General features: G+C 41.1%; 54 protein-coding genes (2 of these 54 cut by a window edge). 29 read left to right on the top strand and 25 right to left on the bottom strand.

Features of this window, described 5'->3' with window-relative positions; genetic code table 11:
• The 4 genes in view from AC0L4E_RS19275 to AC0L4E_RS19260 are tightly spaced (at most 47 nt apart) and all read right to left on the bottom strand, a layout consistent with a single transcriptional unit that may run on beyond the window.
• On the bottom strand, positions 1 to 83 hold the 5' end (the start) of the coding sequence (locus tag AC0L4E_RS19275; RefSeq protein ID WP_473681171.1) for a DUF1488 family protein. The gene continues 178 nt to the left of window position 1, outside the view; 83 of the gene's 261 nt are visible here — the first part of the coding sequence; its start codon is at positions 81 to 83; the stop codon falls past the left edge of the window.
• An 11-nt stretch (positions 84 to 94) separates the two neighbouring features.
• Positions 95 to 910, bottom strand: a complete 816-nt coding sequence (aroE, locus tag AC0L4E_RS19270) for a shikimate dehydrogenase (RefSeq protein WP_473681169.1) — start codon at positions 908 to 910, stop codon at positions 95 to 97.
• A gap of 40 nt (positions 911 to 950) precedes the next feature.
• On the bottom strand, positions 951 to 2,165 hold the full coding sequence (locus AC0L4E_RS19265) for an amidohydrolase family protein (protein ID WP_473681754.1): 1,215 nt from the start codon (positions 2,163 to 2,165) through the stop codon (positions 951 to 953).
• A 47-nt stretch (positions 2,166 to 2,212) separates the two neighbouring features.
• Positions 2,213 to 3,607 (bottom strand): amidohydrolase, encoded by a 1,395-nt coding sequence (locus tag AC0L4E_RS19260; protein ID WP_473681167.1) that lies wholly within the window; start codon positions 3,605 to 3,607, stop codon positions 2,213 to 2,215.
• 206 nt (positions 3,608 to 3,813) lie between these two features.
• Between AC0L4E_RS19260 and AC0L4E_RS19255 the strand changes: the two genes are divergently transcribed.
• Positions 3,814 to 4,251, top strand: coding sequence for a group II truncated hemoglobin (locus AC0L4E_RS19255; RefSeq protein WP_473681165.1), 438 nt, complete (start codon positions 3,814 to 3,816; stop codon positions 4,249 to 4,251).
• Here the strand turns inward: AC0L4E_RS19255 and hemF are convergent.
• From hemF to AC0L4E_RS19225, 6 genes are all read right to left on the bottom strand, one after another.
• Positions 4,248 to 5,168 (bottom strand): oxygen-dependent coproporphyrinogen oxidase, encoded by a 921-nt coding sequence (gene hemF, locus AC0L4E_RS19250; protein WP_473681163.1) that lies wholly within the window; start codon positions 5,166 to 5,168, stop codon positions 4,248 to 4,250. The two genes, AC0L4E_RS19255 and hemF, sit on opposite strands and share 4 nt — an antisense overlap.
• A 10-nt stretch (positions 5,169 to 5,178) precedes the next feature.
• On the bottom strand, positions 5,179 to 5,745 hold the full coding sequence (gene tsaC / locus AC0L4E_RS19245; protein ID WP_473681161.1) for an L-threonylcarbamoyladenylate synthase type 1 TsaC: 567 nt from the start codon (positions 5,743 to 5,745) through the stop codon (positions 5,179 to 5,181).
• Between the two features lie 93 nt (positions 5,746 to 5,838).
• Positions 5,839 to 6,402, bottom strand: a complete 564-nt coding sequence (locus tag AC0L4E_RS19240; protein ID WP_299573493.1) for a DNA topoisomerase family protein — start codon at positions 6,400 to 6,402, stop codon at positions 5,839 to 5,841.
• Between the two features lie 137 nt (positions 6,403 to 6,539).
• Complete coding sequence (locus tag AC0L4E_RS19235; protein ID WP_220754362.1) at positions 6,540 to 7,013, bottom strand: DUF494 family protein; 474 nt, start codon at positions 7,011 to 7,013, stop codon at positions 6,540 to 6,542.
• Between the two features lie 4 nt (positions 7,014 to 7,017).
• Positions 7,018 to 8,043 carry a DNA-processing protein DprA gene (gene dprA, locus AC0L4E_RS19230; RefSeq protein WP_473681158.1) on the bottom strand — a complete coding sequence of 342 codons (1,026 nt, stop codon included), beginning with the start codon at positions 8,041 to 8,043 and terminating at the stop codon, positions 7,018 to 7,020.
• 72 nt (positions 8,044 to 8,115) lie between these two features.
• Positions 8,116 to 9,210, bottom strand: a complete 1,095-nt coding sequence (locus AC0L4E_RS19225) for a LysM peptidoglycan-binding domain-containing protein (RefSeq protein WP_473681156.1) — start codon at positions 9,208 to 9,210, stop codon at positions 8,116 to 8,118.
• A gap of 135 nt (positions 9,211 to 9,345) precedes the next feature.
• Here AC0L4E_RS19225 and def point away from each other — a divergent pair, with 135 nt between their 5' ends.
• The 5 genes from def to AC0L4E_RS19200 are packed head-to-tail and all read left to right on the top strand — an operon-like array spanning position 9,346 to position 15,013.
• Entirely contained in the window at positions 9,346 to 9,858 is a 513-nt protein-coding gene (gene def / locus AC0L4E_RS19220; RefSeq protein WP_473681154.1) for a peptide deformylase, read from the top strand.
• 8 nt (positions 9,859 to 9,866) lie between these two features.
• Positions 9,867 to 10,841, top strand: coding sequence for a methionyl-tRNA formyltransferase (gene fmt / locus AC0L4E_RS19215; protein WP_473681152.1), 975 nt, complete (start codon positions 9,867 to 9,869; stop codon positions 10,839 to 10,841).
• Complete coding sequence (gene rsmB / locus AC0L4E_RS19210) at positions 10,841 to 12,124, top strand: 16S rRNA (cytosine(967)-C(5))-methyltransferase RsmB (RefSeq protein WP_473681150.1); 1,284 nt, start codon at positions 10,841 to 10,843, stop codon at positions 12,122 to 12,124. Before fmt ends, rsmB begins: the two co-directional genes overlap by 1 nt.
• 30 nt (positions 12,125 to 12,154) lie before the next feature.
• Positions 12,155 to 13,564 (top strand): Trk system potassium transporter TrkA, encoded by a 1,410-nt coding sequence (gene trkA, locus AC0L4E_RS19205; protein WP_473681148.1) that lies wholly within the window; start codon positions 12,155 to 12,157, stop codon positions 13,562 to 13,564.
• Between the two features lie 6 nt (positions 13,565 to 13,570).
• Positions 13,571 to 15,013, top strand: coding sequence for a TrkH family potassium uptake protein (locus tag AC0L4E_RS19200; protein ID WP_473681146.1), 1,443 nt, complete (start codon positions 13,571 to 13,573; stop codon positions 15,011 to 15,013).
• 186 nt (positions 15,014 to 15,199) lie between these two features.
• On the opposite strand, the gene hemG (AC0L4E_RS19195) is transcribed toward AC0L4E_RS19200, so the two are convergent.
• On the bottom strand, positions 15,200 to 15,754 hold the full coding sequence (gene hemG / locus AC0L4E_RS19195; protein ID WP_473681144.1) for a menaquinone-dependent protoporphyrinogen IX dehydrogenase: 555 nt from the start codon (positions 15,752 to 15,754) through the stop codon (positions 15,200 to 15,202).
• Positions 15,755 to 15,939: 185 nt separating this feature from the next.
• Here hemG (AC0L4E_RS19195) and AC0L4E_RS19190 point away from each other — a divergent pair, with 185 nt between their 5' ends.
• Positions 15,940 to 16,248 carry an ArsR/SmtB family transcription factor gene (locus tag AC0L4E_RS19190; RefSeq protein WP_220754369.1) on the top strand — a complete coding sequence of 103 codons (309 nt, stop codon included), beginning with the start codon at positions 15,940 to 15,942 and terminating at the stop codon, positions 16,246 to 16,248.
• Between the two features lie 89 nt (positions 16,249 to 16,337).
• On the opposite strand, the gene hemG (AC0L4E_RS19185) is transcribed toward AC0L4E_RS19190, so the two are convergent.
• The 4 genes from hemG (AC0L4E_RS19185) to pepQ form a co-directional block, all read right to left on the bottom strand.
• The gene (gene hemG, locus AC0L4E_RS19185; RefSeq protein WP_473681142.1) at positions 16,338 to 16,865 is read right to left on the bottom strand and encodes a menaquinone-dependent protoporphyrinogen IX dehydrogenase; all 528 of its coding nucleotides are present in this window, start codon (positions 16,863 to 16,865) and stop codon (positions 16,338 to 16,340) included.
• Between the two features lie 49 nt (positions 16,866 to 16,914).
• Positions 16,915 to 18,372, bottom strand: a complete 1,458-nt coding sequence (locus AC0L4E_RS19180; RefSeq protein ID WP_220754371.1) for a TrkH family potassium uptake protein — start codon at positions 18,370 to 18,372, stop codon at positions 16,915 to 16,917.
• 92 nt (positions 18,373 to 18,464) lie between these two features.
• Positions 18,465 to 19,079: a YigZ family protein gene (locus AC0L4E_RS19175; RefSeq protein ID WP_473681140.1), complete on the bottom strand. Its 615-nt coding sequence runs from the start codon at positions 19,077 to 19,079 to the stop codon at positions 18,465 to 18,467.
• Positions 19,072 to 20,394, bottom strand: coding sequence for a Xaa-Pro dipeptidase (pepQ, locus tag AC0L4E_RS19170; RefSeq protein WP_473681138.1), 1,323 nt, complete (start codon positions 20,392 to 20,394; stop codon positions 19,072 to 19,074). Before pepQ ends, AC0L4E_RS19175 begins: the two co-directional genes overlap by 8 nt.
• Positions 20,395 to 20,654: 260 nt before the next feature.
• On the opposite strand from pepQ, the gene fadB reads away from it, so the two are divergent.
• The 5 genes from fadB (at position 20,655) to AC0L4E_RS19145 (ending at position 28,432) form a co-directional block, all read left to right on the top strand.
• Entirely contained in the window at positions 20,655 to 22,805 is a 2,151-nt protein-coding gene (gene fadB, locus AC0L4E_RS19165; RefSeq protein ID WP_473681136.1) for a fatty acid oxidation complex subunit alpha FadB, read from the top strand.
• A gap of 22 nt (positions 22,806 to 22,827) precedes the next feature.
• A complete protein-coding gene (gene fadA / locus AC0L4E_RS19160; RefSeq protein WP_285163789.1) occupies positions 22,828 to 23,997 on the top strand; it encodes an acetyl-CoA C-acyltransferase FadA in 1,170 nt (389 codons plus the stop codon).
• A gap of 216 nt (positions 23,998 to 24,213) precedes the next feature.
• The gene (gene tusA / locus AC0L4E_RS19155) at positions 24,214 to 24,459 is read left to right on the top strand and encodes a sulfurtransferase TusA (RefSeq protein WP_473681133.1); all 246 of its coding nucleotides are present in this window, start codon (positions 24,214 to 24,216) and stop codon (positions 24,457 to 24,459) included.
• 2 nt (positions 24,460 to 24,461) lie between these two features.
• Entirely contained in the window at positions 24,462 to 24,902 is a 441-nt protein-coding gene (locus tag AC0L4E_RS19150) for an MOSC domain-containing protein (RefSeq protein WP_473681131.1), read from the top strand.
• A 341-nt stretch (positions 24,903 to 25,243) separates the two neighbouring features.
• Positions 25,244 to 28,432, top strand: coding sequence for an amidohydrolase family protein (locus AC0L4E_RS19145; RefSeq protein WP_473681129.1), 3,189 nt, complete (start codon positions 25,244 to 25,246; stop codon positions 28,430 to 28,432).
• Between the two features lie 83 nt (positions 28,433 to 28,515).
• Here AC0L4E_RS19145 and AC0L4E_RS19140 read toward each other — a convergent pair whose 3' ends face one another.
• Positions 28,516 to 29,076 carry a DNA-3-methyladenine glycosylase I gene (locus AC0L4E_RS19140; protein WP_473681127.1) on the bottom strand — a complete coding sequence of 187 codons (561 nt, stop codon included), beginning with the start codon at positions 29,074 to 29,076 and terminating at the stop codon, positions 28,516 to 28,518.
• 120 nt (positions 29,077 to 29,196) lie between these two features.
• On the opposite strand from AC0L4E_RS19140, the gene glyQ reads away from it, so the two are divergent.
• Positions 29,197 to 30,102, top strand: a complete 906-nt coding sequence (gene glyQ / locus AC0L4E_RS19135) for a glycine--tRNA ligase subunit alpha (protein WP_473681125.1) — start codon at positions 29,197 to 29,199, stop codon at positions 30,100 to 30,102.
• Positions 30,103 to 30,111: 9 nt separating this feature from the next.
• Entirely contained in the window at positions 30,112 to 32,181 is a 2,070-nt protein-coding gene (gene glyS, locus AC0L4E_RS19130; RefSeq protein ID WP_473681123.1) for a glycine--tRNA ligase subunit beta, read from the top strand.
• Between the two features lie 193 nt (positions 32,182 to 32,374).
• Here the strand turns inward: glyS and gyrB are convergent, their stop codons facing one another.
• The 4 genes from gyrB to dnaA form a co-directional block, all read right to left on the bottom strand.
• Entirely contained in the window at positions 32,375 to 34,792 is a 2,418-nt protein-coding gene (gyrB, locus tag AC0L4E_RS19125) for a DNA topoisomerase (ATP-hydrolyzing) subunit B (RefSeq protein WP_473681121.1), read from the bottom strand.
• Between the two features lie 15 nt (positions 34,793 to 34,807).
• Positions 34,808 to 35,890: a DNA replication/repair protein RecF gene (gene recF / locus AC0L4E_RS19120; RefSeq protein WP_473681119.1), complete on the bottom strand. Its 1,083-nt coding sequence runs from the start codon at positions 35,888 to 35,890 to the stop codon at positions 34,808 to 34,810.
• Between the two features lie 111 nt (positions 35,891 to 36,001).
• Positions 36,002 to 37,102 (bottom strand): DNA polymerase III subunit beta, encoded by a 1,101-nt coding sequence (gene dnaN, locus AC0L4E_RS19115; protein WP_473681117.1) that lies wholly within the window; start codon positions 37,100 to 37,102, stop codon positions 36,002 to 36,004.
• 19 nt (positions 37,103 to 37,121) lie between these two features.
• The gene (dnaA, locus tag AC0L4E_RS19110; protein ID WP_220754386.1) at positions 37,122 to 38,510 is read right to left on the bottom strand and encodes a chromosomal replication initiator protein DnaA; all 1,389 of its coding nucleotides are present in this window, start codon (positions 38,508 to 38,510) and stop codon (positions 37,122 to 37,124) included.
• Between the two features lie 448 nt (positions 38,511 to 38,958).
• On the opposite strand from dnaA, the gene rpmH reads away from it, so the two are divergent.
• From rpmH to AC0L4E_RS19080, 6 genes are all read left to right on the top strand, one after another.
• On the top strand, positions 38,959 to 39,096 hold the full coding sequence (gene rpmH, locus AC0L4E_RS19105) for a 50S ribosomal protein L34 (RefSeq protein WP_011867659.1): 138 nt from the start codon (positions 38,959 to 38,961) through the stop codon (positions 39,094 to 39,096).
• Positions 39,097 to 39,112: 16 nt separating this feature from the next.
• A complete protein-coding gene (rnpA, locus tag AC0L4E_RS19100) occupies positions 39,113 to 39,469 on the top strand; it encodes a ribonuclease P protein component (protein ID WP_102529117.1) in 357 nt (118 codons plus the stop codon).
• The gene (gene yidD / locus AC0L4E_RS19095) at positions 39,436 to 39,690 is read left to right on the top strand and encodes a membrane protein insertion efficiency factor YidD (protein WP_473681113.1); all 255 of its coding nucleotides are present in this window, start codon (positions 39,436 to 39,438) and stop codon (positions 39,688 to 39,690) included. Before rnpA ends, yidD begins: the two co-directional genes overlap by 34 nt.
• Positions 39,691 to 39,693: 3 nt before the next feature.
• A complete protein-coding gene (gene yidC, locus AC0L4E_RS19090) occupies positions 39,694 to 41,322 on the top strand; it encodes a membrane protein insertase YidC (RefSeq protein ID WP_473681111.1) in 1,629 nt (542 codons plus the stop codon).
• Between the two features lie 82 nt (positions 41,323 to 41,404).
• On the top strand, positions 41,405 to 42,763 hold the full coding sequence (gene mnmE / locus AC0L4E_RS19085) for a tRNA uridine-5-carboxymethylaminomethyl(34) synthesis GTPase MnmE (RefSeq protein WP_473681109.1): 1,359 nt from the start codon (positions 41,405 to 41,407) through the stop codon (positions 42,761 to 42,763).
• A gap of 32 nt (positions 42,764 to 42,795) precedes the next feature.
• Entirely contained in the window at positions 42,796 to 43,410 is a 615-nt protein-coding gene (locus AC0L4E_RS19080; protein WP_473681752.1) for a 3'-5' exonuclease, read from the top strand.
• A 25-nt stretch (positions 43,411 to 43,435) separates the two neighbouring features.
• Here the strand turns inward: AC0L4E_RS19080 and AC0L4E_RS19075 are convergent, their stop codons facing one another.
• A complete protein-coding gene (locus AC0L4E_RS19075) occupies positions 43,436 to 44,083 on the bottom strand; it encodes a TetR/AcrR family transcriptional regulator (protein WP_473681107.1) in 648 nt (215 codons plus the stop codon).
• Between the two features lie 133 nt (positions 44,084 to 44,216).
• Between AC0L4E_RS19075 and AC0L4E_RS19070 the strand changes: the two genes are divergently transcribed.
• On the top strand, positions 44,217 to 45,086 hold the full coding sequence (locus AC0L4E_RS19070; RefSeq protein WP_473681105.1) for a LysR family transcriptional regulator: 870 nt from the start codon (positions 44,217 to 44,219) through the stop codon (positions 45,084 to 45,086).
• A gap of 199 nt (positions 45,087 to 45,285) precedes the next feature.
• Here the strand turns inward: AC0L4E_RS19070 and ardB are convergent, their stop codons facing one another.
• From ardB to AC0L4E_RS19055, 3 genes are all read right to left on the bottom strand, one after another.
• On the bottom strand, positions 45,286 to 45,639 hold the full coding sequence (gene ardB, locus AC0L4E_RS19065) for an acrylate reductase cytochrome subunit ArdB (RefSeq protein WP_473681103.1): 354 nt from the start codon (positions 45,637 to 45,639) through the stop codon (positions 45,286 to 45,288).
• Positions 45,640 to 45,662: 23 nt separating this feature from the next.
• Positions 45,663 to 47,183: an acrylate reductase flavoprotein subunit ArdA gene (gene ardA, locus AC0L4E_RS19060; protein WP_473681101.1), complete on the bottom strand. Its 1,521-nt coding sequence runs from the start codon at positions 47,181 to 47,183 to the stop codon at positions 45,663 to 45,665.
• 211 nt (positions 47,184 to 47,394) lie between these two features.
• Positions 47,395 to 48,270, bottom strand: a complete 876-nt coding sequence (locus AC0L4E_RS19055) for a LysR substrate-binding domain-containing protein (protein WP_473681099.1) — start codon at positions 48,268 to 48,270, stop codon at positions 47,395 to 47,397.
• Between the two features lie 143 nt (positions 48,271 to 48,413).
• Between AC0L4E_RS19055 and AC0L4E_RS19050 the strand changes: the two genes are divergently transcribed.
• Positions 48,414 to 49,544: an S-(hydroxymethyl)glutathione dehydrogenase/class III alcohol dehydrogenase gene (locus AC0L4E_RS19050; RefSeq protein WP_473681097.1), complete on the top strand. Its 1,131-nt coding sequence runs from the start codon at positions 48,414 to 48,416 to the stop codon at positions 49,542 to 49,544.
• Between the two features lie 100 nt (positions 49,545 to 49,644).
• Complete coding sequence (fghA, locus tag AC0L4E_RS19045; protein WP_473681095.1) at positions 49,645 to 50,487, top strand: S-formylglutathione hydrolase; 843 nt, start codon at positions 49,645 to 49,647, stop codon at positions 50,485 to 50,487.
• 80 nt (positions 50,488 to 50,567) lie between these two features.
• Here the strand turns inward: fghA and AC0L4E_RS19040 are convergent, their stop codons facing one another.
• Complete coding sequence (locus AC0L4E_RS19040; protein WP_473681093.1) at positions 50,568 to 51,941, bottom strand: alanine/glycine:cation symporter family protein; 1,374 nt, start codon at positions 51,939 to 51,941, stop codon at positions 50,568 to 50,570.
• Between the two features lie 127 nt (positions 51,942 to 52,068).
• Here AC0L4E_RS19040 and mioC point away from each other — a divergent pair, with 127 nt between their 5' ends.
• The 6 genes from mioC to AC0L4E_RS19010 all read left to right on the top strand — a co-directional run.
• Positions 52,069 to 52,512 (top strand): FMN-binding protein MioC, encoded by a 444-nt coding sequence (mioC, locus tag AC0L4E_RS19035; RefSeq protein WP_473681091.1) that lies wholly within the window; start codon positions 52,069 to 52,071, stop codon positions 52,510 to 52,512.
• A 475-nt stretch (positions 52,513 to 52,987) separates the two neighbouring features.
• Entirely contained in the window at positions 52,988 to 54,877 is a 1,890-nt protein-coding gene (mnmG, locus tag AC0L4E_RS19030; RefSeq protein WP_473681089.1) for a tRNA uridine-5-carboxymethylaminomethyl(34) synthesis enzyme MnmG, read from the top strand.
• A 119-nt stretch (positions 54,878 to 54,996) separates the two neighbouring features.
• On the top strand, positions 54,997 to 55,620 hold the full coding sequence (rsmG, locus tag AC0L4E_RS19025) for a 16S rRNA (guanine(527)-N(7))-methyltransferase RsmG (RefSeq protein WP_473681087.1): 624 nt from the start codon (positions 54,997 to 54,999) through the stop codon (positions 55,618 to 55,620).
• 57 nt (positions 55,621 to 55,677) lie between these two features.
• Entirely contained in the window at positions 55,678 to 56,460 is a 783-nt protein-coding gene (locus tag AC0L4E_RS19020) for a ParA family protein (RefSeq protein ID WP_473681085.1), read from the top strand.
• Positions 56,461 to 56,475: 15 nt separating this feature from the next.
• A complete protein-coding gene (locus tag AC0L4E_RS19015; RefSeq protein ID WP_473681083.1) occupies positions 56,476 to 57,369 on the top strand; it encodes a ParB/RepB/Spo0J family partition protein in 894 nt (297 codons plus the stop codon).
• Positions 57,370 to 57,594: 225 nt separating this feature from the next.
• A protein-coding gene (locus AC0L4E_RS19010) for an ATP synthase subunit I (RefSeq protein ID WP_153915775.1) crosses the window boundary here: on the top strand, positions 57,595 to 57,671 show its 5' portion. 307 nt of this gene lie beyond the right edge of the window; only the first 77 of its 384 coding nucleotides appear in the window; it begins with the start codon at positions 57,595 to 57,597; its stop codon lies off the right edge, out of view.

Below are 57,671 nucleotides of genomic sequence, written 5' to 3'. Positions count from 1 at the left end.
CCTTGCACCTGAACAATTAAGGATAACTGTTTGCTTGCTTGATCCCATTCCACTATATCTGTAAAGATAATACTTTGATTCATACTGCTAACCTTTAAGACAATTGAGCACGTAGAGTGTCATGCACCACTTGAGTCTTTGGCATGACTCCACGCCAGATACTAAAACTCTGTGCAGCTTGTCCAACTAACATTCCTAGGCCATCAGCGACTTGATCCGCACCTTGCGATAATGCCCATTGATTAAACAAGGTCACTTCGGCGCCATAGGACATGTCGTAACATTGTGTGGCTGAATTAATAATACTTGAAGGTAAAGTAATGAGTTCTCCAGCCAAACCTGCAGAAGTTGAATTTACAATAAGGTCGAAAGGTGAATCTAACTCATAAATTGGTTTCGCAGTAACATCACCAAACTCTATAAATAATTCAGCAAGGTTTTGCGCTTTACTAAAAGTGCGATTACAAATAGTCAGCTTTACACCCGCTTGCAGTAACGGCTTAATACAACCTCTCGCTGCACCACCAGCACCTACAAGTAATAAGCGTTTACCAGCAATGTCACCAAAATGCTGTATCACATCGGTTACTAAACCTATGCCATCAGTATTGTCGCCGCGAATACGACCATCAGGTAAATAGATAAGAGTATTTACTGCACCAGCAAGCTTAGCTAAATCACTTAGCTCATCACAAGCTGCAAAGGCTTGCTCTTTAAAAGGCGCCGTTACATTAGCCCCTTTGCCACCAGCAGTAAAAAAAGCCATTAATGATTGAGAGAATTGATCAACCGGTGCAAGAATAGCTTGATAGCTCATCGTTTGCTGAGTTTGTTTAGCAAACTCGGTATGAATATATGGCGATTTACTTTGTGCGATTGGATTGCCAAATACAGCATACTTATCGGTCATCAATATTCTCTCTTTCATTTATGGTTTATTATCTCATGCCCTACTTTGTGTAAGCCTGCGGCATTGAGGATTTGGTCATATAGCGGTCACGTAGTACATCTTGACGGCTTTCAGTGCTTTGCTCTTCACCGCCAATCCACATTTTCTCAATATGGCTACTGTACTCAAACGGATCGCCACTCCACAGTACGATATCTGCTGGCATGCCAACAGCTATTCGCCCAGCATCTAGGTGAAAGGTATCTGCGACATTACTGGTTATCGAGGCCATAGCTTCTTGGTAATCCATACCATTTGCAACGGCATTGCCCGCACTGTAGCGCAAAGCATAATTACCGTGAGCATCACCAGGTGTCGCGAGCACCACTTTGACGCCAGCTTTACTTAATTTGCCTGCGTTATCCAGCGAATTATGCAAAGAATCAAAACTTTCAGGTAAGTTTCTCAGTGCATCCATCACAACAGGAATTTCCGCTTTAGCAATTTCATCAGCCAGTGTGATCGCATCAGCGGCTTCAAGTAATACCAAATCAATGTTAAATCGCTGCTTAAGTTTAATCAGCTGCATAATATCACTACCGCGATCAGCATATGCGATTAATGGCTTATCACCACTGAGTACAGCATTAATGATTAACTCTTCTTTAGTTGGCTCTTTAGCTGCATCTTTATCTGACTTTTTACTTTCTGCCTTAGTAAGCGCTTTTTGGCGCTCATCCAATTTATTAATCAGGTTTTGCATACCAATAATACGCGAACCGTCATGCTTAGCGCCTAATGAAACAAACAATGCTTGCTCGGTTGCAACCACACTGTCCCAATCGCCAGTTAGTGTGACTTCAATTGTTTGGCCTGAAAAGATGGTTTCGCCACCACCTGGTGCCACAATATTGCGAGTTATCCCACCTTTTCTTGCAAAAGGTATCGCTACGCTTTTTGGATTAAAAGCTAAGCTTGGATCAAAGGTCATATCAGCGGCTTTGTCGTTAGTGTCGCGCGTCATTTTCTCTTGGCCCACTTCAACTAAGCCTAGTGAGTTCATCGCACCAATAAAACCTGGCGTTAAAATGCCGCCTTTAGCATCAATAATAGTGTCGGCTGTAACAACATCAGGGTTAACCTGAATAATTTTACCGTCTTCAATAATGACCGATGCATTGGTCAGTACGCCTTGTTCAGTAGAAGTATAGATTTTAGCGTTAGTCACCGCCAAGGTGTCTGCTTGAACTATTGCTGGCAATAAACCTGCAAGCATTGAGATAGCAACGAGTGAATAATTAAAATGTTTCAATGTCTTGCTCCTTATTGTTGGCCTAGCATAAAGTCACTTTTTGCACGGTAAGCGTCATCCTGTCTATCAAACACTTTCGCGCCGTCGATGAATACTTTATTTGCCTGAGCATAAACGCTAAATGGATTGCTATTCCAAATGACGACATCGGCATTTTTACCCACTTCAAGGGAGCCAGTTTTATCTGCAATACCTAACGATTTAGCCGCATTAGAGGTGATCCAACTGATGACATGCTCTTCAGTTAATTCAAATCCATGTTGGTTAGCGCTAAACATGATTTTGGCTGTTTCTTGGTTTAAACGTTGAATTGTGCTGCTTGAGTCTGAATGCACCACAGCACAAGAGTTTTTAACCGCATCAACCATCGCGACATTTTCAACGATCATATCGTTAGCTTCCATTTTAAAGCCCCACCAATCTGGCCACATGGCAGCACAATTACCATTCTCAGCAAGCAGGTCAGCAATTTTGTAACCTTCAATGGCATGATGGAACGTACCTGAGTGGTAGTTAAACTCTTTGCCTAAATCCACCATCATCGCCATTTCTTCAGCTTTATAACAATGGTTATGAATTAAGATCTCGCCTTCTAATACACTTTTAAGTGTGTCTTTGGTTAAATCCCGCTCTGGTGCTTGTGGATTTAAACCAGCTGCATAGTCTGACTCATATTTATCCCATGCACGCTTGTATTCTGTAGCTTCGATAAAGGCTTGGCGATAACCTGCCATATTGCCCATTCTCGTCATAGGAGCCACTTTTTGCCCTCTACCATAAGCCCCTTTAGGGTTCTCACCACAGGCCATTTTTAGACCATATGGCGCATCAGGAAATTTCATTGCTTGCATGGTCGTCGCTGGGGTATTTTTTAACGTAACACCACGGCCACCAATTAAGTTGGCTGAGCCAGGAAGAATTTGCAGCGTAGTCACCCCGCCTTCTCGAGCGCGATTAAATGCTGGGTCTTGTGGCCAAACGCTATGCTCCGCCCAGACTTCTGCTGTATTTGGGTTGGTCACTTCATTGCCGTCATTGTGCGCATCTGCACCAGGGCTTGGGTAAACACCTAAGTGCGAGTGCACATCAATAATGCCAGGAGTAATCCACATATCTGTTGCATCAATAACTGTAGCGCCAGCAATTAACTCACCAGCAAGCTGCGCGCCTACCGCTTTGATTTTTCCATCAATCATTAATACATCAGCTTGCTCAAGCTTTTCGCCTGTACCTGTGAGCACGGTTGCATTCGTTAATAAAGTCGAGTTTCGCGGCAGAGCCTGATAAGTGCTCGGATAAGGATTTTTGTTGATAGTGACTTGTGGGTCTTGCTGTTGTGTTTGATTACACCCCAGCAAAGCAACTGATATCGCAATGACCGTAAGAGACGGTGCGAATTTGGACATGTCTTACTCCCTGTTATTATTGTTTTTGATCTAACCCTGATAATTTAACGGGGTTATGAAAGGAAATACAGTCAATGTGTGAATAGATTTGTAGCAAAACATTAACAATTAAGATTTACAGGTTTTATCTCTACATACACCTAGCCATAAAATGTCGTTATAATCGTCAAATTGAGAATTAAATTTAATTAGCAGCACTTAAAATAATGAATTGGTTTAAAAAGATTTTTGCAAATAAGCAACAGCAAGATGATAGAGATCCCGCTCAGTCCAATGCCTACGATTTAATTGGTGGTGAAAAAACCATTCGCTTAATTGCTCAGTATTTTTATCAGCAGATGCAACAAAGCACCGACACCCAAAGTTTACTGGCCATTCATCGAGCACCGATTGCTGATTCCGAACAGAAACTGTTTGAATTTTTAAGTGGTTGGTTAGGTGGACCGCAGTTGTATCAACAGAAATACGGCCATCCCGCTTTAAGAGCAAGGCATATGCCATTCGCTATTGATCAAACGATGGTGGATCAATGGTTAGCCTGTATGGAACAAGCTATTATTCAGGCAATAAAAAAGCCTGAACATCGACAAGTGATATTTCAGGCCATTTCAACTCTCGCCAATAATATGCGAAATAAAGATTAACTCTCGAGTTTTAACCAGTCTTGTGGCTTAAGGTAGCGCTCGTATAATTCAGCTTCTTGAGAGTCTTCCTCTGGCGTAAAGCCATACTCCCAACGCACTAGCGGTGGCATCGACATCAATATAGATTCGGTGCGCCCTCCTGTTTGCAGGCCAAACAAGGTGCCTCGATCATAAACCAAGTTAAATTCAACATAGCGACCACGACGGTATAACTGGAACTGACGCTCGTCATCGTTGTACTCAAGCTCTTTGTTACGCTCTACAATTGGTGCATAAGCGGTTAAGAAACCACTTCCCACAGCTTGCATAAACTCAAAGCTTTTCTCAAAACCATGCTCATTCAGGTCATCAAAGAATAAACCACCAACACCGCGAGTTTCATTGCGATGTGGTAAGAAAAAGTATTCATCACACCATTTCTTATATTTAGGGTAAACATCTTCACCAAATGGTGCACAAATGTCTGCAGCTGTTTGATGCCAAGAAACAACATCTTCCTCGAAAGGATAATACGGAGTTAAGTCAAATCCTCCGCCAAACCACCAAACAGGATCAGCACCATCTTTATGGGCGATAAAAAATCGCACATTAGCATGAGTGGTCGGAATAAATGGATTATTTGGATGTATAACTAATGACACGCCCATAGCTTCAAAACTACGACCAGCTAATTCAGGACGATGCGCTGTCGCCGATGCAGGCATAGCAGCACCCATCACGTGAGAAAAATTAACCCCAGCTTGCTCGAACACTTTACCTTTGGTTAGTACTCTACTGGTTCCACCACCACCTTCAGCGCGTTCCCATGACTCAGCTTGGAATTTGGCTTTTCCATCTAATGCCTCAAGCCCTTCACAGATGCTTGCTTGAAGAGATAACAAATATTGCTTTACTACAGAGGCATCAGGTATTGCCATATCAAAATCCTTATTGTCCATTACGTAATATTTTGCCACTACGGGCATCGATAATCGTTGAAGGCTGACGTTGTGAACCTAATTCACCAAGCACAAGTGCGCTAACATCAGTTGGAAAAGTATGCTGTATTTCTGCTGCGGACATTGCTGGTTCTTGACCCGCTAAATTTGCGCTACTGGAAACCAAAGGTTTATTCACGCTATCACATAGTGCTCTTACCACAGGGTGTGAAGACACACGCACGGCAATTGAGTCGAAGTCACCACAAAGCAGTTTACTGACACCCGCTTTAATTGGCATAACAAAGGTAAAAGGGCCCGGCCATTTGCTGAATGCAAAAGCAAGTTGAGCTTCGGATAATTGAGATTCGTCGATATAGGGCTTAAGTTGCTGATAATCACTGGCGACTAAGATGAGGCCTTTTTGCCAAGGTCGCTGCTTTATATCCAGCAATTTTTGAATAGCAGCAAGATTATCAGGATCACACCCGAGGCCGTAAACCGCCTCTGTGGGATAGGCCATAACGCCTCCTTCAACAAACACCTTGTTAATTTCAGATGGTTGCAACCGCTGCATGAAATACCCTTTAACCTTTTTAAATTAATGGCAAATTATACAGACTATATGGATATGAACAAATACTGATATACATTCAGCCAAATGAAAATATTAAAGCGGACGCTTATATTTACAAGATTTTTGAGGACACTCTAAACGGCTACCCGCAGCACCTTTTCGTTCAACCAAAATACCGAAGTCACATTCAGGACAGGTCTCGTTATGTGGCGGGTAGTTCACTAAATATTTGCACTTCGGATAACTGCTGCAAGCAAAAAAGGTTTTACCATAACGACTAGTGCGCGACTCAAGGTGGCCTTTTTTACAATGTGGACAGGTTATCTCTTCCGCTTCTGCATCATGATCATGTTTTTCAATATGAGAACAAGTAGGGTAATTGGTGCAGCCAATAAAAATTCCAAATCGACCAGATTTTACAGCAAGTTCATTACCACACTCTGGGCATTCAGAACCTTCTATCACTTGTGTCTCTATTGACTCGTGTTGCACTAATGGTCGGGTAAAATCACAAGTCGGATAATTATTACAACCAACAAAGCCACCATGTTTGCTATTTTTAACCGACAATTCGCAGCCACACTTAGGGCAGAGCTCAAACTCTTTTTCTAAAGCATGTTCGTGAGCGCTAAATAACTGCTGATCAATTTTAGACATGTGACTCTCAATTAAGATGTAAGACCGAAGCTGAGCTCAGCCTTTCATTTGTTGTATACAATGATAGTAGCAAAAATGAAGATCAAAAAAGGAGGCCTAGCCTCCTTTTTAGTCACTTCTTCATAAATAGTAAAACCTTAAGAGTGTAAACGGCCATCAGGCTGTTCAAAAATAAGATCTTCCATTTGTTCATAAGCTGATTCGTTGCCTGGTACATTAAACAGCACCATCAACACCACCCATTTTAAATCTTCCAAGATTAAGGAGGTTTCGTCTAACGCCATTACACGCTCGATGACCATTTCACGTGTTTCAACAGTCAGCACTTGGATTTGCTCTAAGAACAAAATAAAGCCGCGGCTTTCTACATCCAATTTAGCCATTTCGTCTTTAGTATAAATACGAAATGAATGCTGAGCGTGATTACACAAGTAAGGCTTATCGCTTTCTTGTAAATCAGCTAAACGCTCTAGCCACGATAGGGCTTTTAAAATGTCAGCTTGATGAAAACCCGCACGGGTTAGCTCTTTAGTAAGTTCATCTTCATCAACTAATAGTTCAACTTCACTATGAACATAGTTCTCAAAAAGATACATGAGGATATCAAACATATGGTTATCTCCTCTCTAGTCTGACGTAACCACCAGGTACTTGCGCAACCCAGCCCTGTAATTCAAGTTCAAGCATTTCTACTAACACCAGATCTATCGACTTCCCGCTATGCTCGACTACCGTGTCTATACTAGTAGTCTCATAACCTACACTAGCTAACAGCGCAGAAAATGGCAAATTTGTTGTATTATCTTCTATATGGTGACGATTAGCGACATCTTCAAGGTGAAAGCTTGTCATTGTGGACAATTCTTCAACAACATCTGCAGCACACTCTACTAATTTAGCGCCATTCTTTAACAAATCATGACAACCTTGATGATAACCACCCGCCACAGAACCGGGCACCGCAAACACTTCTCGATTTTGCTCCATGGCTAACCTTGCAGTAATTAATGATCCGCTCTTACGTGTCGCTTCGACTACAATACTGCCGAGAGATAAACCACTTATGATTCGATTGCGTTTTGGGAAGTTACCAGCAAAAGGACCTATCTTAGGCCAGTACTCACTGACAACACAGCCAGACTGTTGAATCTGCTGATATAAGTTACTGTGCCTTTTGGGATAGATACAATCGACTCCAGTACCCAATACAGCAACCGTCGAGCCGTTATTGCCTAATGCTGCTTTATGAGCAGCACCATCAATACCCGTTGCCATACCACTGGTTATCGAAAAACCTAATTGAACTAGTTCAGCAGCCAATGCATTGGCCGTATTTAAACCACCTACAGATGCGTTTCGACTCCCCACCATACCAATAGAAGGCAACAGTAAGCTTGGCAATTGGCCTTTTACAAATAGTATTGAAGGTGGATCAGATATTTGTTTCAGTAAAGATGGATAATCGGGATCTGAGAAGCAAAGAATATGATGCTCAGGAGATTGTTGTTGCCATTCAAGCGCAGCATCAACTTTATCAAAATCAATCTGACATTGAGATAACAGCTTTGCCGATAACGGCAAAGACTGCTTTTCAAACTCTAAACGTTGCCTTAATTCCTCAACATCCATTTGAGTCAGCAATTGTTGAATCCGAGCGGGTCCTAGCCCGGATACTGCACAAACAACTAGCCAGTCGACCAGTTTTTCAGTTATTTATTCGCCTCTTAAGTCGGTACTTTTAGGCGTGATCAATTTGTCATCAACACGCACAGGACGTTCATTAGCAATCACAATCGCCATACTGGTTTTTTCAAAGACTTTGAATACCATTAGTTTACCGTGATAAATATCTGGCATCATGTAGACATCATCATCTGACACTTTAGCTTTCATACGGTCATAAGCACTTCGTTCAAGTGTTGATACTGGCTTACCATCACCATTAATAACTATTTGCTCACCATTACGATAGATTGAAAAAACATGCCCAGTCTCAATATTGTCTTGCTCACCTTTATCTAAGTAAACAATATCCAATTTACCGACTTCTCGAATATTTTTTTCAGTAGCAATAACGCTAGCCGGTTCTGCACCAGGAGCAGCTTTAGGAATGAAATAAGCTGACATTAGTGCTTCATCTTCAACTGGAGCAACCCTAAAACCTGCTTTGGTTTCACGTAAACTACTTAAAAGCTGTACTTTTGATACTGCACCAGATTCAGTCACACGCCCGCTAGCCGTTAAGATAATTTCTTGCCCTAAAGTATCGCCAGTTTCTTTATCTAAAAACTCACGCCCCTCTTGGTAAATCGCAAGCTTTTTACCCACGGGTAAATTCTCATTAATGTAAACCACATCATTAACCACATGATGACGCGATGGGCTTTCGCCATCTAATATCATCGGTAAACCAGCCACCCATTCTGGGTCAACAATACGATTTTGGACTATATAAGGTTGAATTAATGCAAGATCAATCGCTGGTATTGGACCACCTTTGGCACTAACACGCCCTTCTGGACCTTTTTTGATATGCTGTTTTAATACCAAGCGAGGTTCACCATCGATAAATACGAGAGTTAATCTGTCACCAGGATATATAAGGTGTGGATTCGCAATCTGTGGATTTGCGCCCCATAATTTAGGCCAGCGCCAAGGATCGTCTAAGAAGAAAGCAGAGATATCCCAGAGGGTATCACCTTTCTTAACGATGTATGAATCAGGGTGACCTGACTTTAATGTTAATGTATCTGCATTAACTAACAGTGTACTTAGTGTCAAAAACGCGAGTAAAAATATCCGTTTCATGGTTCATTCCATGTGTTTAGCTCTTTATTAGAGCTTTTGCTGTTATTGATGGTCAGTAAGGATTAAAATTAACCCATTAACTTAGTCAGTATAGCTAACTGGCTGAAATTTGACAGACTTGTTAAGAGTTTATATATGCCATTATTAAAAGTTTTACGCTTTCCAGATGAAAGATTACGTACTGTAGCCAAGCCAGTAACCGATTTCGGCGAAGGTCTACAAACCCAAATTGATAACATGTTAGAAACAATGTACGAAGAAAAAGGCATTGGTTTAGCGGCAACCCAAGTGGATTTCCATCAACAATTGATTGTAATGGACTTACAAGACGAGGTTGAACGCCCAACAATTTTCATTAATCCTGAAATTATTGCTAAAAGCGGCGATTTCACAAATGAAGAAGGTTGTTTATCGGTTCCTGGTATTTATGCCAAAGTTGATCGCTCTGAGTTTGTCACTTTGAAAGCATTAGACCGTAACGGTGAAGAATTTACAGTTGAAGCGGATGAGTTATTTGCTATCTGTCTTCAGCATGAAATGGATCATCTACAAGGTAAGCTTTTCGTTGATTACTTATCAAAGATGAAACGTGACCGTATTAAGAAAAAGCTTGAGAAAGAAGCACGTTTAGAAGCTAAAGAAGCATAGGACTCCATTTGAAACCGTTAAATATTATCTTTGCTGGTACCCCTGACTTTGCAGCTTTACACCTGCAAGCCCTGATCGACTCTGAACATAATGTGGTTGCGGTATACTCGCAACCAGATAGACCTGCAGGTCGAGGCAAAAAGCTCCAAGCGAGCCCAGTTAAGCAGTTGGCTGTTGCCAATGACATCCCTGTTTATCAGCCACCTTCACTTCGCAAAGAGGAAGCTCAAACTGAACTTGCCTCTTTAAATGCCGATATTATGGTGGTTGTGGCTTACGGGTTAATCCTGCCAAAGATAGTATTAGACACTCCGCAATTAGGTTGCATTAACGTCCATGGATCTATTTTGCCTAGATGGCGAGGCGCCGCACCTATTCAACGTGCTTTATGGGCCGGTGATAGTGAAACTGGTGTAACGATTATGCAAATGGACATCGGTTTAGATACCGGTGACATGCTGCTAAAAACCTCATTAAAAATTGAAGATACTGATACTTCAGCCACTTTATACAGCAAGCTTGCTGAGCAAGGTCCTACTGCGCTCATCGAAGCATTAATGGGTATTAGTGATGGGTCAATAACTCCAGAAGTACAAGATGAAGCTTTAGCTAATTACGCTGAAAAATTGTCAAAAGAAGAAGCGCAAATCGATTGGAACAAGGACGCGAAACAGCTCTGGCAAGAAATTCGAGCCTTCAATCCTTGGCCTGCAAGTCACTTTTCACTGCAAGATAATACTATTAAGGTTTGGCAAGCTGGTTACTCTGCCGAGCAAACTAATGCTGCTCCGGGAACGATTATTGAAAGTAATAAGCAAGGCGTCACTGTTGCGACTGGTAAAGGCACCCTGCAACTGCAAGTAATGCAGCTTCCCGGAAAGAAACAAATGCCTGTGGCAGATATTTTAAATTCTCGGGCTGAATGGTTTGCTGAAGGCACCTGCTTTATTAGCGCTGACGAACACAAAGAGGCACAAGCTTAATGAATGTTAGAGCCCTTGCTGCAAGAGCCATTTTCAATGTGTTAGAAAAAGGTATCTCGCTATCAGTTGCCCTGCCAGATCAACAACAGCACTTGGAAAACGGTAAAGATAAAGCGCTATTAGCTGAGCTTTGTTATGGCGTAATGCGCCAATTACCGCAATTAGACAAGTGCGTTAGTGACTGTTTAAGTAAACCTTTTAAAGGCAAACAGCGGGTATTGCACCAATTACTTTTAGTCGGTTGCTACCAACTCTACTTCACTCGTATTCCTGCTCATGCCGCGATTTCAGAAACGGCCGAAGCCTGTCGACAAATGAAGTTTGATGGTCTTGTCAAAGTCATCAATGGTGTTTTACGCAACATTCAGCGTAAAGAAGCACCATTAAATACAGATAATGACACGTTAAAATACAACACTCCCGCTTGGTTTATAAAGCGCCTTAAAAGTGCTTACCCAGAAAACTGGGCTGAGATCATTGAGCAAAGCCATCTACGCCCTCCGATGTGGTTGCGTAATAATCAATTATCGCAAACCCGCGATAGCTACCTGAGTCAACTTGCTGAACAAGAAATTGAAGCAACAGCTGGTGACAGTAATGATGCTATTTTATTAGCTGCGCCAAAAGATGTCATGCAACTACCCGGCTTTGCTGAAGGTTCTGCATCTGTTCAAGATGGAGCAGCTCAATGGGCCGCAACCTTATTAGCGCCTCAGGCAAACGAGCAAGTTCTTGATGCTTGCGCTGCTCCTGGCGGTAAAACCTGTCACACCATAGAGTGCGAGCCTAGTATCTCAATGATCGCTGTTGATTTTGATGCTAAACGTTTAGAGCGAGTGCAACAAAATCTGGACAGATTAAATTTAAAAGCGCAAGTTATTCATGGTGATGCGGCCGATATTGATAGTTGGTGGCAAGGTGATAAGTTTGACCGCATTCTATTAGATGCACCTTGCTCAGCAACTGGCGTTATCCGTCGTCATCCCGATATTAAATGGTTACGTAAAAACAGCGATATTGAAGAACTAGCTCTACTACAACAGCAAATCATTGATCATTGCTGGAAATGGCTAAAACCAGGCGGCACCATGTTATATGCGACCTGCTCTATTTTGCCCCAAGAGAATAGTCAGCAAATAGAACAGTTTTTACAGCGCACACCCGATGCGACATTAGTACCGATTGCTCAGCAATCGTCAGCTGACGACATCGGATGGCAGATCCTACCCGGTCAAAACAATATGGATGGCTTTTATTACGCCCGCTTAGTTAAAGCGGATTAAGCGTGTTATAGCAGGGATACCAGCACAGTAATGAAGATTATTATTTTAGGCGCAGGACAAGTTGGCGGCACACTCGCTGAAAACCTTGTTGGCGAGAACAACGATATTACCCTTGTTGATAATGACCGAACTCGGGTTAAATATTTACAAGATAAGTTCGACTTGCAGACAGTTATTGGCCACGGTGCGCATCCAAGTACCTTGAAAAAAGCCGGCGCAGAAGATGCTGACATGCTCATTGCTGTGACCAATAGCGACGAATGTAATATGGCGGCATGCCATATTGCTTATAGCTTATTTGGTACGCCGACTAAAATTGCTCGTATCCGATCTGAAGCCTACCTAGACCTTCAAGATAAACTCTTCATCAATACTGAAGTAAAAGGCAGTGATGCTAAAACCCGTGGTGGTTTTGTTATTGACGAATTAATCGCGCCTGAACAGCTGGTCACATCCTATATTGAGCGCTTAGTGCAATACCCAGGTGCATTACAAGTGCTTCAGTTTGCAAAGGGTAAACTGAGCTTAGTTGCTGTAAAAGCCTATTATGGCGGTCCATTGGTCGGTAACGCTCTGGCTGCACTACGCGAACATATGCCTAATATTGATACCCGTGTTGCGGCTATTTTCCGTAAAGGCAAAGCAATTATGCCGCGCGGAACCACGATTATTGAAGCTGATGATGAAGTCTTCTTTGTTGCTGATACTCGCCACGTTCGCGCGGTAATGAGCGAGATGCAAAAGCTAGATAATTCATACCGAAATATCATGATTGCGGGTGGCGGTAACATTGGTTTTGGTTTAGCCAAACGTTTGCAAAAGAATCATTCAGTCAAGTTAATTGAGCACAGTCTCGAGCGGGCTGAAAGCCTGTCTGAAAAACTCGAAAACTGCACCGTGTTTAATGGTGATGCTTCGGATCAGGAACTTTTACTTGAAGAACACATAGATCAAACCGATGTATTTATTGCGGTCACAAATGATGACGAAGCCAATATTATGTCTGCACTGCTAGCAAAACGTATGGGCGCGAAAAAGGTCATGGTGCTTATCCAACGAGAAGCCTATGTGGATATCGTCCAAGAAGCCAATATTGATATCGCCATTTCCCCTCAGCAAACCACGATCTCAGCGTTACTAACTCATATTCGCCAAGGCGATATCTGTAACGTGTATTCATTACGACGTGGCGCTGCCGAAGCGATTGAAGCCATTGCTCACGGTAATTCATCGACGTCTAAAGTTGTCGGTAAGCAAATCAGCGATATCAAACTTCCACCTGGGACGACCATTGGTGCAATTGTGCGAAATGATGAAGTGATCATGGGCCACGATAAAACCATTATCGAAGAAGGAGATCATGTGATTTTATTCTTAGTAAACAAGAAATTTATTGGCGACGTAGAAAAGCTATTCCAACCGAGTGCGTTTTTCTTCTAGCAACCCATGCTAAATTTAAAGCCGCTGCTATTTGTCGTTGGCATATTTTTATCTATTCTCACCGGTTTTATGCTGGTGCCAATGGCTTTTGCCCTTTTTTACCACGAAGAAACCATTGGCGACTTTATGATGTCCGGATTGTTTACCGGGTTAGTCGCCATTCTTTGTATTCAAACTGGGCGCACGAAACGTGTTAACCTCAACATTCGTGATATGTTTTTTCTCACTACCATCACTTGGTTAATTGTCAGTTTATTTGCAGCACTCCCTTTTACGCTTTATCACGGTATCAACTATACCGACGCCTTTTTTGAAACCATGTCCGGTATTACGACTACTGGCTCAACCGTGTTGTCTGGGCTTGATGACATGGACCACAGCATATTAATTTGGCGCTCATTGTTACAATGGCTCGGTGGTATTGGTTTTATCGTCATGGCAGTGGCGATTTTGCCGTTTCTCAATGTCGGTGGTATGCGCTTATTTCGCACCGAATCCTCCGACTGGGGAGATAAAACGACTCCTCGTACCCAACATATGGCTAAGCACTTATTCAAAGTCTATGTGTTACTTACCATCATTTGTGCTTTGGCTTATCACATGTCGGGAATGCACTGGTTTGAAGCCATTAATCACGCCATGACCACTCTCTCAACCGGTGGATATTCAACATCCGACAGTTCAATGTCGTCATTTACCCCCGCAGCTCACTGGGTTGGCGTATTATTTATGGCAGCTGGCGGCTTACCTTTATTGATGTTTGTCCAAGCTATTCAGCAGCGCTCATTTAAAGTGTGGAATGATGAACAAGTAAAAGGCTTTATTAAGTTTATAATGTTTGTCTCTATTAGCCTTGGCACTTGGTTATGGTTAAAGTCCGATTTGGATTACTTAGATGCTTTGAGACTTTCTAGCTTCAATGTGGTTTCAGTAGTAACGACAACGGGATATGGGCTAACGGATTACCAAGCATGGGGAGCATTCGCCAGCCTAACATTTTTATTTCTAATGTTTGTTGGTAGTTGCTCAGGCTCAACCTCTGGTGGAATAAAAATATTTCGTTTTCAGATATCCATAAAGGTCATGTACCAACAACTAACACAACAGTTTCACCCACAAGCTGTCATTAAAAAACGCTATAACAACCGCACCATTGATAACGACATTATTCGCTCAATTATGGCATTCATTATGTTGTTCCTATTGGTGATCCTTTTACTGACAATCATCTTAGTGCTAACTGGTTTAGATGCAGTTACGAGTATTACAGGTGCAGTCACTGCTGTAACAAATGTCGGACCTGGATTGGGACCAGTTATCGGCCCTGCAGGGAACTTTTCTAGCTTACCGGATATTGCGAAATGGGCGTTAGCCTTTGGTATGTTATTAGGCCGACTTGAGATAATTACAGTGGCAGTGCTATTTGCGCCTAAATTCTGGAAGTACTAGTTTAAAAATACTAACGTTTCAATATACATACTTTAAATAACAGTATCCGTGACATTTTCATCTGCTGACTATTACTTTTCAGGCAATAAAAAGGTGACGCCTTTATAGCATCACCTATCAACTTTTCTTTGTAATCTTTTGAGAAAGCTTTTGGGCTGACTTTTAAACAAGCTTGACTAAAATGTCTTAGCTCACCGCTTCCGAGTTAATCAATCTAACAAGATGATCGGCATAAACTTTAACGTCATCCCAATCAGTATAATCAATAACAGTCGTTGGATCGGTCGGGCCATCAGTCATTTTCATGATTAAACGAATGGCCAAACTGTCATACCAAGTCCAAGACGGGTAATTAACTTTTCCGGGAATAATCTTCACATCTTGTGGTGTCCAAGGTGAAAGCTCGATGAACTTTTGCAGATACTTATTATTCTCAGGAATACGTTTCTCTGGTTTACGAGCAACCACATTGACGCAGAAGAAGCTATTCGGCTTACTGCTTAACTCGGTCTGATAACGCGTTACAAATTCAAATACTGACTTATGGTAAGAGCCATAAAGAACGCAAGCCCCAAGCGCAATTGCATCATAGCTAGCCCAATCAATGTCAGCATGATTATTATCAAGAATATTGACCACATCACACTGATGACCATTGTGTACAATCTGCTCAGCTATCGCACGACTAATTTGCGCCGTATGACCGCCTCTTGAGTAATAAATCACTAATGTTTTTGCCATTTTTACACCGATGGTTGCTCTAATAGGCAATCATTGTGGCAAAAAAAGCCATTTCAATCGTGCTCTTTGATCACAAATTAGAAATGACTCATATATTTGAACGATAAAATTGAGATCTAGGTTAGCCAGCAGTATGATGCCAGTTAAGTAGTAAATTAAAGTATATAGTCAGGTAAGGTATATAGATGTCTGAAAATATTGATGTAGATTCGATGTTAGGTAGTGCGGAAATGGCAGCCAAGTGGCTAAAGGCCATTGCTAACCCGTATCGTTTGATGATCTTGTGTTTATTACTCGACAAAGAACACAGCGTAACTGAGCTAAACGAAAAAGTGCCATTGAGCCAATCAGCCTTGTCACAACATCTTGCAGTGATAAGAGCTCAAGACTTAGTGAATACTCGTAAAAGTTCACAGAACGTTTACTACACATTGAAGAATGAAGAAGTGACTGAAGTCATTTCCATTTTACATCGTTTATATTGCGCTAAATAATTTCGTTGATTGTTAGGCTTTCGATTGCTCTCCATTTAAAGCCTAGCTTGCAACATGAGTAAAGCTGCTAACCCAATTCTAAATAACGGTTAAAGCCTTTTAAATTCATTAGCAAACTCGTCCACCTTTTGCCAATTGGTAAACTCATAGGTGCCAGTAGTATCTGTCGGCCCTTTGGTCATCCACATAATAAAGCGGATCATCACCCTATCGAAGGTACGATATTTAGGGTAATCAATTTTGCCAGCAAACACGCCCAGAAGCTTAGGTTTCCAAGTAGAAAGCGTTAAGAACTTCTGCATGTAGGGGTTAGTGTCTGGGGTATTTTTTTCAGGCTTTCTTGCCACAACATTCACAGTAAAAAAAGCACTGTTAACCTTATCTAAAGTCGCAGCATGCTGAGTAATAAATTCAAATAATGCAGGTCGGTGCTTACCATAACGAATACTCGCACCAATTAAAATCTTATCAAAATTTTCTAATACCAATGAGCCCGCTTGCTCAAGCGAAGCTATTGTCACTTGCTCGTCTGTTATTTCTAATTGCTGTTTAATCTTCTCGCATATTGCCAGTGTTTGGCCATCAACTGTTGAATAGATAATTAAGTTATTCGACATTATAATTCCTTGTAAATAGCCATTCCCTGTCATTGAACATAGAAATAAATTAGTTTTTCCAAAAAGTCGGCGTAAACAGCACTAACAAGGTAAACACTTCAAGACGACCAAATAGCATCGCCAGTACTAGCACCCATTTAGCACCATCAGTCACACTGGCATAGTTACTGGCAACATCACCTAAACCTGGGCCTAAGTTATTAATACTGGCCGCTGTTGCACTAAATGCGGTAATGGCATCCATCTCCATTGCCATTAGCAACACCATACAAACCACAAACACTAATGCATAAGCAGAGAAGAAGCCCCAAACAGCATCAATCACACGATCAGGCAATGCCGAACCACCAATTCGAATCGAATACATGGCTTTAGGATGAATAAGCCGTTTCATCTCACGTGATCCCTGCAGTAATAACAGCACAAAGCGAATCACTTTCATGCCACCACCGGTTGACCCCGCACAGCCACCAATAAAGCTTGAAAAGATAAGCAAGATAGGTAAGAACAGTGGCCAAGAATGGAAGCTTTCAGTACCAAAACCCGCAGTCGTTGAAATCGACACCACTTGGAAAAAAGCATAATCGAGTGTTTGTTCTGGAGTATCGTAAATACCCGAGCTATAAAGTGTGGCAAAACATATGGCCGTTAACGCTAATTGAATTCCGATTAATGCTTTAAATTCTGCATCACGAAAGTAGACTTTAAAGTTAATTCCGCGCCAACTAAATGCGGCAAAGTGCAAACTGAAATTAACCGCGGCAATCAATAAAAACACCGCACAAATGACGTTAATCAGTGGGCTATCAAAGTATCCTATGCTGGCATCGTGGGTCGAAAAACCACCAATAGCAATTGTCGAAAAAGAATGGCAAATCGCGTCAAAACCGCTCATACCTGCAAAGTAAAATGCGGTTGCACAAGCCACGGTTAATAATAGATAGATATACCAAAGCGCTTTCGCTGTTTCAGCAATTCTGGGTTTCATCTTGCTGTCTTTAACAGGTCCTGGGATTTCTGCTTTATATAACTGCATCCCACCAATACCTAATAACGGCAAAATAGCCACCGCCAAAACAATGATACCCATACCGCCCATCCACTGTAGTAGGTGACGATAGAATAAAATGGCTTTAGGCAAGTCATCGAGGCCAACAATTACAGTTGCACCTGTGGTAGTTAACGCAGAAAAGGATTCAAAAAAACTGTCAGTCCAGCTGAGATTAGGTTCGGTGGAGAAAATAAATGGCAGAGCACCAATGGAACCAAGGACGGTCCAGAACAGCACCACAATAAGGAAGCCTTCGCGAGTTCGCAAATCCCCCTTTTGACGACGATTGGGATACCACAATAAAAAGCCTAAAAATAAGCTAACGCAAAATGCCTGAATAAAAGCAGTACCGCCACCATCTTGATAAAGAATGGCAACCAATGCTGGCGGCAACATGGTGATAGAAAATAATCCCATCAACAAGCCGGTTATTCTGATAATTGTTTTATATTGCATTTATTATTGCACTAGTTTGCATGGCATTGGTTTTAGACCGTGTAAATTTCACAGTTATATAACCTTATATTCTGGCATACTTTTTCCAACCATCAAACGTTAAACTTCGCCTTAAGTTGCCCTTGAGTTTGGGTCGCCAGTTCTCGATTAAAATCATCATGAAACACTTTAGCTATTTCGAATTCGATTTCTATCGCATCAGTAAAGTTTTTATTGATAATAATGCCGTCAAACTGATTGATCAGGTATTCCACATTATTAAGTTGCGGGTAACTGCATATCAAAGAAGAAGCATAACGAATGTACTTGGTTATGGTCGACAGTTCGGTTAAACCCGACTTGATCCCTGAGGAATAAGCACGGACTAAACCACCAACCCCAAGTTTAGTACCGCCAAAGAAACGCACCACGATAGCACCAATTTCACCAATGCCTGAACCTTGTAATGTGGCTAACATTGGCCTACCTGCACTACCAGCAGGCTCACCATCATCGCTGCTGCCGATAGCAATACTATTTTGAGGGTCGGACGCCACAAAAGCATAGCAATAATGGCTAGCCCCTGGGTATTCGCCCTTTACGTTAGTAAGCGCACACTTCAACTGTACTTCACTACTACAGTGGAACAGCACAGTAATGAAGCGGCTGTGTTTGATATCTTCCTCAATCGTCAGTGTTTGATTAGGAATTAAGTATTGTTCAGTCAATCAGGCCAAGCTCTCGAGTCATATTTTCATTGTGATCTTGGTGAACAATAACATTATCTTCAATACGAATACCGCCGTAAGGACGCAATTCATTAACCGTATCCCAGTTTATTTGCGATTGACGTTGATCGGCTTTTAATTCGCCTAATAATGAATCAATAATATAAATACCCGGCTCGATAGTGAACACTTGGTTGGCTTGTATTTCACGTGTACAACGTAAGAATGGGTGCCCATCAGGAGTCGGAATGTGAGTACCACGTTCATCCCGCGAAAAACCGCCCATATCATGAACCTGTAAACCAAGCATGTGGCCTAAACCATGAGGGAAGAACACGCTGGTTATTCCTTGCTCTACTAACCCCTGAGCATCACCCGTTGCTAAATTAAATTCCAACATTAATTCAGCTAATTTGGCATGAGTGGTTAAATGAAGATCGGTATATTTTACTCCCGGCTTCATCATATCGACAATAGCCAGCTGCATCTTGTTCATTTCTACAATGAGTTCATAAAAGCGGTTTTTCTCAAACGAATAAGTTCGAGTGATATCTGATGCATAACCATTATAGTTAGCTCCCGCATCAATCAAAAAAGATAACCGTGGAGACGGAATTTGATGCTCAAGTGCGGTGTAATGCAAAATTGCAGCATTTTGATTAAGGGCAACAATATTGCCATACGGCACTTCATTTTCTGTTTGACCAATCGCAGATAAATATTGCTGCTGGATTTCAAACTCACTACCACCATTATAAAAAGCATTCTTAGCAGCTAAATGCCCTTTTACTGCAATTTGGTTAGCACGACGTAGGCACTCTAATTCATACTGAGTTTTATCTGCACGGTGATAATGAAGGTAATTTAGAACTGAATCGGGATTACGTCTGCTCATCCCTAATACTTCTGCGACATCAAGATGCTCACCTAAGTAAGCCCAGTCCGCAATATTATTAGGTAATAACTCAGCAACACGGTCAGCTTTAGTGAGTAATTTAATATCAAAATGTTCAGCCCAAAAGTCGTTTGGTTCATCACTAACTTTATGCCAAAAATCGACTGGACGATAAAAAATTAATTGTGGTTTATCAATGCCGTTCGCCACAATCCAACAGTTAGGGTTATCAAGTACCGGTAACCAAGCTTTAAATTGTGGATTGACCTTAAAGGGATAACTTAAATCATCTAAAAACTGTCTATGAGCTTGTCCAGAATGTATTACTAAACCTGCCAGTTGCTCTCGAGAGACAATCTCTGCAACGCGACGATTTAATTCTGCAATGTGAGCATGATAAAAATTAGCTAGCTGATCCATTTTTGCTATCCCTATAATGTTATTTTTCTTGTTTAAGAACCTGTGAAGTGTATCACAAAGGGCAAAAATGCCTCTAGCAGAGAAAAATTTAAACGGACGTTTAAATTGAGTGTTGTAATTTATCTCATTTCGTCGCACACTGTTTGGCAACTGGTCAAATGATGGCCGTCGCTGCTGTGATAAAAAGCTAGATATCAAAGCTAAATAACAACACAGTAATTGTGATGTGGAAGTCGCTTTTAGCAAAAAGGAAGCAAGCAATGATCTACCAAAGTCCTACAATTCAAGTAGAGTTATTAGAGGATAACATTGCCAAGTTGTGTTTTGACGCACCTGGCTCAGTTAACAAATTCGATAAAGAAACTCTCTCTTCATTAGATGCTGCTCTTGAAAGCATCAAGCAAAACACAAGCATTCAAGGTTTATTACTAACATCAGGTAAGAGTACCTTTATTGTTGGTGCCGATATCACTGAATTCTTAGGTTTGTTCGAACTTGACGATGCAACGCTGCTAACTTGGGTTGAACAAGCTAGTGCGGTATTTGATAAACTTGAAGACTTACCCTTCCCAACAGCCTCTGCTGTTAACGGGTTTGCACTTGGTGGTGGTTGTGAAGCCATTCTTGCTACTGACTTACGTATTGCAGATACCAACGCCCGCATAGGCTTACCAGAAACAAAACTCGGTCTTATCCCTGGTTTTGGTGGCACAGTTCGTTTACCACGCATCATAGGTGCAGATAACGCACTAGAGTGGATCACCACAGGTAAAGACCAACGTCCAGAAGCCGCATTAAAAGTTGGCGCAATTGACGCTGTAGTGGCTCCAGAAAATTTAGAAGCTGCAGCATTGCAAATGCTTAAAGATGCTATTGCTGAAAAGCTTGATTGGCAGTCTCGTCGTAATCGCAAGCTTAAGGCATTAACCTTACCTAAGCTTGAAGCAATGATGTCATTCGCCACCGCTAAAGGCATGGTATTTAAAGTTGCGGGCAAACATTACCCTGCACCAATGATGGCTGTTAGCGTCATTGAGCAAGCAGCAACACTTGATCGAGCTGAAGCACTAAATGTTGAAAACAAAGCATTCATCAAGTTAGCAAAAACTGAAGTAGCAACCTCACTGATTGGTATTTTCTTAAATGATCAATTTGTAAAAGGCAAAGCTAAAAAAGCAGGCAAGCTTGCTAAGAAAGTAAACAGTGCAGCTGTACTCGGTGCTGGCATTATGGGCGGCGGTATTGCTTACCAAAGCGCAAGTAAAGGCACGCCGATTGTCATGAAAGACATCGCACAGCCTGCGTTAGATTTAGGCTTAGGCGAAGCTGCTAAGTTGCTAACTGCACAAGTTAAACGTGGTCGCTCCACCCCAGCTAAAATGGCTGCGGTATTGAACAACATCACACCAGCTTTAGATTACGCGCCAGTAAAAGATGCTGACGTTGTCGTTGAAGCCGTTGTCGAGCATCCAAAAGTTAAAGCATCGGTACTTGCTGAAGTTGAGCAGTACGTTGCTGATGATGCAATCATCGCATCAAACACCTCAACCATTTCAATTAACCTACTTGCGAAAAGCATGAAAAAACCTGAGCGTTTTTGTGGCATGCACTTCTTTAACCCTGTGCATAAAATGCCTTTGGTTGAAGTTATTCGTGGTGAAAATTCATCTGAAGAAACCATTGCTTCTGTTGTGGCTTACGCAAGCAAAATGGGTAAAACACCTATCGTTGTTAACGATTGCCCAGGCTTCTTCGTTAACCGCGTATTGTTCCCATACTTTGCAGGCTTCAGTGGCTTATTAGCTGATGGTGCTGACTTTGCTAAAGTCGATAAAGTGATGGAAAAGCAGTTCGGCTGGCCAATGGGTCCTGCTTACTTACTTGATGTTGTTGGTTTAGATACAGGACATCATGCACAAGCAGTCATGGCAGAAGGCTTCCCAGATCGCATGGGCAAGAATGGTAAAGATGCTATCGACATCATGTTTGAAAGCCAACGTTTTGGCCAGAAGAACACTAAAGGTTTCTACTCTTACTCTGTTGACCGTCGCGGAAAACCGAAAAAAGATTTAGATCCAACAAGCTACGAATTGCTTGGTAAAGAATTTGGTGAACTAAAAGAATTTGAAACTGATGAGATTATCGCACGCTGTATGATCCCTATGGTTATCGAAACGGTTCGCTGTTTAGAAGAAGGCATTATTGCTTCTCCAGCTGAAGGCGATATGGGCCTTGTTTACGGTATTGGTTTCCCTCCATTTAGAGGCGGTGTATTCCGTTACCTAGATACTATGGGTGTCGCTAACTTTGTCGCAATGGCTGACAAATTTGCACACTTAGGTGGCCTATATCAAGTGACTGACGCCATGCGCGAGCTTGCAGCCACTAACGGCACATACTACCCAGCCTAATCAGCAGTAAAGGAATATCATCATGAAAAACGCTGTAATCGTCGACTGCATTCGTACTCCGATGGGCCGCTCTAAGGCTGGAGTATTTAGAAATGTACGAGCAGAAACTCTTTCTGCTGAACTAATGAAATCATTATTAAGCCGCAACAGTAAACTTGATCCAAATGACATCGAAGATGTTATCTGGGGTTGTGTGCAACAAACTTTGGAGCAAGGTTTTAATATCGCACGTAATGCTGCGTTATTGGCTGGCATTCCAAAATCAGCCGGTGCTGTAACCGTAAACCGTTTATGTGGCTCATCAATGGATGCGCTTCACCAAGCCACTCGCGCCATCATGACAGGTCAAGGCGACACCTTCATCGTCGGTGGTGTTGAGCACATGGGTCACGTACCAATGAACCATGGTGTAGACTTCCATCCAGGTCTTGCAAGTAATGTTGCTAAAGCCTCTGGCATGATGGGCTTAACCGCTGAAATGCTTGGTAAAATGCATGGAATTACTCGTGAGCAGCAAGATGCATTTGCAGTACGTTCACACCAGCGAGCTCATGCGGCAACTGTTGAAGGTCGTTTTGATAGTGAAATTGTACCGGTTGAAGGTCACGATGCTAATGGTGCACTAATCAAGGTGACTCACGATGAAGTTATCCGCCCAGAAACGTCACTTGAATCTTTATCTGGATTACGCCCTGCGTTTGACCCAGCTAACGGTACAGTAACAGCTGGTACTTCTTCAGCTTTATCTGATGGCGCTTCTGCAATGTTAGTAATGGAAGAGGAAAAAGCCAAAGCATTAGGTCTGCCTATTCGTGCTCGCATCCGTTCAATGGCTGTTGCTGGTTGTGATGCTGCAATCATGGGTTACGGCCCAGTTCCTGCAACCAAGAAAGCACTCGCTCGTGCAGGTCTTAACATTGATGATATGGACGTAATTGAGTTGAACGAAGCATTCGCGGCTCAGTCTCTTCCATGTGTTAAAGACTTAGGTCTAACCGATGTAGTTGATGAGAAAGTTAACTTAAATGGCGGCGCAATCGCATTAGGTCACCCATTAGGTTGTTCAGGTACTCGTATTTCAACAACCTTGATTAACTTGATGGAAGCTAAAGATGCGAAATATGGTCTTGCGACTATGTGTATTGGTTTAGGCCAGGGTATCGCTACTATTTTTGAGCGTGTTGATAGTTAGTATTCATAGCTAATATCTATAGCTAACAAAGCTAGTAATTTTAAAGCCGTGCTTCATAAGCACGGCTTTTTATTATTTATAAATAAATGTTCCACGTGAAACATCATGTACTAGTTCACGAAATACTAATAAAGCCTAAGCTAGACACTTGCAACACTCATTAAGCAGAGTAAAATTAGCGCAATTAATGTTAGTCAGTCGTATATAAGAGTTGGTATGAGCGAAATTTTTTCTACAGCAAAGCATCACTTAGATGCACTCGGTTTGCGTTGTCCAGAGCCTGTAATGATGATCCGTAAAACAGTCCGTAAAATGGCTGAAGGTGAAACCTTGTTGATCACTGCTGATGACCCAGCGACGACCAGAGATATTCCAAGTTTCTGTGAATTTATGGATCACACGTTGATTGCAAGTGACACTGAGCAAACCCCATATAAATATATGATCAAAAAAGGACTTTAATCATGTCGACACTCAAGGCTATCGCTTACAAAACTGTTAAAAAAGGCCAAATGAATCCTGTATTTTGCGCCAATGTAAGTCTGCTAAAAGGTGTTGAAAATGATGTATTTGGTCGTCCAGGTAAGCGTCAAGTCACTGTTATGTCATTAGAGCAATGGCAAGCAGCTTGTCAGGAAATTAATGCTGATTTAGATTGGCTAACGCGCCGCGCTAATATTTTAATAGATAACTACCAATTTAGCGCTGCAGATGTAGGTAAACACATTTCTATTGGTAATGATGTAGCCTTACTTATCACTGGTGAAACAGACCCTTGCGGTAAGATGGAAATGGCTCATTCTGGATTAGAAAAAGCGCTGCTACCGCACTGGCGTGGTGGTGTAACATGTAAAGTTGTCAGTGAAGGCTTAATTCAGGTTGATGACCAAGTATCGATTACTTAGCCTAAGATGCCTCTTTTGAAGAGGCATATAAATCTACACCATTTTGATACTACAACTAACTCCAAAATATAGCTCCTAGGTTTACTCCATTCTAGAACAACAACATTTCTTCTTGCTTCGCCGCAGATATACCCTTCTAATACTTCGCCAAAACGGCATCAAGTAACTTAACGGCTTTCTGATTAACCTCTGCTCTGACTGTCATCATTTGAAACAGAATAAGTGTTTAGTTATTGCCAAATATGTGCGATAAATATCATCAGTTTTATAACTATCAAACAACACTCAATTGATAAAAGTGTAACTCTACCTATAACGATAATCATAAAAACGGACTGTGCATGTTTACCTCAAAAATAAAACCACTCTATACTGCGATTGCGCTGAGTTTAGCCAGTGCTTCGCTTGCAGTTAACGCCGCAGAAGTAACTGAAAAATGGCAAGTTAACGCTCCTGCAAACGCTCCTTTAGAAAAACTACAGATTGATGTTACTGAAGGCACTTGGATGAATGTCAGTGTTTCTCCTGACGGTAAAACTATAGTGTTTGATTTGCTAGGTGACATATACCAAATGCCAATCAGTGGCGGGGAAGCAAAAAAGATTGCTTCTGGAATTGCTTGGCAAATGCAACCAGTCTACAGCCCAGATGGAAAGCAAATAGCGTTCACATCTGACGAAGACGGCGGCGATAATATTTGGGTAATGAATGCTGATGGTAGCAATCAACGTGCAGTAACCTCAGAAACATTCCGATTATTAAACAGCCCTGCTTGGAGCCCTGACTCACAATACTTGGTTGCACGTAAACACTTTACAGCAAGCCGAAGCTTAGGTGCTGGTGAAGTATGGATGTACCACGTAGCTGGCGGTGAAGGCGTTAAATTAACAGAACGCCCTAATGATCAAAAAGATTTAGGTGAACCTGCATATTCGCCTGATGGCCGCTATATCTACTTCAGCCAAGATGCTACACCGGGTAAAACATTCCACTACTCAAAAGATTCGGTTAAAGGCATTTATAAAATTAAGCGCTACGATACTCAAACCGGTGATATTGAAGTATTAATTGAAGGCACTGGTGGTGCAATTCGACCAACACCAAGCCCTGATGGGACAAAACTCGCTTACATCAAGCGCGATGGTTTCCAATCAACATTGTATTTACTGGACTTAAAGTCAGGTAAACATACTAAACTTTACGTTGACCTTGACCGCGACATGCAAGAAACATGGGCTATCCACGGCGTTTACCCAACCATGTCATGGACACAAGACAACGAAGAAATTGTTTTTTGGGCCAAAGGTAAAATCAACAAACTAAACGTTGAAGATCAAGAAGTTAAAAATATTCCTTTCTTTGTCAAGACAGAACTAGATGTCCAACCTTCTGTACGCTTTACTCAAAACCTTGACCAAGATGAGTTTGACGTAAAAATGCTTCGTATGGCGCAAGTATCACCTAATGGCGAAAAAGTAGTATTTGAAGCATTAGGCAAACTTTGGATCCGTAATATTGAAGATGGCAAGCAAAAGCGTTTAACTCGTTTAGATGACGATATTAATGAGCTTTTCCCGCAATGGTCTCGTGATGGCAAAAATATCGTATTCACAACTTGGAATGATCAAGACCAAGGAACTGTTAGCATTGTTAGTGCTAAAGGCGGACGCAGTAAAGAACTGACCAACGAGCCAGGTAAATATGTAGAGCCAACCTTTTCTCCTGATGGCAAAGTTGTTGTATACCGTAAAGCTAAAGGCGGATACGTGACACCGCGAACTTGGTCGCAAGAACCAGGTTTATATAAAGTCGATCTTAAGAAAAAGAAAAATATTAAGATCACTGCCAATGGTTACCAACCACAATTCGGCGCCGACTCTTCACGAGTATTCTTTATGGATTATGGTGAGACACCTGAACTATCGTCAATTAGTTTAGATGGTTTCGAAAAACGTACCCATTACACCAGCGAACATGCTACAGAGTTTCGTGTATCGCCTAACGGTGAACATTTAGCTTTCTCTGAACGTTTCCGTGTTTACGTTACTCCATTTGCTAAGCACGGTGAAACGGTTCGCATAAGCCCTAAAGCAACCAACCTTCCTGTCACTCAACTGAGTGTACGAGCTGGTGAAAGCATAAGTTGGAATAATAAGAGCAATGAACTTTATTGGACTCTTGGCCCTGACTTATATCAAGCCGCTGTCGACACTCAATATGCTAAGAGTGAAGATGAAGTAAAACCAACGGTCACTGCTATTGGCTTTAAAGAAAAAGCTGATGTTCCACGTGGAACAATCGCCTTTGTAGGCGGTAAAGTCATTACCATGGAAAATGATCAAGTCATCGATAATGGTGTTGTCATCGTCACTGACAATAAAATTGTCAGTGTGGGCGATGCTAGTATTGCTATCCCGAAAGGTGCACAAGTTATCGATATTAAAGGTAAAACTTTAATGCCAGGTCTATTTGATGCCCACGCTCACGGTGGCCAAGCTGACGATGAAATCATCCCGCAACAAAACTGGCAGTTATACTCTGGTCTTTCGTTAGGCGTTACAGCAATTCATGATCCATCAAATGACACCACTGAAATCTTTGCAGCATCTGAGCAGCAAAAAGCAGGTAATATTGTTGGACCACGTATTTTCTCAACGGGTACTATTTTATACGGCGCTAATGCACCAGGTTATACATCTCATGTTGATTCATTGGATGATGCAAAATTCCACTTAGAGCGCTTAAAGAAAGTCGGTGCTTTTAGTGTGAAGAGTTATAACCAACCACGTCGTAATCAGCGTCAGCAAGTGATTCAAGCTGCACGTGAATTAGAGATGATGGTTGTACCTGAAGGCGGAAGCTTGCTACAACATAACTTATCAATGATTGCTGATGGCCATACAACGATTGAACATTCACTTCCTGCTGGTTCAATTTACAGTGATATTAAGCAGTTTTGGAGTCAAACAGAAGTTGCCTATACACCTACTCTAGTTGTTGCCTACGGTGGTATTTCAGGTGAACACTATTGGTATGATAAGACCGACGTTTGGGCTCATCCTCGCCTAAGCATGTATGTACCAAGTGATATATTGAATGCTCGTTCGATGCGAAGAACTAAAGCACCAGATGCGCATTATAATCATTTCAATGTTGCTCGTGTAGCCAATGAACTTAATGACATTGGAATCCATCCAAATATCGGTGCTCATGGTCAGCGTGAAGGCTTAGCTGCACATTGGGAAATGTGGATGTTTGCCCAAGGTGGTATGAGCAATATGGACGTACTTAAAACAGCTACGATTAATCCAGCTAAAACCTTTGGAATGGACCATCAAATAGGTTCAATTAAAGCAGGTAAATTGGCTGACTTAATTGTCATTGATGGCAATCCATTAGAAGATATTCGCACTACGGATAAAGTCACTTACACTATGGCTAACGGTAAATTATATAATGCCGAAACCATGAACCAGTTAAATGGTGAAGAAATTGAGCGTAAACCATTTTTCTTCGAATCAGCTAAATAACTAATCTTGTTTGTTTAGTATAAAAAGGGATGTTCCACGTGGAACATCCCTTTTGTTTTATTACTAGTGACATATTTTAAATATCACTTTCCATAGCGAAAACAATCTGTTGTATGATCGTTAACCATACCTACCGCTTGCATAAATGCATAACAAATCGTTGGCCCAACAAAGTTAAAACCGAGCTTTTTGAGTGCTTTTGACATTGCTTCTGATTCAACAGTTTGTGCTGGCACTTCTGACATTGAAGTAAAATGATTAACCTTAGGTTTACCACCAACGAAATCCCATAAGAAAATAGAGAAGTCATTGCCTGCTTCTACAAAGGCCAAATATGCTTTAGCGTTTCTAATTATAGAATTGACCTTCAAACGATTTCTAACAATCCCTGGATTTAACAGCAGTTGTTCTACTTTCTCATCGTCAAAAGTAGCAATAATCTTAGGGTCAAAATTGGCGAACAAAGCTTGGTAATTATGCTGCTTTTTTAAAATAGTAATCCATGACAATCCTGCTTGCTGTCCATCAAGACATAACTTCTCAAATAGCTCGATAGAATCATAAACCGGCCTTCCCCAGACATTATCGTGATAGTCGATATAAAGAGGGTCATTACTTAACCAAGCACAACGTTTCTGATCCATTTACATTGCCCATTTCAATTTTTAATCTCTACGTTAAAAAATAACCTACATCTGTATTAATCTACAAGGTATAATCAAAACCATTTTCTATTTTTAGCCTCAACCAGTAGATAAGCGGACATGACGACGAAACACGACGTAAAGACATTCCAGGGCTTCATTATGACCCTGCAGGAATACTGGGCGCAGCAAGGTTGCGCAATCGTTCAACCATTGGACATGGAAGTGGGTGCAGGTACTTTCCACCCGATGACATTTTTACGTTCATTAGGCCCAGAGCCAATGAGCAGTGCCTACGTGCAACCATGTCGTCGACCTACAGATGGTCGCTACGGTGAAAACCCTAACCGCCTTCAACATTACTACCAATTCCAAGTAGTGCTTAAGCCTTCTCCAAGTAACATCCAAGAGTTATATCTTGGCTCTTTAGAAGCACTTGGTGTTGATATGGGCGTTCATGACGTTCGTTTTGTTGAAGACAACTGGGAATCGCCAACACTTGGTGCTTGGGGTTTAGGTTGGGAAGTCTGGTTAAATGGCATGGAAGTGTCGCAATTTACCTACTTCCAACAAGTTGGTGGCCTAGAATGTAAGCCAGTAACGGGTGAAATCACTTACGGTTTAGAGCGTCTTGCGATGTATATCCAAGAAGTCGACAGCGTATACGACCTTGTCTGGACTGACGGCCCTATGGGTAAAGTCATGTACGGCGACATTTTCCATCAAAATGAAGTTGAGCAATCAACGTACAACTTTGAACATGCTGATGTTGAAGTGTTATTTAGACAATTTGATGACTGTGAAAAAGCTTGCCAAAAACTATTGGCACTTGAAAAGCCTTTACCATTACCAGCCTACGAGCAAGTAATGAAAGCCTCTCACGCATTTAACTTACTCGATGCACGCCATGCTATTTCTGTCACTGAGCGCCAACGTTATATCTTGCGCGTCCGGACTATGGCAAAAGGTGTTGCTGAATCTTATTACCAAGCACGTGAAGCGCTTGGTTTCCCAATGTGTAAGTAGAGGTAGAATATGAACGTTGAAAACTTACTCATTGAAGTGGGTACAGAAGAATTACCACCAAAAGCATTGCGTAAACTAGCAGAGTCATTCCTTGCTAACTTTACTGAAGAGTTAACCAAAGCTGAGTTAGCTTTTACTGATGCAACTTGGTATGCGGCGCCTCGCCGTTTAGCTATCAGCATTCAGCAATTGGCTGTAGCACAAGCTGACAAAGTGGTTGAGAAACGCGGACCTGCTGTTGCACAAGCATTTGATGCCGAAGGCAACCCAACTAAAGCCGCTATGGGCTGGGCTCGTGGTAACGGTATTACTGTTGAACAAGCAGACCGTCTTAAAACAGACAAAGGCGAATGGTTATTACACCAAGCTAAAGTGGTTGGTGTTGAAACCAAGTCGTTAATTGCTGCAATGGCGCAAAAGTCATTAGATAAATTACCTATCCCTAAGCCAATGCGTTGGGGTAGTAATACAACACAATTTATCCGCCCAGTTCATACTGTCACCATGCTATTAGGTGATGAACTCGTTGCTGGTGAATTGTTAGGTATCGAATCAGCTCGCACTATTCGTGGTCACCGTTTCATGGGTGTTGATACCTTTGAATTAGATCATGCAGACAACTACTTAACTGAACTTGAAACTCAGGGCAAAGTATTAGCTGATTACCAACGTCGTAAAGACATCATTAAAGAAAATGCAGAAATAGCAGCCAAAGAAATTGGCGGCGTTGCAGAGCTTGAAGATGACTTACTTGAAGAAGTAACGGCATTGGTTGAATGGCCTGTTGTGTTAACAGCAAGCTTTGAAGAAAAGTTCTTAGATGTTCCTGCTGAAGCTTTGGTTTACACCATGAAAGGCGATCAGAAATACTTCCCAGTATTTGATAAAGCAGGCCAACTATTACCGAACTTTATCTTTGTGACTAACATTGAGTCTAAAGATCCTCAGCAGATTATTTCAGGTAACGAAAAAGTAGTTCGCCCTCGCCTTGCCGATGCTGAATTCTTCTTTGAAACTGATAAAAAACAGTCGTTGGAAACTCGTCTAGCCAGCTTAGAGTCTGTAGTTTTCCAAAAGCAATTAGGCACGATTAAAGCTCGCGTTGAGCGTATTTCTGCAATGGCTGGTTTCATTGCCACCAGCATTAACGCTAATAGCGAAGAAGCCGCTCGTGCAGGCTTACTGTCTAAATCAGACCTAATGACCAATATGGTGATGGAGTTTACAGACCTTCAAGGCACTATGGGCATGCATTACGCACGCTTAGACGGTGAAACTGAAGCTGTAGCTGTTGCCTTAGCTGAACAATACAAGCCTAAGTTCTCTGGCGATACAGTGCCAACAGCACCGATTTCTATCTGTGTGGCATTAGCTGAAAAGCTCGATACTTTAGTGGGTATTTTTGGTATCGGCCAAGCCCCTAAGGGCGCAGCGGATCCATTCGCACTTCGTCGTGCAGCTATCGGTATTTTACGTCTTTGTTTAGAAAACAATTTACCGCTAGATTTAGTTGATTTGATTGCTAAAGCAAAAGAGTTACACGGTGAAAACCTAACCAACGATAACGTATCTGAACAAGTTCTTGAGTTCTTTATGGGCCGCTTCCGTTCATGGTATCAAGATCAAGGTGTAGGCGTTGACGTTATTCTCGCTGTACTGGCACGTAAACCAACAGCACCAGCTGACTTTGAAAGTCGCATTAAAGCTGTGGCTCACTTTAGAACGTTAGAGCAAGCATCAGCTCTTGCTGCTGCTAATAAGCGTGTATCTAACATCTTGGCTAAAGTTGAAGGTGAAATCCCGTCTACTATTGATTCAGGACTTCTCGTTGAAAGTGCAGAGAAAGCATTAGCAGAAAAATTAGCTGAACTGCAACCACAACTTGCACCATTATTTGCTGCAGCAAACTATCAACAAGCATTAGATCTTCTTGCAGGTTTACGTGAAAGCGTTGATACCTTCTTTGAAGATGTAATGGTAATGGCTGACGATGAAGCATTAAAGAATAACCGCTTAGCGCTACTCAATAGCCTACGCGAGCAGTTCTTACATGCTGCTGATATCTCATTGCTTCAGTAATGAATTTTCTCCAGTAAACATAAAAAGCGCCTTAATGGCGCTTTTTTTGGCTAGTGCTTATGACTAAATCGATTCTCGCAATGATCAACAAGACAATATTAATCATTGAGCCTAAATCTTAGTAAATAAGATTTCTATCAAAAATAGCCAATAAAAAAGGCGCCATAGGCGCCTTTTTCAATTTGATTAATCACTATACATCTAAGTTAGCAACGTTTAACGCGTTGGTTTCAATGAAGTCTCGACGCGGCTCAACTTGGTCACCCATTAAGGTCGTAAACAATTGGTCTGCACCAACAGCATCTTCAATGGTCACTCGTAACATACGACGTGTTTCAGGATCCATTGTAGTTTCCCACAATTGTTCAGGGTTCATTTCACCCAATCCTTTATAACGTTGAATGTATAAACCACGTTTCGCTTCACTCATGGTCCAGTCAAGTGCTTCAATAAAGCTCTCAACTTCTTTCATGCGCTCGCCACGTTTGATGTAACCACCTTCTTCAATCATACCGTCTAACGCTTTACCTAACTTAGCAATTAGCGTGTAGTCATTTGACTGGAAGAAGTCGTAGCTGAACAAGTAATTAGTATCAATACCGTGCTTACGAATCGTTAAGCTAGGTAAGTAAGCTTTACGCTCTGGATCTAATACTGGCTCGATGCTGTAGATAACGCCATCAGACTCAAGTTCAATTAAGTCAGCGACGAATGCATCACACCACTGCTTCATTTGACCTTCATCAGACAACATTTCATTCGAAACGCCAGGATGATGAATCATGCGATTAGTAATCGACTCAGGGTAACGCTTAGCTAAACGCTCAATAATCGCTTCAACTTCACGGTACTGAGCAACTAAACGCTCTAGTGGTTCACCTGACATACCAGGTGCGCCTGCAGTTGGGTAAATATGAGTGCCATCTAACGCTTGCGTTGTTAAGTACTCAGTTAATGCTGGCTCATCTTTTAGATATTGCTCTTGCTTACCTTTTTTAACTTTGAATAAAGGTGGTTGTGCAATATAGATATAACCACGCTCGATCAACTCTGGCATTTGACGGAAGAAGAAGGTCAATAGCAGCGTACGAATGTGCGAGCCATCGACGTCGGCATCGGTCATGATAATGATGTTATGGTAACGGGTTTTCTCAGGGTCGTAATCGTCACGACCGATACCACAGCCTAGTGCAGTAATTAGCGTTGCCACTTCTTGCGAAGATAACATTTTATCAAAACGTGCTTTTTCAACGTTTAAGATTTTACCTTTAAGCGGAAGAATCGCTTGGTTTTTACGGTTACGTCCCTGCTTGGCTGATCCGCCAGCAGAGTCCCCTTCCACTATATATATTTCAGAAAGACCAGGGTCTTTCTCTTGGCAATCTGCAAGTTTACCTGGCAAACCACCTAAATCTAATGCGCCTTTACGACGAGTCATTTCACGGGCTTTACGCGCCGCTTCACGGGCACGTGCTGCATCAACAATTTTGCCAACAATTAATTTAGCATCAACTGGGTTTTCTAATAGGTAATCATTTAACTGCTCACCCATTGTTTGTTCAACAGCACCTTTAACTTCACTCGATACCAATTTATCTTTGGTTTGTGAGCTAAACTTAGGATCTGGTACTTTTACAGAAATAACCGCGGTCAAACCTTCACGAGCGTCATCACCCGTTGCGCTAGTTTTGCCTTTTTTATTGAAGCCTTCACGCTCCATGTAGTTATTCAAGTTACGTGTAAGTGCACCACGGAAACCCGCTAAGTGAGTACCGCCATCACGCTGTGGAATGTTGTTGGTGAAACAGAAAATACTTTCCTGGTAACCATCATTCCACTGCATTGCTACTTCAACAGTAATGCCATCTTCACGCTCGTGGGTGAAATGGAACACATCTTTGTTGATTGGGGTTTTGTTACGGTTTAGGTAATCAACGAATGCGCTAATACCACCATCGTATTTAAAGAATTCGTTACGCTCATCACGCTCGTCAACTAAGCGGATACCCACACCTGAGTTCAAGAATGATAATTCACGCACACGCTTGGCAAGAATATCAAAGTGGAACAAAGTGTCAGAGAAGGTTTCAGGGCTTGGCCAAAAACGGATATGAGTACCGGTTTTATCAGAATCGCCTACTGGAGCGATTGGGGCATCTGGTACACCCATAGTGTAAAACTGCTCGTAAATATGGCCATCACGACGAATGGTCATTTGCAGTTTTTCAGACAGTGCGTTTACTACTGAAACACCTACACCGTGTAAACCACCAGATACTTTGTATGAGTTATCATCAAACTTACCACCAGCATGAAGTACGGTCATAATAACTTCAGCAGCTGAAACCCCTTCTTCTTCATGGATAGCAACTGGGACACCACGGCCATCATCTGTTACAGACACAGAGCCGTCAGCATGAATGGTGATAGTAATGTCATTACAGTGGCCAGCTAAGGCTTCATCGATAGAGTTATCGACCACTTCGAATACCATGTGATGAAGACCCGTACCATCATCTGTATCACCGATGTACATCCCTGGTCTCTTACGAACTGCATCAAGGCCTTTTAAAACCTTAATACTCGAAGAATCATAACTATTCTCTGACATATTTCTCTCTCGTTTTTATTCAACTACCGTGACTTGCCCATGTTCCACATGAAACATTTTACTTGGCGGGCTTGCCAGCGAATCGACTATTGCAACAGGATCAATCGCTGTGACAAAAATTTGTGCACCGGTTTCGGTTAACTGTTTTAGCAATAGTTGCCTATGTTGTGCATCCAACTCAGATGGAAGATCATCCACAAGGTAAATACTATGCTTGTTTTGTTTTTCTTGAAGCAATTTGCCTTGTGCAATACGCAGTGCACAGACTAATAATTTTAACTGTCCTCGGGATAATGCATCCTGCACAGGAAGGTTGCCAACGCGTAATCGTAAATCCGCTTTATGTGGTCCACTACCTGTATTTCCCGATGATAAATCTCTGTGATATTGAGTTTCGAGTAACTCTGCAAAATCCGTTTTGCTATCCCAGCCACGAGTAAAGGAAACTTTAATATCAACTCGTGGTAAAAACTCTTCGATTATACCCTTAAGTAGCTCATTTAACGAGTCTACATATCGATTTCGTATCGAAGTAACTTGTTCAGCATACCGCACCAATTCCTTATCCCAAAATTGAATTGCGGCATAAGAAGAACCATCTCTAAGAAGTTGATTTCTTTGCTTTAAAATTCTTCTGGTATTCACCCATGCTTGGTAAAAATTTACGTCCGCATGGAAAGCGCCCCAGTCGATAAATTGTCTACGGGCTTTTGGGCCTTCAAATAGCAAAGAAAAACTTTCTGGCGTGATAACTTGAATGGGTAATGTTTCAGCCAAAACCGACAAACGCTTCACTTTATCGCCATTTAATTTGACATCAATATCGCCATTTCGAAAACGTCTTAAACCTAATTTAGCTTCGCCCGCTTCCATTTCTAATTGAGCAAATAAAGTTAAACTGTCTTGCTCAATATTAATCACTCGTTGAGATAAATGACTGCGAAAAGAACGCCCCATTCCCAAAAAATATATCGCTTCTAATATACTGGTTTTTCCGCTGCCATTTTCACCATAAATCAGATTTAAACCTGACTCTGGTTGTAGTGAGGCAGAAAGGATATTGCGAAACTGGGCGATATTAAGACGGGTTAAGCTCATGAGTAGTAATTTCTCAAACCTATCAACAAAGAAGTAAAACTAAAAAAGGTGCCTTAATGTAGCACCTTTTGGGATAAAAACGTTGCAGTAATCTATTTAGATTATGTCGAATTATAAACGCATAGGCATCACGACATACATTGAATCTTCTTCGGCGTGGTTTTCTATCAACGCACTCGAGTTTCCATCAATCAAGGTGATTCTGACGTCGTCACTGGCTAAGTTATTTAATACATCGAGTAGATAACTCACATTGAAGCCAATTTCTAAGTTTTCAGAATTGTATTCAACATCGATGATTTCTTCAGCTTCTTCTTGCTCAGGGTTATTTGCGGTAATGCGCAATAATCCCGGCTCAAGCTGGATACGAACTCCACGGAACTTCTCATTCGATAAAATTGAAGCACGGGTTAACGCTTGTTTTAAGTGATTACGGCTAGCAACCACAATCTTATTACCGCCTTTAGGTAACACGCGGCGATAATCAGGGAAACGCCCATCAACAAGCTTACTGGTAAATACCGCATTGTCAGTAGTGGCACGAATAGCACTATCACCAATAGCAATATTAATCTCTTTGTCTTCACTCTCTAATAAGCGAGACATTTCAACCACACCTTTGCGCGGCACAATCACTTGTTTTTCTGGTAATTCGATACCAATATCACGATGACTGAGCGCTAAACGGTGTCCGTCAGTTGCAATCGCCTTTAACGAACTGCCTGAGGTTTCAAATAACAAACCGTTGAGGTAATAACGCACATCCTGGTTTGCCATTGAGAATTGAGTTGAATCAATAATCGACTTTAATGTGCCCTGCTTTATGCTGAATTCAATCTCAGCTTGGAAAGCTTCTACATTTGGATAATCAGATGCAGGCAAAGTGGCTAAAGAAAAACGGCTACGGCCTGAGCGTAATAACCATTTGTTTTCTTGTTGTTCAATTTTGATTTCGACTTGTTCAGGAAGAGACTTGACGATATCTAAAAGCTTTTTAGCGGGAACAGTCGTGCTACCTACTTCAATTTCACCTTGAACTGGAGCTTGACCTACAAGTTCCACCTCTAAATCCGTACCTGTTAGCTTAAGTGAGTCCTCACTAACTTCCACAAGTAGATTAGATAAAATCGGCAAATTATGACGTCTTTCTACTGCGCCACACACTAATTGAAGTGGTTTTAATAGGGCATCCCTATCAATTGAAAATTTCATTCGTCTCAATTTCCTGATATTAAGAAGATAATGTACGTATCAAGTTAGCATAATCTTCTTTAATGTCATGACTTTCTTCACGCAATTGGGCAATTTTTCTGCATGCGTGTAATACGGTAGTATGATCACGACCTCCAAAGGCATCCCCAATTTCAGGTAAGCTTTGGTTTGTAAGTTCTTTTGATAATGCCATCGCGACTTGACGAGGTCTCGCAACACTACGAGAACGACGCTTAGATAACATGTCAGCCATTTTAATTTTGTAGTACTCGGCCACGGTCTTTTGAATATTATCAATCGTGACCAATTTTTCTTGTAGCGCTAATAAATCACGCAGAGCTTCACGAACAAAATCAATCGTAATTGGTCGGCCAGTAAAGTTCGCATTGGCAATAACACGGTTTAATGCACCTTCTAGTTCACGCACATTTGAACGTAAACGTTTTGCAATAAAGAAAGCCACTTCATCTGGAAGGTTAATGCCACTCTCTTGTGCTTTACGCATCAAGATCGCCACACGAGTTTCAAGCTCAGGTGGCTCAATAGCAACCGTAAGACCCCAGCCAAAACGAGATTTTAAACGATCTTCTACCCCATCGATTTCTTTAGGGTATTTATCAGATGTAAGGATGATCTGATGATTACCTTCTAATAGTGCATTGAAGGTATGAAAGAATTCTTCTTGAGAACGATCTTTATTGGCAAAGAATTGAATGTCATCAATAAAGAGTGCATCAACACTACGGTAATAACGTTTGAAATCTTCAATCGCATTATTCTGTAATGCTTTAACCATGTCCTGAACAAAACGCTCAGAATGCATATAAACCACTTTAGCATTGGGATTATTTTTAATAATGCCATTACCTACAGCATGCAATAAATGGGTTTTACCTAAACCAGTGCCGCCATATAAAAATAATGGGTTGTATGCACCACCTGGGTTTTCTGCTACTTGCAGCGCTGCAGCTTTACCTAATTGGTTCGATTTACCTTCAACGAAATTATCAAACTGGTAAGTAGGATTAATATTACTGCGATGATTAGCATGCTCAACTGGCTCAGCTTGAGTATTAAATGCAGTACTGACACGCGGCTTAGCTTGTGTGCTTTGTGGCTGTCTAACTTCTGCTTTTACTGGTGCAGGTGTTCTGACTGCTGACGGGCGGCTACCAATATCAAAACGCAGCTTAGGGGCATTTCCACCTAACTGTTCAGTAAAAAATTGATTGATGATATTGATGTACTTATCTCGAACCCAATCGAGTACAAAACGATTAGGTGCATAAAGTACCAAAGTATCGCCATCCATTTCAGCTTGTAACGGACGGATCCACATACTGAATTGCTGCGCAGAAAGCTCGTCTTGCAGCCTGTCGATACATTGTTGCCAAAGTGAAACCGCCACTTAATATTCCTTAATATCGTTTGTTGAAGGAGGGGTATTCTATCGTTAGATCTCAATGATCGCTATCGATAAAAAAATTTTTATCCCCAGCCTGATCATTGTATGTGGATATCTGTGATCTTTAAAGATCAAAAACGATCCAATTAATCGCATTAGTTCGCAGATCCTGCTTTATTAACCGATCACTCTTGATCTATAATAGCCGCGCTTTGATCTCGTTAAACAGCCTTTGATCCACTACATGTAGTGTTGATTCACAGAGTTATCCACATCCTGTGGTGAATTATTGGAGTTTAATGAAAAAGTAATTAGGTAAAAATTGTGCATATAGCTACTTTCCTTGTTGACGGTAGTGATTAAAGTGATTACAATTCGGCCTCTTTTTTGCCCTTGCCTCTTATTTTAAGAATGTAAGGTTTATTAACTACTAAATATACGGATTGCCAAAATGAGTAAACGTACTTTTCAACCAAGCAACCTGAAGCGTAAGCGTTCTCACGGCTTCCGCGCACGTATGGCCACTGTAGGCGGCCGTAAAGTGATTGCACGTCGTCGTGCAAAAGGTCGCGCTCGTTTATCTGCTTAATCGGTAGATATTCATAGTGACTAGCTATGCTTTTACGCGGGAGTTACGTCTGTTAACTCCCGCGCAATTCAAATCTGTATTTTCAAATCCCATCAAAGCATCTTCTGCTGAAATAACTCTGCTCGCGATACCTAATTCAGAACAACATCCTCGTATTGGATTAACAGTTGCAAAACGTTTTGTTAAAAACGCCAGTGATCGTAATCGTATTAAGCGAATAATCAGAACAAATTTCCGTTTAAGTCAGCATGACATTCCAAATCTTGATATTGTTGTCTTGGTTCGAAATGGCGTGGTTGATATGGAAAATGCAGAACTACATAAATTAACAGAGAAGTTATGGCGCAAGCTCAGTCGCCGTTACAATGGCTAGCCACCAAGGCTATTCGTGGTTATCAACTTCTTATCAGCCCCATGCTGGGACCTCGCTGTAGATTTAACCCAACGTGCTCTAATTATGCGATTGATGCAATAAAAACGCATGGAACTGCGAAAGGTTGTTGGCTTGCAGCGAAACGCATACTAAAATGTCACCCTTTACATCCCGGCGGAAGTGACCCCGTCCCCCCTAAAAACGACAGGTGTAACAAATAGGCTATGGAATCTCAACGCAATTTAATGCTTATCGCACTACTGTTTGTCAGCTTTTTACTTTGGCAAGCATGGCAAGACGATAAAGCACCACAACCGACAGCAACACAATCGGTTGTTCAAACGAATAATGTACCTTCGTCAAATATTGGCGACGTACCCGATGCTGATTCAAGCATGCCTGTTCAATTACCGGCGACTCAAAATCTGATTTCAGTTAACACTGATCAGCTAAACATTAAAATCGACCCTGTAGGCGGTGATATTGTTTATGCAGCACTTGTTGACCATAAAGTTGAAATCGATAGTGATGAAGCTTTTGTTCTTTTAGAGCAAAACGGTGCATTCAATTATATTTCTCAAAGTGGCTTAATCGGACGTGATGGTATTGATAGCAGTACTCACGGTCGTGCACATTTTTCTGCTGAATCTGAATTATATGAATTAGCAGCTGGCCAAGACACTTTGTCAGTACCATTGAGCTATGTAGATGCAAACGGCGCAAGCTATACCAAAGTATTTACTTTTACTCGTGGTCAGTTTGACGTTACCGTTGATTACAACGTAAACAACACCACTGCAGCGCCGCTTCAAATGCAAATGTACGGTCAAATTAAACAAACCGTTCAAGCATCTGAAAGCAGCATGATGATGCCAACTTACCGTGGTGCAGCATTCTCAACTCAGAATGTTCGTTACGAAAAGTATGATTTCGAAGATATTGCTAAAAGTAACTTAAACCAACAAACACTAGGTGGTTGGGCAGCAATGCTTCAGCATTACTATGTGTCAGCTTGGGTACCACCAGCAAATGACTCGAACACTATTTTCACTAGCATGAGTGCTGGTGGACAAGCCAACATTGGTTTCCGCGGTGCAGTACATGATATTGCTCCAGGTACTCAACAAACCATTAGTGCACAGTTCTTTGTTGGTCCTAAAGACCAAAAAGCACTTTCTAGTATTTCTGAAACCTTAAACCTTGTAGTTGATTATGGTTTCCTTTGGTGGTTAGCAATCCCTATTTACAAGTTACTGATGTTCTTCCAGTCAATCGTAACTAACTGGGGTTTAGCGATTATTTTAATTACGCTATCTGTTCGTGGTCTTTTATACCCACTGACTAAAGCGCAATACACCTCAATGGCGAAAATGCGTAACCTACAGCCTAAACTTGCTGAACTGAAAGAACGTTTCGGTGATGACCGTCAAAAGATGGGTCAAGCAATGATGGAGCTGTATAAGAAAGAGAAAGTTAACCCTATGGGTGGCTGTCTTCCTATCTTGCTACAAATGCCAATTTTCATCGCATTGTACTGGGTATTACTAGAAAGTTATGAATTACGTCATGCACCATTCATGCTTTGGATTGACGATTTATCGGTTCAAGATCCTTACTACGTACTACCGTTACTAATGGGTGTGTCTATGTGGTTAATGCAGAAAATGCAGCCAATGGCACCAACCATGGATCCTATGCAAGTTAAGATGATGCAGTGGATGCCAGTTATCTTTACTGTGTTCTTCCTATGGTTCCCATCAGGACTAGTTCTTTACTGGTTAGTGGGTAACTTAGTGGCAATTACACAACAAAAGATTATTTATGCCGGTTTAGAGAAAAAAGGCTTAAAATAAGTCATAGCTCGAACTGATATAATCTTTAAAGGCGGCTATTAAGCCGCCTTTTCCTTTACTATTTTCAACAAGGTTTTCTTCAATGACAGACACTATCGTGGCACAAGCAACCGCACCAGGTCGTGGCGGCGTCGGTATCATTCGTGTATCAGGTGATAAAGCAACTGAAGTCGCACAAAGCGTTTTAGGCCATTTACCTAAAACCCGTTACGCCGACTACTGTGACTTTAAAAGTGCGACAGGTGAAGTCATTGACCAAGGGATAGCCTTATTCTTTAAAGGGCCTAACTCCTTTACAGGTGAAGACGTATTGGAATTGCAAGGTCATGGCGGCCAAATCGTCTTAGACATGCTAATTAAGCGTGTGATGGAAGTTGATGGTCTTCGAATTGCTAAACCTGGTGAGTTTAGTGAACAAGCCTTTATGAACGATAAGCTTGATTTAACCCAAGCAGAAGCCATTGCTGACCTTATTGATGCAACCAGTGAACAAGCAGCTAAAAGCGCGTTAAATTCGCTTCAGGGCGAGTTCTCGGATGAAGTTCATCAATTAGTTGAACAAGTGACTAATTTACGTTTGTACGTCGAAGCAGCGATTGATTTTCCTGATGAAGAAGTCGATTTTTTATCAGACGGTAAAATTGCTAATTCGCTTTATAAAATCATCGACAAACTTGATTCAGTTCAAGCTAGTGCCAAGCAAGGCTCTATTATTCGTGAAGGTATGAAAGTCGTGATTGCCGGTCGTCCTAATGCTGGTAAATCTAGCCTGTTAAATGCGTTAGCTGGTAAAGAGTCAGCTATTGTGACTGAAATTGCGGGTACTACTCGTGATGTTCTGCGCGAACATATCCATTTAGATGGTATGCCTCTGCATATTATCGATACTGCTGGTTTACGTGATACTGCTGATACCGTAGAAAAAATCGGTATTGAACGCGCATGGGATGAAATAGCGACTGCAGACCGAGTGTTATTTATGGTCGATGGCACCACCACCACTGATGTTAATCCACATGACATCTGGCCAGACTTTATTGACCGTTTACCAGCAAGACTTGGGGTAACTGTAGTACGTAACAAAGCAGATTTAACCGGTGAACCTGTCATGACTACAGATGAACACGGTTACAGTGTTTACCGTATTTCAGCTAAAACAGGCTTAGGCGTTGAGGAGCTCAAACAGCACCTTAAGACCCTCATGGGTTATCAAAGTAACCTTGAGGGTGGTTTTATCGCCCGTCGTCGTCATTTAGAAGCATTAGACTTAGCTGCTAGTCACTTACAGCTGGGTAAAGAGCAACTTGAAGTCTATTTAGCTGGCGAGTTGTTAGCAGAAGAACTGCGTATGGCACAAATGGCCCTATCTGAAATTACCGGTAAATTCACCTCAGATGACCTACTGGGTAAAATCTTTAGCTCCTTCTGTATTGGTAAGTAAGCCAAAATTTTAAAAGAGAAAAATTAGTGTCTATTGAATCAGCTTTAGCAAATACCGTCATCGTACTCGATTTTGAAACCACAGGTTTATCACCAGATAATGCCGACCGCGCCATTGAAATTGGCGCAGTAAAACTAGTCGATGGCGTAGTTGTTGATTCGTTTCAAGAATTAATGAACCCAGGACGTCGAGTTAATAGTTTTATTGAGAACTACACAGGCATTAGCAATCAAATGCTGCAAACTGCAGATGATTGCGAAACCGTGATGGCGCGCTTTGCTGATTTTATTGAAGATTTTAACCTAGTGGCGCATAACGCCAGCTTTGATAAAAAGTTTTTAGATGCGGAATTTCAGCGAATTAATCACCAATACTCAGGACAATTTGCTTGCTCTTTGTTGCTGTCTCGCAGAATAAACCAAGATGCGCCTAACCATAAACTCGGAACCTTGGTTGATTACCACCAGCTACCCAATGACGGTGTTTTTCACAGAGCGTTAGCCGACGCCACCATGACAGGGCATTTATGGCTCCACCAGCTTGAAACGATTAAACAGCACCAACCTCAGCAAGCTGTCACTTTTGATAAAATTCAAACGATTACAGGTATGCCAAAGGCAAAAGTCATGGCTTTTTTAACACAATAACCTTTAAAATTAAGTTATTAGTATCTTATGCCGCCGATTGCTGTTGCGGCATGGTACTTAACCATTCTTTAAATTTAGCAATTGCAGGTAATCTTTTATCTGAATGCCCTAACAATTGAACGATGGCATAACAGTATTGATAATATAGCTGAACATCATTTCCGTCCTTATCAGCATCATCACAATTAATCATCGCGCCACGTAAGTAGCTCATCACTAATTCATCGCGATTAAAGCCTTCAACCTTACCTATTTTTGCAGTCATGCTATTAAACCATACAAAGTAAGCATCATAACTTTGTTGATATGCCTGCTGATAAACTTCACTTGCTTGAGATAACACATCTGAATTAGGCATGACCCTTTCAATGACAAATGTTTTATTAACTAGGGTGTCATGTAAACGCCAACATTGATGTGCTAAAAATTGAATTAGAGGATCTTGGTAATTCTGTTCATCAAGCTCAGCCTGAATACTCCAGCGATTTAAATCATTAATAGCTATCGCAACCATTAAATCCGCTTCAGTGGGGAAATGGTTGTAAATAGTACCCTTAGAAATCTGACTGGCTTTCACTAAGTGTGACCGACACAAATCAAATGTTTTATGTCCTTTTAAACAACGCTGAGAAACTTCAACGAGGTAATCCCCTCTTTGTTGCCAAGTACTCATGATGCATCCCTTACTTTTGCTCAAAATATGTTATCAGTTCACATTCACACAGTAACAAGCTTTTTACCTCTTCGATATTAAGTAATACTGATACCACTATGAACAATTTCAATAGCCAGTTTTTCTAAAGCCAATGTTAAAAATTGAATTACTAGAAAGCTTCATCGCGGTCGCAGAAAACGGCAACCTTTCAAAAGCAGCTGAGCAGATTTATCGAACTCAATCAGCCTTAAGTTTACAAATTAAAAAGCTTGAAGAAAGTGTCGGCCAACCACTGCTAATTCGCGATAATAAAGGTGTAACCCTGACTGAATCAGGCGTCACTTTGCTTAACTACGCCTATAAAATGATGCAGTTAAATTCAAAAGCATTGGATGATTTAAAAGATTGCCAAAATAGAGAAATTATTCGATTAGGTGTGCCAACTGACTATATAAAACGTTATTTGAGCAGCTGTTTATTAGAATTTATTCGTGAATTTACCCGAATAGAGCTAGTGATTGATACCGATGTCAGCGGTAATCTATATAAGCGCTTACAACAAGGTGAGTTTGACGTGATAGTCGCAACCCATTGGCAAACACCGGCTAATGGCGAATTACTGTTTGAACGACGCTTTCATTGGGTCGCTGCTAAAAATGGTAATGCCCATAAACGCAACGTGATCCCGATGGCGTTATATCCTGAAAACTGCCCTATTCGTGCCCAAGTATTTGCTAATCATCAACTGACGATGCGCTCGATCAATGTATTACTCTCAACTCCTTCACCACAAGCATTATGCATGGCGGTTGAAAACGATCTAACCATTGCACCCGTCGCAGAATTTCGTATTAACGATAAAATGCAGATATTAGATCCAGTTGAACATGGACTCCCCACTTTACCAGTCTTTAATGAAGCGCTTTATCTGAATCCAGATACCCAAACTGATGCAACTCAACAACTGATCTCGTTAATTAAAGCCAATGTTGAAAACTTAGCAGAAGTTGCTGACAGCTAATTATCTATGGTGCGTCAGACTAAGCCAACTTAAGTAAGTTGGCTTTTTACTTTTCTATAGCTGATAGAAATTACGCGTAGCTTTGATCATATGCCTATATTCAATCGATAAAAAAGCCCCTAACTATTAAGTTAGAGGCTTATCAAAAAGTGACTACTATATTGATTGAAAGGGGGAAACTAACAACCAATGCATTAAGTTACTTTTTATGTTTGTCGTATTTGAACGTATGGCAATCGCTACAGATAGGCTCTTTCGCTTTATGCTCACCATGACATTCCTGACAAGGTAACTCTTTACCGTAATGTAAGTTATTGTGCGGATTCTGCCACTTATCTTCTTCACTTCGAGCAGTCGTTTCAGCAAGTTCGTCTACATCATGACACTGCTGACAAGCTTGATCTGAAGGAAATTGTTTAATCCCTTGATCATGACAAGCTTTACAATCCTTACCAATCACTTCCTTATGATGGTCTCTAATTTCAACCGCTTGAACTGTTGCACTGCTTAAGCAAAGTAAACCCAGCGCAAGTATCATCTTTAATGTGTTCATCAATAATTCCTCTTGTTTAGGGCTTATGCTTTCATCATGCTGCGAGCGGCTGTCATTCCCATGACCATACATTCAGGGATTGAACAACTACCTAAACGGCTGACACCATGAATACCACCACACACTTCACCAGCAGCGTATAAACCCGTAATAGGGTTACCAGTAAAGCTATCTTTTACTTCTGCTTTAGTGGTAATTTGCACGCCACCTTGGCAGTAATGCACTTTTGGCCATAAACGAACAACGGTAAACGGTGCTTCAATATACTTGTCTTTCGCCTTGGTCATATTCTTGCCAAATTGAGTATCTTCACCAGACTTAACGTACTGGTTATATTCTTCAATTTGGGTTTTAAGTGCTTTAGTTGGCACTTTAAAATGAGAGGCAAGCTCTTCAATAGAATCAAACTTCCAACCGACATTGTACTTAATCACTTTTTTAGTATTAGGATGCTTTTTAGAATCCTTATAGCTGGTAATTAAGATTGGAGGTAATGCATTGCCTTGCTCATCACGACAAGCAAGCTCTGCATCCGCACGAGTTTTACGGTCAGCAATTTCATTCATAAAGCGTTTACCCGTTAAACGGTTAATCGCAATTGAATGTGGGAAATTGTAAATAGAGTAGTTAGACACATAACCAAAACCACCTTCATCTGGTGATGCCCATGGGCCTGATTGAATATGTGCTAAATGAACAGGTACAGCGCCAAGGCGGAACATCTCATACATCCCTTCACCTGTGGCACCTGGAGCATTGGTACAACCCACTTCAGAAGTTAACGTTGGATCTTGCGCCATACGTAAGTTAACGTTTTGTGCGAATCCACCTGTTGCCATTATTACGCCACGTTTAGCGCGAATATTAATGACTTTACCTGGCTGGTCTTCATCAAAATGATAGTTATCACGCATTTTAACGCCGAGTACTTCACCTTTATCACCAATCAAGAAACCTTCGAACTTAGAACGATTATGAGTATGAACTCCTAATTCGCGGCACTTATGTAATAACGGTTGGGTAATACCAGCACCACAGCTCACTGTAGTTTGGTAGGTACGTGCAACAGAGTGACCACCAAGCTGTTGAAGATACGGATGGTATTCAGAGCCCGCATCAAAGGTCATTTGTAATGCTTCCATTGCATGTTCAGCAACGTGACGAAGTAAAGCTTCATCCGCAATACCGCGACCAGCAGCCATTTGATCAGCAACCATGCGATCAACAGAATCTTTTACGCCTTCTTTAGATTGCATTGGCGTTCCTGGCGCTGCAAATAAGCCACCATTAATCGCTGAATTACCACCAAAGTAAGACATTTTTTCAAAAATATGGACATCTTTTGCGCCCAGTTTTGTTGCCTCAATCCCTGCAGCTAAGCCAGCAAAACCAGAACCAATAATGACGATTTCAACTTCTTTATCCCACTTCACACCGTCTGCTTTTTCAGAAACAGCCATCGCAGGAGCTACCATAGCAGCACCAGCTGCAGCGCCTAAACCCGCGATAAATTTACGGCGTCCTAACAGATCTACATTACTCATAGGTCATCACCCTTTGTTTAAATTGACCTATCCATCATAAAGATGGAATCAATTCCAAAAAGAGGATCAAACGACAGTTACCTATACATAAAGGAGTAGATATTAAAAACTATACGATAGCGCATATTTTAATCAAATATAGCTATAAGCTAACGATTTGGAACCAATTCCAAAACGCTGGCTATCTAACAAACTAAATTAACGACTTAAGTTACTTTTTAGAAAGGCACTCAGTCAGCTTATCCACTAGTAATCTGACTTTTGGTGATAAGTGACGGTTTTGCGGATACAAAGCCCAAATACCTTCTTTTTCTTGCTGAAAAGAGGCCAATAACACCTTTAGTTTATTCTCGCGAATTGCTTGCTTAACGTAGTAGCCAGGTAATTGCACAATACCCAAACCCTTTAAAGCCGCATCAAGCAAACTAATGCCGCTACTGCATTGCAAATTTCCCTGCACTTTAATACTTCTGTCTTTACCAGACTCATTAAAATGCCAATGGGATTGGGAGCCTATTAAGCAATTATGCTGACTTAATTCCGATAATGAATATGGCGCACCAAAGCGATTAATGTAGTCAGGAGCAGCACACACAAACTGCTCACGGCTGGTTAAGCGTTTTGCCATCATGCTGGAATCTGGTAATCGACCTAAGCGAATAGCCAAGTCATAACCACCTTCGACTAAATCTAATTGTCGATTTGTGAGTTCACAGATAACTTCTACATCAGGGTATTGCTGCATATAGTCTGTCACTATTGGCATGATAAATTTTTCACCATAAGTCACCGGTGCAGTCAGTTTAATTAGCCCTTGAGGTTTATTTTGCAAACTACTAATAGCACGTTCAGCTTCTTCTAGACCATCAATCACTTGTCTGCAATGACGATAAAACACTTGGCCTTCTTCAGTAAGCGACACTTTTCGAGTGGTGCGATAAAAAAGTTTAGTATTTAATCGATTTTCAATCTGGCTAATTTGGCGGCTGACTTGCGCGGTTGAAATAGCTAAACGCTTTCCCGCCGCCGTAAAGCTGTCGGTTTCAGCAACAGCGACAAACTCATAAACTCCTTCCCATGGCAGCATTATTACTCACTCGTAAAAGTTATTTGTCATTTAAGCTTATTATCAACTGACAGAAAATAAATACAATAGCTCTATCACTACAAAATCTCATCTACACTGAGTAGATTCACTTTATTCGTTCATCTTTAATAAGGACAAACATAATGTCAGCACAATTTATTAAATCAAAAGCCGCTGTAGCGTGGGGACCAGGTCAACCTTTATCAGTTGAAGAAGTTGATGTTATGTACCCAAAAGCAGGCGAAGTAATGGTTAAGATTATTGCTTCAGGTGTTTGTCACACTGATGCATTTACTTTATCTGGTGATGATCCTGAAGGTGTGTTCCCGGCAATTCTTGGTCACGAAGGTGGCGGAATAGTTGAAATGATCGGTGAAGGCGTAACCAGTGTAAAAGTTGGCGACCATGTTATCCCACTTTACACTGCAGAATGTGGCAAATGTAAATTCTGTACTTCAGGTAAAACCAACCTTTGTAGCGCGGTTCGCGAAACACAAGGTAAAGGATTAATGCCTGACGGTACTACCCGATTTTATAAAGATGGCGAGCCTATTTTTCATTATATGGGTTGCTCAACTTTTTCTGAATACACAGTATTACCAGAAATTTCACTAGCAAAAGTGAATAAAGATGCCCCATTAGAAGAAGTCTGTTTATTAGGTTGTGGTGTCACAACGGGTATGGGCGCAGTGCTGAATACCGCTAAAGTTCAAAAAGGCGATACGGTAGCTATTTTTGGTTTAGGCGGCATTGGTTTATCGGCCATTATTGGCGCTACCATGGCTGGTGCATCACGCATTATCGGTATTGATTTAAACGAATCAAAATTTGAATTAGCAACCAAACTAGGTGCAACTGATTGTATTAATCCTAAAAATTACGATAAACCAATTCAAGATGTAATTGTTGAATTGACTGATGGCGGTGTTGATTTCTCTTTCGAGTGTATTGGTAACGTTAATGTCATGCGCAGCGCTCTAGAGTGTTGTCATAAAGGCTGGGGCGAGTCAGTGGTCATTGGTGTTGCTGGTGCAGGCCAAGAAATCTCAACCCGTCCATTCCAATTAGTGACTGGCCGAGTTTGGAAAGGTAGCGCATTTGGTGGCGTTAAAGGTCGTAGTGAATTACCAGGTATGGTTGAACAATACCTAAATGGTGAATTTAAGTTAGATCATTTCATTACTCATACCATGGGACTTGAAGGGATTAACGATGCTTTCGATCTCATGCATAACGGTGAGAGTATCCGAACCGTCATTCATTTCGATAAGTAATTTTTTCCTCAGTTAAGCTGTAATCTTGTCCATCTTTAATATGATGGACAAGGTTTAGATCAACACTAATTCAAGAGCATTGCCGCTTAAAGGATCTCGAATGACCATTGAAAATATCAGCAGTAATAAAGTATTTGGCGGCTGGTTAAAGCAATACACCCACATTTCAACCACTGTTAATTGCAGTATGCGTTTTGCTATTTATTTACCACCGCAAGCAGCATCGCAAAGAGTGCCTGTGCTTTATTGGCTATCAGGTTTAACCTGTACTGATGAAAATGTTATGCAAAAATCAGGTATTCAACGAATCGCTGCGGAACTGGGTATCGCAATTGTAGCGCCTGATACCAGCCCGCGTGGTGAGAATGTCGCAGACGATCCTGATGGAGCATATGATTTTGGTTTAGGTGCGGGGTTTTATGTAAATGCCACCCAAGCGCCCTTTAATACTCACTATCAAATGTACGACTATGTAGTTAATGAGCTACCGGCTCTAATAGAACAACATTTTCCTGTGTCCGATAAACGCAGTATTAGTGGCCATTCAATGGGCGGCCATGGTGCTATTACTATTGGACTCAAAAACCCGAAGCAATATCAATCTGTTTCTGCATTTAGTCCTATTTGTCATCCAATTGATTGTCCTTGGGGACAAAAAGCATTAACGGGTTACTTAGGAAATGATCAACAAACTTGGCCTGAATACGACAGTGTCGAATTAATGAAAGTAACTAAGTCAACATTACCTATGCTGGTGGATCAAGGCTCTGATGATAATTTCTTAGCTGAACAGTTAAAGCCTGAAACGTTAATTGAGGCTGCAAAAGCTGTTAACTACCCGTTATCTTTGCGTATGCAGCAAGGTTACGATCACAGCTACTTTTTTATCAGCAGTTTTATAGAAGATCATCTTAGGTTTCACGGAAAATACTTACTAGATTAATAATCAATATAGTAACGACCAATCAAAAAAGGAGTCAGACTTAATAATCTGACTCCTTTTTATCTTTTTAAATTGGTGAACTAATTTATATTGCTAGCCTTTAATTTAGCAAAATATAGCTTTGAAGCTTGTCTGACTTTTGGCGCTAACAAAATAGCTGAAACCATAGTCGGGATAGCCATCAACGCGTAAGCGGCATCAATGATATTAACAATTTCTCGTAAACTTGCGGTTGCAGCAAATAAAATCGCACACAAGAAAAAGTATTGATAATAACGTAAACGACTTCTACCAAATAAAAACGCAAAACATTGGCCACCATAAAACGCTTGAGTAAATATGGTACTAATACTGAAAAAAATCACACATAAGATCAGTAAATATGGGCCCACACCAGGCATAGTAATTTCAAAAGCATGCGCAGATAGATTAACCCCTTCAGCTTCTCCGCCTTGCCATACTCCAGAAATAAGAATGATCATTGCAGTGGCTGTGCACACAATCAATGTATCAATTGCAGGCCCCAACATCGCTACTAAACCTTCTTTTACGGGTTCATTGGTTTTAGCACTGCCGTGAGCCATCACTTCAGTACCAATACCCGCTTCATTTGAAAAAGCAGCACGGCGAATACCAATCAGCATAGTACCCAATATGCCACCACCCACAGAGTTTAATGAAAAGGCTTCAGTTATGATCAATTCAATATACCCTGGAATATCAACCAAATTAGTGGCTATTACGTAAAAAGCACAGCTCATATAAATGAAGATCATCAGTGGCACAACTTTAGTTGCGACAGAAGCAATACGTTTGATCCCGCCTAAAATAACGCTAGCAACAATCAACATCACCACAATACCAAGAGATAAATCGATCCAAAAAGTGGATTCATTAGCTGGAAAATATCCCGGTTTTACAATTAGCCATTCACGAATAATCTGCACTAATTGGTTTGAATTGAATAATGGAAAATTACCTACAAGACCAACTACACAGAAAAATACCGCTAAAAAATGCCATTTCTTAGATAAACCTTGGGTAATAATGTACATAGGTCCACCCTGCACATCGCCATTTTCATCTTTACCTCGATACATAATAGCTAAAGTACAGGTAAAGAATTTGGTTGCCATTCCGACGATTGCACTAATCCACATCCAAAAAATAGCCCCAGGACCACCAACCATAATAGCCACAGCAACACTGCCAATATTGCCCATACCAACGGTTCCAGCCATCGCACTGGATAGTGCACCGGCATGGCTAATATGACCTTCTGCACCCTTATCAGGATACTTCCCACGCACAATATTGATAGCATGACCGATATAACGAAATGGGATAAACCTAGAATAAATAAGGAAAAATAGGCCACCACCGACTAAAAGAACCAACATGTGTGGTCCCCATGCTAAATCAGCAATTTCAGCCGTAATAGAAACAAGAGACATAGGTAAGTTACAAGTTTGTTAAAAGTTATCTTTGAAAATACGGACAAAAACCGCTTTGTGCAATGGCAAATCTGCGTAAACTATGACTTAAACTATGGCTAATAGTGGCCAAAATTAAGGTAATAGCATGGCAAAAGTAGATATATTAGTCGGTACGACACAAGGCGGAACCGAATATGTTGCTGATGATATGGCAGCTCAACTGACCGAATTAGGTCATCAAATCCAGATACATTTAACACCAAATCTTGCAGATTTAGACCTAAATTCACTGTGGTTAATCGTGTGTTCTACCCACGGAGCAGGTGATCTTCCAGACAATATTGAACCATTTTATCAGCAATTGATCGCAACTAAAGACGATCTTAAATCAGTGAAATATGCTTTATGTGCCATTGGTGACTTAAGTTACGATACTTTTTGCCAAGGCCCTGAAAAAATAATTTCTCAACTAGATCTTTTGAAAGCACAAGCCATTGTGAATAAGATCCAGATTGATGTACAAATGGATCCTGTACCTGAAGACGCTGCTTTAGCTTGGTTATCTGAGTGGCAAGCAAATATTAATTAGTGAAACTTGGTTAATATCTTCATTTATACCCACAATATGATCTAATCTTATCCACAATAAGTTAATTTAAAAGATAACTATGTGGATAAGCTATTATTTTATCCGATCATAACTTTGTATTGATCCACACCCGATCTTGTTAAAGATCACCCCTGTGGATAACTAGGCGATCTATCCCCAAGTTATATTGAAATTGATCGCAGTTAGATCACAGGATCGTTTTAACATTAACTCATGATTATAAAAGAAAAATAGGCTTTTCCACAGAAAACCTCGATCCTAATAGTAATAGTAATAAAAAGATCTATTTAAAGATCTTAAGATCTATTAAGCGAAGCGTGTCTGATCAAAATGAGAAAATTGATCATTCCCGAAAGGCAAAGCAAGTGCTAAAATACTCGGCTGAAACACTCTATCGATCTAAATTCAGATTTGACTGTAAATTAGAAAAATTACTTTTACCCAAGGTTACAAAATGCATTTTCATGAACGGTTTGATGTTATTGTTGTTGGTGGTGGTCATGCCGGAACTGAAGCGGCACTTGCAGCAGCAAGAATGGGATCTAAAACTCTCTTACTGACTCACAATATTGATACCCTCGGACAAATGTCTTGTAACCCAGCAATAGGCGGTATTGGTAAAGGCCATTTGGTTAAAGAAATTGATGCCTTAGGTGGTGCAATGGCAACAGCCACTGACTTCGCAGGTATTCAATTTAGAACCTTAAATTCAAGCAAAGGGCCAGCAGTCAGAGCAACTCGTGCTCAAGCTGACCGAGCGCTTTATCGTCAAAAAATTCAGCAAATTCTCCAACATCAACCTAACCTACGTATTTTCCAACAAGCAGTAGATGACTTAGTTGTTGAAAATAATAGAGTTGTTGGTGTAGTGACTCAAATGGGATTAGCATTCGAGTCTCCAAGTGTTGTATTAACAACGGGTACCTTCCTTAGTGGTAAAATCCACATTGGATTAGAAAATTACAGTGGTGGCCGTGCAGGTGATCCACCAGCAATTGCACTAGCAAATCGTTTAAAAGAATTACCAATTCGTGTTGGACGTCTTAAAACGGGTACACCACCAAGAATCGATGCCAACACGATTGATTTTGATAAAATGCAAGAGCAAAAAGGTGATGATCCGTTACCAGTGATGTCGTTCATTGGTGATGTTGAGCAACACCCTGAGCAAGTCTCTTGTTTTATCACTCATACCAATGAAAAAACTCACGATATTATTCGTGGTGGACTTGATCGTAGCCCAATGTACTCAGGAGTTATTGAGGGTATTGGCCCAAGATATTGTCCATCGATCGAAGATAAAATTAATCGTTTTGCAGACAAAACCTCTCATCAAATCTTCATTGAACCAGAAGGGCTAACCACCAATGAGATCTATCCTAATGGGATCTCAACCAGTTTGCCTTTTGATGTGCAGTTAAATTTAGTTAGATCAATTCAAGGCATGGAAAACGCAGAGATAATTCGTCCTGGTTATGCCATTGAATATGATTATTTCGATCCTCGAGACCTTAAAAATTCATTAGAAACCAAAAATATTGATGGTTTGTTCTTTGCTGGACAAATCAATGGTACGACAGGCTATGAAGAAGCGGGTGCTCAAGGCTTATTAGCTGGAATGAACGCATCTTTACAAGTTCAAGGTAAAGAGGTTTGGTGTCCGAGACGCGATCAAGCATACATCGGTGTGTTAGTTGATGATTTATCAACACTAGGTACTAAAGAGCCATACCGTATGTTTACCAGCCGTGCTGAATATCGATTATTGCTTCGTGAAGACAACGCAGATCTTCGTTTAACTGAAAAAGGTCGCGAACTTGGTTTAGTTGATGACGATCGTTGGCAGAAATTTAGCGAGAAAAGAGAATCTATTGAAACTGAATTACAGCGGTTACGCAGTAATTGGGTCCACAATAATTCTCCACTGCTAGATGTTTTGAATCCTGAATTGAATACACCTATTTCTCGTGAAGCGTCGTTTGAAGATCTATTGCGTCGTCCTGAAATGGATTACAAAAAGCTCATGAGCTTAGAAGGTTTTGGACCTGCAATTGAAGATGCACGTGCTGCAGAGCAAGTACAAATTCAAGTAAAATACTCTGGTTATATTCAAAGACAGCAAGGCGAGATCGATAAAGCCATTCGTCATGAAACGACAAGTTTACCGTTAGATCTCGATTATCAAGAGGTGGCGGGTTTATCTAATGAAGTCATTGCGAAGATGAATGAGCATAAACCAGAAACCATTGGCCAAGCTTCACGGATCTCAGGAATGACGCCAGCAGCTATTTCAATTTTGTTGGTTCACCTTAAAAAACGTGGTTTATTGCGTAAAAGCGCTTAAATACCAGCAAAAAGTTGTGTTTTGACCAATAAGGGAAGCTTTGAGGCTTCCCTTAGTCATTTCTGCCATTCATAATACCCGATGATTTATGATTCCCTTTGATTTCGAGGTCACTTAGCGTGCTAGCCGATCAACTTAAAACATATCTAGCTGAAACCAATATTTCAGCGACTGAAACTCAACAGCAACAATTGGTTGGGTTTGTTACCATGCTAAATAAATGGAATAAAGCCTATAACCTGACATCAGTCAGAGATCCTGAACAGATGTTAATCCGTCATGTTATGGACAGTTTGGTGGTTTCTCCTTATCTTAAGGGACAAAGATTCATTGATGTTGGGACTGGACCAGGCTTACCTGGGATCCCATTAGCTATTTTAAATCCTGACAAAGAATTTGTACTGCTAGACAGTTTAGGAAAACGGATCCGTTTTCAAAAACAGGTTCAATTTGAATTAAAGATCAATAACATTACTTCAGTTGAAAGCCGTGTTGAGGCTTATGAACCTGAGCAAAAATTTGATGGTGTTATTAGCCGTGCATTTGCCTCAATTGAAGATATGTTGACTTGGTGTCATCACTTACCTGCTGATAATGGTCAATTTTATGCGCTAAAAGGCCAGCTCAGCGATGCTGAATTAACCAGTATTCCTGCTGGTTTTGAGGTGGTAGAAACCATCACATTGACAGTGCCAAAGTTAGATGAGCAAAGACATCTGTTAAAGCTAGTGAAGAAATCATAACACTAGCAATAGAATAAATATTATCGGACATCGTAAATATGTCCTTAGGGTGAACACGTGGGTAAAATCATTGCCGTAGCCAACCAGAAAGGTGGCGTAGGAAAAACAACAACTTGTGTTAATTTAGCAGCCTCGCTTGCAGCCACAAAACGCAAGGTGCTGTTAATCGATCTTGATCCACAGGGTAATGCCACTATGGGTAGTGGTGTCGATAAGTACGAAGTTGAAAATACAGCTTATGAGTTACTTGTTGAAGAAAAACCTTTTGCCGAAATAGTCATTAAAGATACCACGGGTAAATATGATCTGATTGCAGGTAATGGTGATGTTACTGCGGCTGAAATTAAACTCATGGAGTTTTTCGCCAGAGAAATTAGATTAAAAAATGCATTGGCAGAAGTAAAAGATGATTATGATTTTATCTTTATTGATTGTCCGCCATCACTGAACATGCTGACAGTTAATGCGATGTCGGCTGCTGACTCAGTGTTAGTACCAATGCAATGTGAATACTATGCCTTAGAAGGCTTAACGGCATTGATTGATACCATAACCAAGTTAGGTGCGATGGTTAATCCTAATTTGAGTATCGAAGGGATATTACGGACGATGTACGATCCTCGTAATCGATTATCAAATGATGTATCTGATCAGTTAAAACAACATTTTGGCGAAAAAGTATACCGCACCGTGATTCCACGCAATATTCGATTAGCTGAAGCGCCAAGTTTTGGGGCTCCTGCAATGTATTACGATAAATCTAGTGCTGGTGCCAAAGCCTATTTAGCTTTAGCGGGTGAAATCATTCGCCGCGCAGAGCAACAAACAGAATCTAAGTAAGCGTAAGGGAATAAAATGACGTTAAAAAAACGCGGTTTAGGTAAGGGCTTGGATGCTTTATTAAGTAATAGCAACGCTGCGAGCCGAAAAACTGAGCAGACTCAAACAGAAGCTGAAGTAACCCAAGCGCCAAAAGAAGATGGCTTACTGATGCTCGATTTAGATTTACTGCAGTCTGGTAAGTATCAACCGCGTAAAGACATGTCACCTGAGGCGTTAGAAGAGCTAGCGGAGTCAATTAAATCACAAGGGGTGATTCAACCTATTGTTGTGCGCAAAATTGATGCTGAAAAATATGAAATTATTGCAGGTGAACGCCGCTGGAGAGCATCGCAAATAGCTCAATTAGACAAAGTCCCATGTATTGTTAAACAGGTACCGGATGAGTCAGCAGTTGCTATTGCTTTGATAGAAAACATCCAACGAGAAGATTTAAATGCGATGGAAGAAGCCATAGCATTACAGCGATTACTAGAAGAATTTGAGTTAACACATCAACAAACCGCCGATGCAGTCGGTAAATCTAGAGCAAGTGTTTCTAACTTATTACGTTTAAATAGTTTAAATGAACCTGTTAAACGTTTATTAGAATATGGCGATATAGACATGGGTCATGCTCGTGCTTTACTCGCTATTGAAGGTGAAGAGCAAACTAATTTAGCTCGATTGGTCGCTTCTAAAGAAATGACAGTTCGTGAAACTGAACGATTAGTTAATAAAGCCTTAAATCCGACTAAAGAAGCCGAAAAACCAACTAAAGATCATGATGTAACCCGCTTAGAGCAACAGTTAATTGAAAAATTAGGTGCTAAAGTTGCGATTAATCATGGCAGTAAAGGTAAAGGTAAAATTGTAATAAACTACCAAGATCTTGCTGAATTGGATGGAATACTTAGCAAAATCCACTAAATCCCCCAACAAAGTCATTTCAATAGTAACTTTGTAACAAGGCGTAATTTTGACTTTTTAGAAATTTAGAGCCAAATCACGCCTAATATCACTGTTTAACCTCTCATCAAAGTTGCAAACAAGGTGTGAAAAGGTATACTTTGCATGCTTTTTTTCCTGTCTGAGTTGTTAATGATCACATTAATGGCGCAGTGGAAAAATAAGTACTAATGCGGAGATTCAAAATTGAGTAAGGTTTTAGCGCGTCGTGGCCGGTGGTCAGCCTATCGAATAGTGTTGTTACAGGCGGCGGTAGCTGGGGG

The sequence above is a fragment of the Shewanella sp. GJ50-10 genome, assembly GCF_055808815.1.
Note: the sequence above shows the minus strand (reverse complement) of the source record. Positions and strands in the feature narration are given on the sequence as shown.

What these genes read in the sequence shown, in the direction of transcription:
- glyQ (WP_473681125.1), top strand. Translation starts at nt 29,197, where the DNA reads ATGACGACGAAACACGACGTAAAGACATTCCAGGGCTTCATTATGACC.
- AC0L4E_RS19075 (WP_473681107.1), bottom strand. Translation starts at nt 44,083, where the DNA reads ATGAGTACTTGGCAACAAAGAGGGGATTACCTCGTTGAAGTTTCTCAG.
- tusA (WP_473681133.1), top strand. Translation starts at nt 24,214, where the DNA reads ATGAGCGAAATTTTTTCTACAGCAAAGCATCACTTAGATGCACTCGGT.
- recF (WP_473681119.1), bottom strand. Translation starts at nt 35,890, where the DNA reads ATGAGCTTAACCCGTCTTAATATCGCCCAGTTTCGCAATATCCTTTCT.
- fadA (WP_285163789.1), top strand. Translation starts at nt 22,828, where the DNA reads ATGAAAAACGCTGTAATCGTCGACTGCATTCGTACTCCGATGGGCCGC.
- AC0L4E_RS19255 (WP_473681165.1), top strand. Translation starts at nt 3,814, where the DNA reads ATGAATTGGTTTAAAAAGATTTTTGCAAATAAGCAACAGCAAGATGAT.
- AC0L4E_RS19040 (WP_473681093.1), bottom strand. Translation starts at nt 51,941, where the DNA reads ATGTCTCTTGTTTCTATTACGGCTGAAATTGCTGATTTAGCATGGGGA.
- AC0L4E_RS19140 (WP_473681127.1), bottom strand. Translation starts at nt 29,076, where the DNA reads ATGGATCAGAAACGTTGTGCTTGGTTAAGTAATGACCCTCTTTATATC.
- AC0L4E_RS19260 (WP_473681167.1), bottom strand. Translation starts at nt 3,607, where the DNA reads ATGTCCAAATTCGCACCGTCTCTTACGGTCATTGCGATATCAGTTGCT.
- AC0L4E_RS19225 (WP_473681156.1), bottom strand. Translation starts at nt 9,210, where the DNA reads ATGAAACGGATATTTTTACTCGCGTTTTTGACACTAAGTACACTGTTA.
- hemF (WP_473681163.1), bottom strand. Translation starts at nt 5,168, where the DNA reads ATGGCAATACCTGATGCCTCTGTAGTAAAGCAATATTTGTTATCTCTT.
- tsaC (WP_473681161.1), bottom strand. Translation starts at nt 5,745, where the DNA reads ATGCAGCGGTTGCAACCATCTGAAATTAACAAGGTGTTTGTTGAAGGA.
- fadB (WP_473681136.1), top strand. Translation starts at nt 20,655, where the DNA reads ATGATCTACCAAAGTCCTACAATTCAAGTAGAGTTATTAGAGGATAAC.
- AC0L4E_RS19200 (WP_473681146.1), top strand. Translation starts at nt 13,571, where the DNA reads ATGCTAAATTTAAAGCCGCTGCTATTTGTCGTTGGCATATTTTTATCT.
- mnmE (WP_473681109.1), top strand. Translation starts at nt 41,405, where the DNA reads ATGACAGACACTATCGTGGCACAAGCAACCGCACCAGGTCGTGGCGGC.
- AC0L4E_RS19015 (WP_473681083.1), top strand. Translation starts at nt 56,476, where the DNA reads ATGACGTTAAAAAAACGCGGTTTAGGTAAGGGCTTGGATGCTTTATTA.
- rsmB (WP_473681150.1), top strand. Translation starts at nt 10,841, where the DNA reads ATGAATGTTAGAGCCCTTGCTGCAAGAGCCATTTTCAATGTGTTAGAA.
- yidC (WP_473681111.1), top strand. Translation starts at nt 39,694, where the DNA reads ATGGAATCTCAACGCAATTTAATGCTTATCGCACTACTGTTTGTCAGC.
- AC0L4E_RS19145 (WP_473681129.1), top strand. Translation starts at nt 25,244, where the DNA reads ATGTTTACCTCAAAAATAAAACCACTCTATACTGCGATTGCGCTGAGT.
- mioC (WP_473681091.1), top strand. Translation starts at nt 52,069, where the DNA reads ATGGCAAAAGTAGATATATTAGTCGGTACGACACAAGGCGGAACCGAA.
- glyS (WP_473681123.1), top strand. Translation starts at nt 30,112, where the DNA reads ATGAACGTTGAAAACTTACTCATTGAAGTGGGTACAGAAGAATTACCA.
- def (WP_473681154.1), top strand. Translation starts at nt 9,346, where the DNA reads ATGCCATTATTAAAAGTTTTACGCTTTCCAGATGAAAGATTACGTACT.
- ardA (WP_473681101.1), bottom strand. Translation starts at nt 47,183, where the DNA reads ATGAGTAATGTAGATCTGTTAGGACGCCGTAAATTTATCGCGGGTTTA.
- mnmG (WP_473681089.1), top strand. Translation starts at nt 52,988, where the DNA reads ATGCATTTTCATGAACGGTTTGATGTTATTGTTGTTGGTGGTGGTCAT.
- AC0L4E_RS19070 (WP_473681105.1), top strand. Translation starts at nt 44,217, where the DNA reads ATGTTAAAAATTGAATTACTAGAAAGCTTCATCGCGGTCGCAGAAAAC.
- rpmH (WP_011867659.1), top strand. Translation starts at nt 38,959, where the DNA reads ATGAGTAAACGTACTTTTCAACCAAGCAACCTGAAGCGTAAGCGTTCT.
- gyrB (WP_473681121.1), bottom strand. Translation starts at nt 34,792, where the DNA reads ATGTCAGAGAATAGTTATGATTCTTCGAGTATTAAGGTTTTAAAAGGC.
- AC0L4E_RS19150 (WP_473681131.1), top strand. Translation starts at nt 24,462, where the DNA reads ATGTCGACACTCAAGGCTATCGCTTACAAAACTGTTAAAAAAGGCCAA.
- AC0L4E_RS19050 (WP_473681097.1), top strand. Translation starts at nt 48,414, where the DNA reads ATGTCAGCACAATTTATTAAATCAAAAGCCGCTGTAGCGTGGGGACCA.
- AC0L4E_RS19190 (WP_220754369.1), top strand. Translation starts at nt 15,940, where the DNA reads ATGTCTGAAAATATTGATGTAGATTCGATGTTAGGTAGTGCGGAAATG.
- fghA (WP_473681095.1), top strand. Translation starts at nt 49,645, where the DNA reads ATGACCATTGAAAATATCAGCAGTAATAAAGTATTTGGCGGCTGGTTA.
- yidD (WP_473681113.1), top strand. Translation starts at nt 39,436, where the DNA reads ATGGCGCAAGCTCAGTCGCCGTTACAATGGCTAGCCACCAAGGCTATT.
- pepQ (WP_473681138.1), bottom strand. Translation starts at nt 20,394, where the DNA reads ATGGATCAGCTAGCTAATTTTTATCATGCTCACATTGCAGAATTAAAT.
- AC0L4E_RS19235 (WP_220754362.1), bottom strand. Translation starts at nt 7,013, where the DNA reads ATGTTTGATATCCTCATGTATCTTTTTGAGAACTATGTTCATAGTGAA.
- ardB (WP_473681103.1), bottom strand. Translation starts at nt 45,639, where the DNA reads ATGAACACATTAAAGATGATACTTGCGCTGGGTTTACTTTGCTTAAGC.
- AC0L4E_RS19265 (WP_473681754.1), bottom strand. Translation starts at nt 2,165, where the DNA reads ATGCTTGCAGGTTTATTGCCAGCAATAGTTCAAGCAGACACCTTGGCG.
- hemG (WP_473681142.1), bottom strand. Translation starts at nt 16,865, where the DNA reads ATGTCGAATAACTTAATTATCTATTCAACAGTTGATGGCCAAACACTG.
- AC0L4E_RS19055 (WP_473681099.1), bottom strand. Translation starts at nt 48,270, where the DNA reads ATGCTGCCATGGGAAGGAGTTTATGAGTTTGTCGCTGTTGCTGAAACC.
- dnaN (WP_473681117.1), bottom strand. Translation starts at nt 37,102, where the DNA reads ATGAAATTTTCAATTGATAGGGATGCCCTATTAAAACCACTTCAATTA.
- trkA (WP_473681148.1), top strand. Translation starts at nt 12,155, where the DNA reads ATGAAGATTATTATTTTAGGCGCAGGACAAGTTGGCGGCACACTCGCT.
- AC0L4E_RS19240 (WP_299573493.1), bottom strand. Translation starts at nt 6,402, where the DNA reads ATGTCTAAAATTGATCAGCAGTTATTTAGCGCTCACGAACATGCTTTA.
- AC0L4E_RS19180 (WP_220754371.1), bottom strand. Translation starts at nt 18,372, where the DNA reads ATGCAATATAAAACAATTATCAGAATAACCGGCTTGTTGATGGGATTA.
- hemG (WP_473681144.1), bottom strand. Translation starts at nt 15,754, where the DNA reads ATGGCAAAAACATTAGTGATTTATTACTCAAGAGGCGGTCATACGGCG.
- aroE (WP_473681169.1), bottom strand. Translation starts at nt 910, where the DNA reads ATGACCGATAAGTATGCTGTATTTGGCAATCCAATCGCACAAAGTAAA.